Below are 57671 nucleotides of genomic sequence, written 5' to 3' on the forward strand. Positions count from 1 at the left end.
CCTATATTTTCTCCATCCTTCAATATTTCACCGATTCCGGCTTTGTTAAGTTGTACAATCTGGCCATCCTGAGATGCAATAATAAAATATAACCCTTGTCTGGCTTTATAGTTGGCAACCTGATTTTCGAGTTTAGCAATATCACCATCGCTTCCTTCGATCTGACCCATACTCTGGAAACGTTCTCCCTCTATTTTACTTAGTTTTTCTGTGTAATCCTGTACTACAGAGTTCTGCTCGATTCCTGTATTTAAAATTTCCTGACGGGTCTGAGCTACTTTGTTTTCAGAAGCTGTTTTTTTAGCAACAGCATTTTGATAAGAGATGCTGCGCTGTTGAAATTGGGTAAGTGAAACGAGCCCCTCATCATACATTTTTTTCTGTCTGGAAAATTGGTCTTCCGACAGTTTGAGTTCATTAATAGCAGCTTGAAGTTCAGCTTCCTCACCTGTAAGTTTATTATTGAGCTGGCTGATTTTTATTTTCAGTTGGTTCAGCTTTAAATCTCTTGCAGAATTTAATGCCTGGAGCTGATTTTTGGCAGTTCCCACTTTAGCTTCATAATAATCTCTTACTCCTTTTTTAGCGTTAACCTGCTCTTGTGTTCTCTGTACCAAAAGCGGATCTAAATAATCATCTTTTATCTCCGAAAGCTGTAGTAGGGTATCTCCTTTTTTTACGTAGTCTCCATTTTTCACATTCCATTTGATAATTCTTCCCGGAATAGGAGAGTTCAGCTGTTGAGGTCGCTGTTCCTGATACAATGAGGTTACGTTTCCTTTTACTTTGATATTCTGTGTCCATGGAAGAAATAAGGTGATAATACCTCCGATGAGAATCACAAAAAACCATCTTTTTACTCTTGATTTTTTGTGAATCTGATATATTTTGTCGAATGACTGTAGTTTCATTGTCTTAGATTTTATGGGATAATTCTTAAAGTACCGTTTTCCATATGAAGATGCTGATCAGCATACTGCAGCAGATCTGGATTTTGTGAAACAATAATAATGGTTGTTTTCTCCTTGAGTTTTTGCAGATATTCTATCATTTTGTCCTGATATTCTTCACGAATGCCGGCAAAAGGGTTTTCGAGAATAATAAGCCTTTTTTCTCCCAGAAGAGCACGAAGAAGAAGGATCTTTTTCTTTGAGCTAAATGTAATTTCAGAATCTGTTTCACTCACTTCGGTAAAGAATCCGCTGCTAAACAAACTTGAAATATTTTCTATACCCATATTTTCCGAAAGTTCAAGAATGTCTTCCGTATTGCTTTCGGTATTTCCCAGTAATATATTTTCCCTTACGGTTCCCTGTACTATTTTCATATTTTCAAGGTAAAGCCCAATAGTATTTCTCATCTGTTTTTTATCGATGTTCTTCAATGGGATTCTATCAAAAAATATGGTTCCGGAACTTGGCTCGAAAAAGCCTGCGATCATGTTAAGAAGAAGGGATTTTCCTGTGCCTAATTTTCCAGTTAGAATATTAATAGTGTTTTCCTGTATTTTAAAATTCAGATCAGAAAGGATGGGAAGGCTTTCATTAAATAAAAAATTCACATTTTTAAACTCGATCTCGGCACCTTTTTCTTTCTTGGAAAGAACGATATCACCATTATGCTCTTCTTTCAGATCGGTTATTTTAGAAAGCTTAGCAAATGCAGCGATGAGGTCATAATAACTTTCAAGACTTACAATAAGTTTTTCTACCGCTGCCATAATACTTAATACTACAATTTCTGTGGCGATAAATGCTCCGATATTCAGTTGCTGATTAATAAGCAAATAAGTTCCTATGGCAAGCATTGCGAGAGTGATAATTACTTTAAATGCAATAATGGTTTTATATTGAAACACGAGAACCTTGAAGTGTGATGTTCTGTGATCTAGGTATTGGATCACCCTCTCATCCGTTCCTTGCAAATGAGCATCGGTTTCAGAATGCATTTTGAAGGTTTTTACAGATCCTGCGATATCTTCAATCCAGGCTGCAGTGTCATATTTTTTATTACTTTCTTCAATGCTGGATTTGATTCCGCTTTCGAGGGTATACCTGAAAATAATAATCACACAAATGACAACCAATCCTCCAAATCCTAAAAATAAAGGATGATAAAAAGAAAGCAGAAGGATCCCGAAAAAGATTTGTATGAGGGCGGTAGGGATTTCCAGAAGGATTTTTGAGATTCCTTTCTGAAGATTCTGGATGTCAAAAAATCGGTTGACTAACTCAGGGAGATAATATTTTCTGGCATATAGTAAATCTACTTTGGGGAGTTTGTCTGCAATAGCCATAGAGAATTCTACAAATATTTTTTGCTGTATTTTTTCAATGATTTCTATGACTTTTAATTTGAAATATCCTACCAGCCATGTTCCCATGACCACGAAAAAGATGAGAATATAAATAGAAGTTGCCATGGTAGCTCCCATTACGAAACTTACAATAGACTGTATTCCCAAAGGGATGCTCAGGTATACAAGCCCACTAAGAATAGCATAAAAATAGATATTGGTAACATCTTTTTTTTCTTTCGTAATGTAGCGAATGAGCCTTTTACTCTCTTCATTAGCTGTTCTTTCCATTTTTTATTTAAATATATGATAATGTATAATATGCTCAAGTCTATCTTTTGATAAATTTCTGTGAATAATACCATTTAGATCGGACTTTAAGCTTTACCTGAAAATCCTATGATATTCAGACAATGTTTTGGAGGCCCAAAGATAAAATATGATACGGATTAATTTTCTTAATATAGATTAGAATAGTATTAAAATGTCATTAAAATATCACGTCCATGCTGGATTAGATGATTCGTCGTTGTTGTGTTATCCGTATATTCACTGCGTCTGAATTTGATCAGATCAATAGTAAACTTGTTGAATGCGTTAAAAGTTCTATAAATTTCTTTTTAACCTTGTTCATTTTTAGTAAATTTGTCAACCTTTAAAATTTAAAATAAAATAATAAAAATAATATGAATCTTCACGAGTATCAATCAAAAGAGATTTTATCAAAGTACGGAGTAGCAATACAACGTGGTTTCGTAGCTAATAATGTAGACGAAGCTGTAGCGGCTGCTGAAAAATTGACTGCTGAAACCGGAGCACAGGCTTGGGTTGTAAAAGCACAAATTCACGCAGGAGGTCGTGGTAAAGGTGGAGGTGTTAAGTTTTCTCCAAACATGGATAAGCTTAAAGAAAATGCACAAAACATCATCGGAATGCAGTTGGTAACTCCACAAACTTCTGCTGAAGGTAAAAAAGTAAACTCTGTTTTGGTTGCAGAAGACGTTTATTATCCTGGAGAATCTGAAACTAAAGAATTCTATGTTTCTATTCTTTTAGATAGAGCTGAAGGTAAAAATACAATCGTATATTCTACTGAAGGTGGAATGGATATCGAGCACGTTGCAGAAGTAACTCCTCATTTGATCCATAACGAACTTATTGATCCTGCTTTAGGTCTTCAAGGATTCCAGGCTAGAAAAATTGCTTTTAACTTAGGACTTGAAGGAAATGCTTTCAAAGAATTTACAAAGTTCATTACTTCTTTATATAACGCATATGTAGGAATTGATGCTTCTCTTTTTGAAATCAACCCTGTATTAAAAACTTCTGATAACAAAATTATCGCTGTAGATGCTAAAGTAACTTTAGATGGTAACTCATTATTCCGTCACAAAGATCTTGAAGCTCTAAGAGATACAAGAGAAGAAGATCCTATCGATGTTGAAGCTGGTGAAGCTGGTCTTAACTTCGTAAAATTAGATGGTAACGTTGCTTGTATGGTAAACGGAGCTGGTCTTGCAATGGCAACTATGGATATCATCAAATTATCTGGTGGTAACCCTGCTAACTTCCTTGACGTAGGTGGTACTGCTGATGCTCAGAGAGTGCAGACTGCTTTCGGTATTATCTTAAGAGACCCGAATGTAAAAGCAATCTTAATTAACATCTTCGGTGGTATCGTAAGATGTGACAGAGTTGCTCAGGGAGTTGTAGATGCTTACAAAGCAATGGGTAGCCTTCCGGTTCCATTGATCGTAAGATTACAAGGAACTAACGCTGTTGAAGCTAAGAAATTAATTGATGAGTCAGGTCTTCCTGTACATTCAGCAATTACTTTAGAAGAAGCTGCTAATAAAGTAAAAGAAGTTTTAGCATAAGAAACTAAAATTTAAGATATAAAAAGACCGCTTTTAAAGCGGTCTTTTTTGTTGATATATGTTTTGGTAAGTATTTAAAAAGAGCAACATGTCTTTTGTCGTAAACCTATAAGGTTTAAACTTGATACTTATCTCTGTGAATTTTTACTTCAACTGAACCTCGGGTTATTTATCCTGATTGGTTGTGGTTGATGAAGCGCTGCTATTGGTAGCATTTACGGTAATGCTGGTAACAGCAGCGAGTTGTATACCATCTCCGTCAAGACGCTGTTTGATTTTTTGATAGGCATCACTTTTTGCACGGGTTAGATTGGCACCAATAGTCATCCAGAATTTTGCCTGAAGATTAAAAATCCCCTGCTTTAAATCTGTAAATATAACTTCGGCAGTGTCAAGCTTGTCTACATAATCCAAACCTTTAATAACCTCTAAAATACTTTGTTGCGCTTTATTGATATCCTGATCTACGGGAATTTCAAAATTTAAGATAATTCTTCTTTGAGGGGAGGCTGTAATATTTGAGAAAGGAGAATTAAAAATGACCTGATTGGGGATGTATACTTTTTTCCCATCATCAGTAATAATTTTTGTCGTAAGAAATCCTATTTCCTGAACAGTCCCCGAGTTGCTTCCGATTGTCACATAATCTCCTACTTTAAAAGCTTTGTCGATTCCAATCAGCATGCCTGAAAAGATACTGGCTACCAAATCTTTTAAAGCAACTCCGGCAATAACCCCTGCAACTCCTAAGCTTCCGATGAACTTCCACAAGAATCCGCTAAAGCCCATAATTTCTAATGCAAGAAAAGTTCCCATCATCATAATAAGAAACCTGAAAATCCCTAACAGAGTGACTAAGGAACTTTCTTTCTTGCTTTTCGGGAATAGCCTATGGAATATATTAACAGATATCTTGCTTAAATATTTACTGCTAATAAGAAAAAAAGTAAAAACCAGAATTCCGACGATTAGTTTTGGAGTAAGTTCGGCAAATTTTAAATACCAACTCTCTAAAACATTATACACAACTTCAACATAACTTAAACTGGTTTTCTTCATGGAATTATTTTTTTCAATTAATATACAAATTTTCAACAAAAATTTTGCCAGTTTCAAAAAGTCTACTAAATTTGTAGACTAACAAAGCAGAATATTATGTCAATCAAACTAGGAGATACCGCACCCAACTTTCAGGCAGAGACCTCTGTAGGGGATATAGATTTTTATAATTATTTAGGAGATTCGTGGGGAATTTTATTTTCACATCCTGCTGACTATACTCCTGTTTGCACGACAGAGCTGGGTTTTACATCCAAGCTGAAGCCTGAATTTGAGAAAAGAAATACCCAAGTTATTGCATTAAGCGTAGATGGGGTAGAAGACCATCAGAACTGGATCAGAGATATTAATGAAACACAGAATACGGATGTTCAGTTTCCGATTATTGCAGATAAGGAGCGGAAAATTTCAGAATTGTATGATTTTATTCATCCTAATGCTTCTGCCACTGCTACGGTACGTTCTTTATTGATTATTGATCCTGACAAAAAAGTACGTTTGATCATTACTTATCCAGCATCTACAGGAAGAAACTTTGTTGAGATCATACGTGTACTTGATTCATTACAGTTGGTAGATTCTCATAAAGTAGCAACGCCTGTAAACTGGGAAAACGGAGAGGATGTGATTATCCCGCCGTCAATTTCTACAGAAGATGCCATAAAGATATTTCCAAAAGGCGTAACAGAAATCAAGCCGTATTTAAGATATACGCCTCAACCTAATACATGATTTATTTGATTTTTTATAGTTTAGTTTTAATTTGTACGAAAAGAGCCTCGAAAATTCGAGGCTCTTTTATATACTTGTATATGAATGTGATTCTTAAAGTATAATTATTTTACATCATTGATGATTTGCTTTCCTTTAGATGTTGGAAGGAAGATACTAAATCCAACATTGAAAGTTATGGTAGAAGTTAAACCGTTATTACCGAATCCAGCTACACCATTGTATTTAACAAGTCCTTCTAATCCGATATTAGGTGTAATAAAATATGAATATCCTGGTCCTGCACCAAAATCTAGTCCTGTCGTAGAATTACCACTTTCAACTGATGATCCTCCGATACCTATGTTACCTTCAAAGAACCATCTTCCATGATGTAATAGATTATTTACTCCTTGTTCTCCAGGTGATAAATAATAACGTCCTAAACCTCCAACAGCATAGTCAAACCTAGTTTTTGAAGCTTTGGTTGTTTTACTAATACCTAAAGTAGTATAACCCCCAATAGCTAGATTATCTTCAACGAAATATGCAGCTTTAGGTTGTAACGCGATATTATATCCACCTCCTGTATTAAGTCCAAAATTACTTGCTAGAATACTACTACCTACCATCCAGTTACCTTTTTGAATCTGAGCATTTGCTGTTGTTGTTAATCCAGCCGCTGCTACTATTCCTGCTAAAATTAGTTTTTTCATAATTTATAATTTTAATAATTAATGCTTATTATTCTATTTCTCTTAAAAATCAATAAATATGCCATAGTTCTTATTTTTAGCTAATTTTACTAAAATAATGTTAAATTAAGAAAAATGAAAAAGAAATTAATTATGCCCTTTCATTAATTATTTTGCAATTTTTAGATGAAGACTAGTATAATGGAAACTATAATCCCGGCAATGGTAAATAGCATTCCTCGTTTGAAAGCTTTTGATTTAGGGTTAAACATCCAAAAGCTTGAAATGACAAAGAAGAATAATGCGATCCCGAAGAAGGTATTTAAAGGTGACAAGGTGTCCTTAGACTGGGCTTTATGAAGTTTTACCATTTTATCCAAAATAAAAGGCAGCTCTTTTTTTGAATATTTAACTTCTCCGGTTGTTAAATTGTAAGCTCCCTGTTTGAAGTAGGCGATATTCCCGATTTTATTTTCTAATTCAAGATTTTTTATTTTTAACTCCTTCCCCAGTTCTTTTTCAGAGAGATTTTTGTCAACAATAGTATTGTATTTTTTTTCTTTTTTTAAGAAATCAGTATCCCGGTAAACCAAAAGAACCCCACTTACGGCATAAACGGCCATAATTCCGGCAAGGAAATAGCCAAGGTAACGGTGTGTAATCCTCATAAAACTTCTTGTGTCCTTTATCTTATCCATATCGTTATGTTTATTGAGTTGAAAATAGAAAGGTGCAAAAGTGCACATTATGTCTTAAATACAGAAATTATTCAGACTATAATATTTTACTATATATTATATAGGTACTATAGAGAATCATTTTTCTCAATATCTTTGTTGAAAAATTAGAGTATGCAATTGGTAAAAGTTGGTCTTTGTGCTTTTGGAATGAGTGGCAAAGTTTTTCACGCTCCTTTTTTGAAAGAGCATCCTGGATTTTTCATGTCGGCGGTAGTAGAAAGAAGTAAGGAAGAGTCTAAAAATAAATACCCTGAGGCAACGATCTACCGTTCGGTAGAAGATATGTTGAAAAGCTCTGATGTTGAAGTAGTGGTAGTGAATACTCCGGTGCAAACTCATTTTGAATATGCCAAAATGGCTCTTGAAGCGGGTAAGCATGTTATTGTAGAAAAGCCTTTCACTGTGGATGTATCTGAAGCGGAACAACTGGTGAAACTTGCGGATGAAAAAGGCTTGTTTATAAGTGTGTATCAAAACAGAAGATTTGATCGTGACTTTTTGCAGGTAAAGAAAATCCTTCAGGATAAAGTCCTGGGAGATATCAAAGAAGTGGAGATTCGGTTTGATCGGTTTCGTACAGAGCCTAGCGGAAAACAGCATAAAGAAAATCCAAATCAAACAGGATCAGGATCACTTCATGATCTTGGGGCTCATCTGGTGGACCAGGCTGTACAGCTTTTTGGTTTTCCGGAGAAACTTTTTGCAGATGTTTTCTCAATGAAAGGGAGTGAATTTGCAAATGATTACTTTGAGATTTTATTGTATTATAAAAATAATATGAGGCTTCGGTTAAAATCATCTGTCTTCAGTAAAGAAGCCCACTATGCTTATATGATTCATGGAAGCAAGGGAAGTTTTTTACAGGAAAGGACTGATAATCAGGAAGCAGAACTCGTTGCCGGATCTATACCAGTTTATGGGGAAACCTGGACTGTTCCTTTAAAAGATTCTGATGGTATTCTGAATTTTCTGAATGGAGATGGACAGACCGAAAGAATTTTAACATCCAGTGAACCGGGAAATTATATGAATTATTATCAGGAAATTTATGAACATATTGTTTTTGGGTATGATTTACCTTCACCGGGAAAAGAAGTAATTCAGAATATGAAGATTATTGATGCCTCTTTAGAAAGTTCTAAGCAAGGGGAAGTTATACATCTGGTCTAGTATAGCTAAATCAATATATTATGACATGCTAAAAAGGACTTGTCTTAATTATGTCGAATCTTCGGTTTCTGAACAGAATGGAGTGGTGTGAAGATTCTATGAGGTTTCTCGATCCCTCGAAATGACATTATATAAATTCAACTATATAAAGTAATCGGCTTCATGTATCTTACATGAAGCCAAATTTTTTGTGATCTTATGATTATGCCTCTCCTAAAATTTCCTGGATTTCAAGCCATTTCATTTCATGATTCTCTAACTTCTCAGAAAGAGCTTCCAATTCAGCTGAAAGCTTTGAAATTTTTTCATAGTCGGATTCATTATTGAGTTGCTCAAGAATTTTTTCACGTTGTTTCTCTAATTCAGGCATTTCTTTTTCAATAATTTCCAATTCTCGCTGTTCCTTAAACGATAATTTTCGTTTTTTTGAAACGGCAGGCTGAGGCGTAGGGGAAGCTGGTAAATTCTCTTTGGTTTCAGATTTTGAACCTGTATTTTTTTCCATCGCTTCTTCACGGCTTTTAGCTTCTCTGTATTCTGAAAAGGTTCCTGTGAAATCTTTTATTTTTCCATTCCCCTCGAAAGCCAGAATATGATCTACAATCCGATCCATAAAATATCGGTCATGGGACACGATAATCAATGATCCCTGAAATTGTTGCAGGAAGTTTTCAAGTACCGTTAGGGTAGGAAGATCAAGGTCATTGGTAGGCTCATCAAAAATCAGGAAGTTAGGATTCTGATAAAGAATGTACATAAGGTGTAGTCTTCTTTTCTCTCCTCCTGAAAGTTTTGAGATAGGCGAATACTGCGTTTGGTCGTCAAATAAGAAGAGTCTCAGGAACTGAGATGCAGAAAGACTTTTGCCATTGGCCAGGGGATAAAATTCAGCAATCTCTTTGATGAAATCAATCACTCTTTCGTCTTCTTTATAGGTAAGGCCTTTTTGCGAAAAATAGCCGAAAGAAATTGTTTCTCCCTTTTCTATTTCTCCTTGGTCAGCTTTTTCAAGCCCTTGGATAATATTGAGAAGTGTAGATTTGCCGGCTCCGTTTTTACCTACAATTCCTACTTTTTCTCCACGTTGGAACTGGTAGCTGAAATCCTTTAATAGAAGCTTGTCTCCAAAGCTTTTATCAATATTTTTAAGCTCCAGGATTTTATTACCCAGACGTTTCATTTCAAAATCTAATTCCAGACCTTGTTTAGAAGTATCAGTTTTTGCTACTTTTTCTGTTTCGTAAAAAGAATCAATTCTGCTTTTAGATTTGGTGGTTCTCGCTTTGGGTTGTCTTCGCATCCATTCGAGTTCTTTTCTGTAAAGGTTGTTTGCTTTATCAATAGTTGCATTAAGATTATCCTCACGGATCATTTTATTTTCGAGATAGGTAGCGTAAGATCCATTATGAAAATAAAGGTTTTTGTCTTCCATCTCCCATATAATATCACAAACACTATCTAGAAAATACCGGTCGTGAGTAACGAGTAGTAAAGTAATTTTTGCTTTGTTCAGATAGTTTTCAAGCCACTCTACCATTTCCACATCCAGGTGGTTGGTAGGCTCATCCATGATTAAAAGAGTATGACGGTGCTCGGCCCTGGTTTCTGTTAACAATTTAGCTAATGCTACTCTCTTGATTTGTCCTCCGGAAAGAGTTCCCATCTTGGCTTCCAGATCTGTAATCTTCAACTGGGAAAGAATTTGTTTCATCTCATTTTCCAGATCCCATGCCTTGTGAGCCTCCATATCTGCTAAAGCTTTTTCTATAAAGTCATTATCAGTAGAATGCAAAGAACGATGATAATTCTTAAGAGCCATAATAGGTTCCGAATCAAGAGTCATCATGAATTCGTCAATGGTAAGCTGAGGATCGTAATCGATTTCCTGATCGAATAGAACAACCTGAATGTCTTTATTGATTACAACTGTACCGCTGTCTGTAATTTCTTTTCCCATCAATATTTTTAGCAAAGTAGACTTTCCGCTTCCGTTTTTAGCAACAATAGCGATTTTGTCTCCTTCATTAATATGAAAGGAAATGTTTTCAAATAAAACTTTGATACCATAAGATTTGGTAAGATTTTCAGCAGCAACGTAATTCATTTTCTATAAAGATTTCGTAGCGCAAAAATACGAAATATTAGAGGTTTTAACAGATAAATGTTTTCGTGTATTGATTAAAAGAATAGGACTGTTGATTACTTTATGTATTTGTTGTTCATGGGGAGTTATTTAAAGGAATTTTTAACTAAATGCTTGATTATTTTAATAGATTGTTAAGATTTTTCAAGGATATAAATGAAGATATTTGTCTCAAACTTACACCATGAAAAAACTCAATATCCTATTGTTCCAACTTTTAGCTTTTTATCTTCATGCACAGGTCATTTCAGGAACGATCATTTCAAAAGAGGAAAACAAGCCTATTCCGTATGTGAAAATTGGGATAGAAAAAGAGAATACAGGTGTAATTTCGGATGAAAAAGGAAATTTTACGATTGATCTTTCTAAGTCCAATCCTTCCGGAAAGGTAATCATCGGAGTCGCCGGATATGAAGATTATGTAGAGACGGTCGGAGATTTTACAAAACATGTTTCACCAAAAATTTATTTGAAAGAAAAAGTTAAAAACATTCAGGAAGTCAAACTTGTACCTAAAAAGCTAGTAGATAAAAACTGGGGCGTTAATACCAAAACCAAACATGTTATGTATTCTGTAAATCCACAACTTCGGAAAGATGATTTTCTTGGAGAAACAGCATTGGAATTCAACGCCAGTAAAAGGTCAAAAATTAAAAATATCAATTTGAATATTGCAAGTTATGTTTCTGATAAGCCGGTTCTTATGCGCTATAGTATTTATAATGAAAAAAACGGGTTCCCAGATAGAAATATTGTAGAAGAAGAAATTACGGTAGAACTTACTGAAGATATGATTCATGATGGTGTTTTTACCTTGAATATGGATCAATATAATATTTGGGTTCAGGGTAAGTTTTTTATTGGTATTCAGTTTTTAAAGGAATTCACAGGTAAACTAAATATTAGTGCGGCGTTATTCAGGACAGGATTTATGAGGAAATTTTATGGGGACTGGAAAAAGGTAACGTTGGCAGCTCCTGCCATCAATATTGATGTTAAAGTTGATAAAAATGGAAAGAATATGAAAGATGAATCTGGTGCTTCTGATGAAAACCTTGCTGATCTTGTTCCTGATCTCAGCAGATATGGAGCAGAGTCTGAACAATCCATCTATGGTAAAAATACATCAGTCGGAAAGTTTTTAAAGCTAAAGGATGCTGAGATTTATTATGAGACCTATGGGGAAGGTGAGCCTTTGGTTTTGCTTCACGGGAATTCGGGAAGTATTAAAGATTTTTATAAAGAAATCCCTGTGCTTTCCAAGCGATATAAAGTCATTGTAATGGATACCAGAGGGCAAGGAAAAAGCAAAGATTTATCGAAAAGAGATTTTAAATACTCTCTGTTTGCAGATGATCTGAAGGCATTAATTGATGAATTGGGAGTGCATAAAATCAATATTGTTGGATGGAGCGATGGAGGAATTACCGGACTTGAGTTTGCTTTAAAATATCAGAATCAGTTGAATAAACTCATCACGATTGGGGCTAATGTCCAACCGGATGGTGTCGACGAAAGGCTTGTAGATCATATGAAAAATCAGCTTCTGGTATTGGAAGCAGACCGGAATCCGGAAAAATATAATGAAATAAAGCTTTTGAAAGTTATGTTGAAAGAACCTAATATCAATAAAACATCACTAAATACTATAAAAAGTCCGGTTTTAATTATAGCGGGTGAAAATGATGTCATCAAAAGAGAGCATACAGCTTTTATTGCTGAACAGATTCCTAATGCTAAGATGAAGATTTACAGAAAAGCAACGCACTTTATTCCATTTGAGAATGCGGAGGAATTAAATAATGATATTTTAGATTTTGTAGGAAAGAATGATTAATCCAGAGTCATTCTTTTCAGAGACCAGGTACTACCATTATATATATCCAAATCTACCTTGGTATTAATTCCATGAACGATTCCGTTTTCCGTGAATTGCCAAAAGTCCCACTCGTCATTTGGAGAAGGGCTTGGAACATCATTGTAGTTTGCCAGCCAGAGCGGATAGCCATCAAATTCACCTTTTAGAAAATCTTTATAATAATGATAATACGTGTAAATGATAGGTTTTTTACCATACGTCTCTTCTACTACTTTACACCATACTTTTAAATCCTCGATCAGCTTTTTATTGGTTTTGCGTTTAGGGATTTTCTCAATATCTAAAATAGGAGGGAGATCTCCACTTTCCAGTTTTACATTGGCCAGAAAATTATTGGCCTGGATGATGGGATCTTCATCAGCTCTGTAGAAATGATAAGCCCCGCGAATTAACTCATGTTTTTTGGCTTGGGTCCAAAATTCGTCAAAATGTTTGTCTGCACTTTTATTTCCCATGGTGGCACGCATCACGACAAATTGCAGAGGTATTGTTTTGTTTCCTATGCTTAAGCTGTCCCACTTAATGTCTTCCTTGTTCTGATAATGAGAGACATCAAACCCGTAGGTTTTATCAAGGTTGTCTCCAAGAATTCTTTGGATTCTTAATGCTTCCTTTTCGTTATTATGGAGTTTTTTATGAGTAAACTTATTAAAGTATAAAGCATAGTAATAGCTGATAGACTGCTTTAGATAAAGCCCTGTCCCGATAAGGGCAATAATAAGAATGACCAATACCACTTTACGACGAAAGAAATAGTTCTTTCGTCTTTGCTTATGAACGTTTTTGGCAGTTTTTTTGGTGTACTTTTTCTTCATCATAAAGTTTTGCAAAACTAACTTTTTAAGAAGTAAAATGCTAAATAAAATCAGTAAATTTGTCTACTATGGAAACACGCGAAAAAATCATCATTATCGGGGGAGGTTTTGCGGGACTACAACTTGCGAAAACTCTGAACAATAAAAATAAAAAAGTAATGGTTCTTGATCGGGTAAACCATCACATGTTTCAGCCGCTTTTTTATCAGGTAGCGTGTGGGAGGATAGAGCCTTCCAATATTTCCTTTCCTTTCAGGAAAATTTTTCAGCAATCCAGAAATACCCAATTTCGTTTAACAGAAGTGAAGTCGATCGATCCTGTTCAAAATAAAGTGATTGCCGATGGAGCAGAATTTAGTTATGATAAATTGATTATAGCAACAGGCTGCAAAACGAATTTTTTCGGGAATCAGGATCTTGAAGGAAAAGCTTTCGGAATGAAAAATACCCAGGAAGCAATCAGCATAAGAAATCATGTTTTAATGACTTTTGAGAAATTAATTCTTGAAAAGAGCAGAAGTGATGATGGAAACTGGAATATTGTCATCGTAGGAAGCGGACCTACAGGAGTAGAGTTGGCAGGTGCTTTTGCAGAAATGAAAAAGGAAATTCTGCCAAGAGATTATCCGTACATGAATTTTGACAATCTTAAAATTATTCTGGTAAGCTCTACCGAAAAACCTCTTGCTGTAATGAGTAAGGAAGCTCAGGATAAATCTGAGAAGTATCTTAAAGATCTTGGGGTGACTTTCCTGAGTGGAGAAATTGTTACTGACTACGATGGTGATCAGGTTATTATGAAAAGTGGAAAAAAGATTCCATCCAATAATGTGATCTGGGCTGCGGGGGTAACGGGAAATGTCGTTGACGGATTTCCGGAAGAAAATTTAATTAGAAACAGATATATAGTAGACCGATATAATAAAGTAAAAGGATACGATAATATTTATGCCATAGGAGATATTGCCTATATGGAAACTCCAAAATATCCGCAGGGGCACCCTCAGGTAGCTAATGTGGCTATTAACCAGGCTAAAAATTTGGGTAGAAACCTTTTAAAAAAGGACAACAGTGAGTGGAAAGAGTATGAATATGATGATCGGGGATCTTTGGCTACCATTGGAAAGCACAGAGCGGTTGTAGATTTACCATTTATAAAGTTTCAGGGTTTTATAGCATGGTATTTTTGGATGTTTTTACACTTGATGCTTATTCTTAGTGTTAGAAATAAGCTTGCTGTGTTCTTTAACTGGATGTGGAGCTATTTTAATAAAGACTCTTCTTTACGTTTAATTATTTCACCTACTAAGAAAAACGGAACATTACAATGAGAATTGATATTATAAGCGTACTTCCTGAGTTGATGGAAAGTCCGTTCAAAACTTCTATTTTAAGAAGGGCTATGGATAAGGGATTGGTAGAAGTACATTTTCACCATCTGAGAGAATGGGCAATCAATAAGCACAGGCAGATAGATGATGAGCCTTATGGAGGAGGAGCCGGAATGGTGATGATGGTTGAGCCTCTTGATAACTGTATTTCTGAGCTTAAGTCACAGAGAGATTATGATGATGTGATTTATCTTACTCCTGATGGAATTACATTAAATCAAAAAATAGCCAATTCACTTTCTATAAAAAATAACTTAATTTTTTTATGTGGCCATTATAAAGGTATTGACCAAAGAGTTCGGGATTTACATATTACGAAAGAAATATCGATCGGAGACTATGTTCTTACCGGTGGAGAATTGGCAGCCTGTGTATTGTCAGATTCTATTATAAGATTGATTCCTGGTGTTCTAAATGACGAGCAAAGTGCTTTAACAGATAGTTTTCAGGACAACCTTCTTTCACCTCCAATCTATACAAGACCTGAAAATTATAAAGGTCTTGAGGTTCCAAAGGTCCTGTTAAGCGGTAATTTTGGCAGAATTGAAGAGTGGCGTCATAATGAAGCGGTAAGAATTACCCAAGAAAAACGACCTGATTTACTGTAATTTATTGATGTAATTATTTAATTAAGAGCTTAATTTTTACTTTTTTCGCTATTTTTGTAAAAAATGGAATAATAATTGTAATAAGAAAGCAAATAAATAAAAAAATAACTTTATTCGTATTGTGTTTTTTTATATAAATTTAGCATGATTTGCGATTTTAATTTTAATTCTTGGGGTTTTAGCTCGAATTTGTTAAGAAGTTTAATCTATTTTGCTTTTTTGATTAACGGGTACTAAAAAAATCATTTTTAGTATTGGAAGAAAATCAATATTTTGTAAATTAAACCCTTGAAAATCCTTAATCATAAGATTAAAATTATTTGAAGAATAGAAAAACGTTTTAATGGAGTTGTTTACTTTTTATAATGTAGAAAATTTATTTTTGCCGGACATAAAACCTGTTCATAAATTTGATCCAACAAAATCGGGGTTGTGGAACTGGGATGAAAGGAAATATAAAAACAAGCTCTTTAAAATTGCACACGTTTTTCAGTTATTAAAAGAAAAAAATGGTATATTGCCTTTTATCATTGGTTTATCTGAGATTTCCGGAAGGAAAGTTTTAGAAAATCTGGTGGAATTGGAGCCTTTTAATTCGAAATATGGAATTATACATTATAATTCTATGGATGAAAGAAAGGTAGATGTTGCACTTTTATATGATAAAAGTAAAATAGAGGTAATTGATTCAGAAGCTATTACTTTCTTTTTTGAGATTACCACTAAAAATAGTGAATATTACGACACAACTAGAGATGTACTTTATTCAAAATTAAAATATAAAGGCGAGATTATTAATGTTTTTGTCACTCATCTTCCCTCTAAGAGAGATAAAGACGTTAATAAACCAAAAAGAGACTTTATATTGAATGAAATTCACAACAGGATTCTAAATATTGTGAATGAGAAGAAAGAACATGTGATATTGTGTGGTGATTTTAACGAGAACCCAGATGATGAAAATTTGATTAACATTCTTTATGATAATAATCATAATAAAGTATTAGAAAATCCATTTCACGAATTATTTTCTACAGGAAATTATTCTACTTTTCATTACAAATCTGGTTTATTATTTGATCAGATTATATTGTCAAAATCATTTTACAATGCTGATAGCAATATAAATCTGTCCTTTCAGACTGCTGAAATTTTCAATTCTGAAAAAATTAGCAGCCGTGATAAGAGATTTGCTGACAGACCCTTTCGAACATATGCCGGAACAAGGTATTTAGGAGGGTACAGCGATCACTTTCCGGTGTGTGTAAGGCTTTAGAAAAATTAAAAAAACATAAATAAAAAAACATAAATTCAAAAAATTACAAGATGAAAAATTCGAACAATGCTAGCTATCATTTAGATTCAATCGACAAAGAAATTATCTACATGCTAATGGATAATGCTAAAACTTCTTTGGCACACATTTCAAAACATGTGGGGATTTCTACAACAGCGGTTCACCAGAGAATTAAGAAATTAGAGCACGCAGGTGTTATCGAAAATTCTATTTCTTTCCTGAACCCTAAGAAGATTGGTTATAAGGTGATTTCTTACATCGGCGTGTTTTTAGACCAGCCAAGCCATTATCCGGACGTTGTTAAATCTTTAAAGGATGTTAATGAGGTTGTAGAAGCTCATTATACGACAGGAAATTATACTATTTTCCTGAAGGTTCTTTGTAAGGACAACGATCATTTAATGCAGATTCTTAGTAAACTTCAGAAATTAAAAGGAGTTACAAGAACAGAAACCTTTATATCTTTGGAACAAGGTATTAACAGACAATTGAAAGTATAATAAACTATGAATATTGCTCAATATTTGGATTCAACTTATCTGAAAACTCCGGCTCAGGCAGGAATTTCAGAAAATGAAACGTTACAGATAGATAAAGACCTTACGCAGGAAGCTATTGATAATGGTATTTTTGCAGTAATGATCCGACCGGATTATGTGTCTGAAATCAAGAAGTATATTCAGGGAAAAAATTCAAATGTTGTGGTGGGGACTGTTATTGGCTTTCATGAGGGGACTTATTCCATTGAAGAAAAAATTACAGAAGCCGCTCAGGCAATTAAGGATGGAGCTGACGAGCTAGATTTTGTTATTAATTACAATGCCTACCTTGAAGGGAATGTAGATTGGGTAAAAGAAGAATTTGTAAAATGTACACAGTTATGTATACAGCATCATAAAGTAGCAAAATGGATTATTGAAATTGCTGCTTTAACCGATGCACAAATTGCTGATTTGACTCAACATATTTCTGAATGGGCAGAAGAAAATTTCTCAGAAAAAGATTTACCTTCTATTTTTGTTAAATCTTCGACGGGATTTTATCAAACTATCGGTGGAAAGCCTAATGGAGCTACTTTTGAAGGAGTGAAAATTATGCTGGACAATGCCGGAAAACTTCCGGTAAAAGCCGCAGGTGGGGTAAGAACTCCTGAAGATGCAGAAAAAATGATTAAAATGGGGGTGAAACGAATAGGAACTTCTTCAGCATTGGCTTTGATAAAAAATCAATCAGCTTCACAGGGATATTAGAAAATTATTCAATTGAAAAAACAAAAAAACCATCAATTTTGATGGTTTTTTTATTTATACTTGTTCCTGATATTCTTCGTAAAACTGTTGGGTTTCTTTGAGCAGGACATCCATTTCTGCTAATGTGAATACTTCAAGAAATTTCTTACGGAATTCTTTGAAGTGGGGGATTCCTCTGAAGTAATTGCTGTAATGCTGTCTCATTTCTATCAATCCCAGCTTTTCACCTTTCCATTCAGCACTCCATTCGGCATGTTGGCGAACCGCTAATAAACGGTCTGCAATAGTAGGCTCGGGAAGATGTTCTCCGGTTTTAAAGAAATGCTTGATTTCATTAAATATCCATGGATATCCTATGGCAGCACGCCCAATCATTATTCCATCACAAGCATATTTTTGTTTATATGCCAATGCTTTTTCAGGGGAATCTATATCACCATTACCAAAAATAGGAATCTCAATATTAGGATTTTGCTTTATTCTTGAAATATGTTCCCAGTCTGCTTCTCCTTTATACATTTGCCCTCTGGTTCTTGCATGTATGGTTAAGGCTTTAATACCTGTTTCCTGTAAACGTTCTGCAACTTCATCGATATTAATAGATGTGCTGTCCCATCCTAAACGTGTTTTTACCGTAACAGGAAGATGAGTAGAACTCACTACTGCTTTAGTAAGGCGCACCATTAGGTCAATATCTTTTAGTACTCCTGCTCCTGCTCCTTTGCAAACCACTTTTTTTACCGGGCATCCGAAGTTAATATCTACAAGATCAGGATTTACTGTTTCTACAATCCTTGCAGACATAGCCATAGCTTCTTCATCTCCTCCGAAAATCTGAATTCCAACTGGTCTTTCATAATCGAAAATATCCAGTTTTTTACGGCTCTTCATAGCATCACGAATTAAGCCCTCAGAAGAGATAAATTCTGAGTACATCAAATCTGCACCATGCATTTTGCATAAGCGTCTGAATGGCGGATCACTTACATCTTCCATGGGTGCCAGTAAAAGCGGAAATTCCGGCAGTTCTATATTGCCTATTTTTATCATGGTGCAAATTTACGAAATTCTAAACTTTCATAGGAAATGATATTATCTATGAAAATTATGAATGATTTTGGAAGGGTATTATTTGATTAGAAGCTTGCTTTTACCTGCATACTTCCAATGTGTATTGTCCTTTCACCTGAATTTCTACCTTCGTAATTTAAATTGAGCTGGAGGAATGAGTTGATAGCCTGTTGAATGAAAACACTCCAAACCTGGTTTTTACCTGGCTTTAATCCATCCAGCATCTGATTTCCTACGATACTGAAGTTATTCCCAGTGAAATTATTATTGATAAAAGAGAAGTTCCCTCTGATAGAGGTTTTTTTGCGTTCCCACTGTACAGTTCCGGTTATGTCAAAAGCCTTTAAAAACTCTTCACCATCCATTCTTTGTTTCTGACGATACGCAGAAGAGAGTTCCGCCTGAATGGCGTCTGTAAATTTATAAGTAGCCTTAGGTTTAGTTTCAAAATTATTCAGCCGGTAATCTCTTGTGACAAATAATTGGGAAGAATTTTTAATATCATGGACTGAATTTTCCCAATCAACCCTGAATTCTTTATTAAACCAATATCCGAGATTCAAGAAATGAGAAGTTTGCTCGCGTTCTTCATTACTAAAGTTGGCATTGATAAGATTATCATTTGAGATAAACCTATAGTTTCCATTCCACCCTGATTTTTCTGTAGGATTGAATTGTACGGATGTCAGGATATTCTGATTTTTTAAAATTTGATCACTGCTTTTTTCAAATGGATTAATGACCAGAACCTTATCTTTTTTGTAGAAAGAGTTTTGTGAATTCAATGAGATATTAAAATTCCATCGCTTTAAAAATGAATTTTCGGAGTTGAATACAATGGCTGGATTAACGAATAATGCCAGCTGTATTTTGTTTTTATTAGAAGGAATATAACGTACGGAATTGGTGTAAACCCTGATATATTGGGCTAAATCTGAATATTCTGCAATCTCAAATTCATCGAGCTGCTGGACACCATCACCATTATAATCCGTCCATTTGTAGATTCCCTGACCATCTGTTACTTTGATGTATTGAAATTCCCGTTGAGCTTCCTGTCCGTTTCCAAGCTCATAAAAAGCCTGTAAACGCATCCCGTTTTTGAAAAGCTGCTGATTGTACAGAATATTTCCTACTACGAAATCATTATTTCTTGCGGCAGTCATATCAGTACCGGTAGCCTGATAGAAAAACTTACGATAGTGTATTAATGCATTTAAGGTTGTCTTTTCTGTTTTTATGATTTGACTTTCCGCCATGATTCCTAAAATATTATTCATATTCTGGAGTCTGTTGTCACGTACGGAGTCATTATCCCGCATATAGACTTTTGCTAATAATTTGGTTCGGGTACTGTCACCGATTTTCTTTTGAATGAAAAGTTCTTTCCAGCTGAAGCTGGTAACATCCATCAGTTGGGTGTCATTGTATTTCTTTCCATTATGTTCCATGCTACCACCAAATGCCCAGCTACCTTTTTTTCCGGTATATTCAGTGGAAGCTCCTCCGCGTATAAATTTGGTATCCTGTAGAGTGGCATTGGTATTTAAATAGGATAAATTTCCTTTCGTGAAAAATTTCCCCTTGATCCATCCAAAATCCAGGTCATTTTTGATCCCTTTATAAGTATCCCGCTCATCTAAATAATTGACGCGGTAGTTTAATGTTGATTTATTATTCCATTTATTCAGGAAGCTGAAAATAAATCTATTTTGGGTTCTCTGGTTGAATTCCTGGGTCAAGTTAAAATCCCGCGAGAATTCCACATCATTGATTCGGTCAAGAATGTGAAATTGTTTATCAATGTATTGGTATTCGAAACTTGGAGTTCCTTTCCAGTTGTTTTTTGTAAAAGTTTTATTACCATAAATACGGCCTGCATAACCGAAGTTTTGATCCGAATCTTTAGAAGAGAATAAATTGAGATCATAATTACTTAAGGCGATGTCAGCACCAATTTTACCATCTTTAAGAAGAAATTCAGAGTTTGCTGAGAATACCTGCGATTTTTGAGGAGATGGAAGCTTTCTTACGGCTCGGTAATCCCCGGAACTTGGCCCTGTATACTCAAAGACACGGCCATTGTTCGTGGTCTGGGATAGCTTATAATCTCCGAGGTTAGGACCAAAATAAGTGAATGAAACCTGGTAAAGGGTTTCACTGGCATTCGTTGAAAACTCATAATTGGTTCCTCCAGTTGAGTTTTGAACCAGTCGGTATAGGATCTTATTGACATCATACTCGGTGACCACACCGGAAGGAGCATACATGAGATTAGGATCATTGCCGGCATCTGCCAAAATCTGTTCGTCTTCTTTAGATAAGTTCAATGCCAGGGGCGCATTTTTATTATCATTTTCCATAAACCAACTCAATCCGACTTTCATTTTCTCTCTTCGATGTTCAACCTTTCCTGTAAAAAGATATCTGGAATAATTTCTGTTGGTATAATTATAGGAGATCGTAATAAAATTCTGTTGGAAAATAGGCCTGAAACTGGTGAAAGTCACCTCACCGGTATTGTAATTAATAATATAATCCTGGTTTTCTCCACGTTTCATCAGGATACCGTCAATAAATACCTGTTCGGATCCTGAAATAAGCGTGATGAATTGTTCACCGTTTTTACCAGTTAGACGGTAAGGTCCCTGGTTTCCTTCAACCCCCTGGAAGCGGACCCTGTGGAACTCACTTCGTGCAACTCCCATGGAAACATCAACAAAAGTTTTATTATCTTTTCCGAATTCTGTTTGGAACTGAAGTCCCATACTTCGGCGCTGGTATTTTGAAAAATAATTTTTAGCTTCCACCAGATCCAAATGCCCCGCTCTAAGAATAGATTTATCCTTAATATTAAGCTGCATATAGATTTTGTCAAATTCTTCTAAGGTCTGGGTATATCCATCAGCCTGGATTGGCAGGTTATGATCCGAAATACTGGCTAAAATCGTTACATCTTTAGAAAGTCTTCCGGAGATTTGAAGGTCCATGGAGCTTTGTACAGACTGTCCTTGGTTATTACCGAAAGTAATCCCACGGATGATGGATCCTTTTGAATTAAGCTCGCCCAGAAATCTTTTCTTATCATTTTTAGCAAGTACAGCTTCATCTACAATAACCCTGTTTCTTGTTCTGACAAAGTCCAGCGTATCTTTAGCAAAAATATCCTGTTCCAATCTTGCTGCCAAAACACTGTCCTTTTTGATGGTATCTTCGGGCAGGTTGGGATTCTTCCATGAGAAAATCTGAGCATGAATTGTCAAAGTGCCCATGAAAAGAAACAAAAGTAATAGAATAAAATTCCGCAATTTCTCTAAAATAATTGGTAAAAATACTTAAAAAAACGTTAAAGCCTGCCGGTTTAGCTTTATTAACAGAAAATAAAAATTTTTATTGTTTTTTGATGAAAAATACTTTTATTTTGAGAGTAACCTAATAAAAAAACAAATATGAGAAAGATTTATTCTCTAGTAGTTGCTTTGGCAACTGCAACGGTAGTGTATGCACAAACTACTATTACTCAATGGAATTTTGACGATTATACGAGCAGTGCTTCAACAGGTTCAGGAATGGCAACGGTAATAGTTGCAACCGGTGACCCAACTTTTCCTGCCGGAAATCCCGGAAGGTCATGGAGCGTAGCCGGATTTCCCGTACAGGGTACAGGATCTGGAACAGCAGGATTTCAATTTGAAGCAAGTACTGAAGGATACAGCGGAATTACGGTATCAGTAGATATGGCAGGTTCCAATACCGGGTCTAAGTACTATCAGATGCAGTATACTGCTAACGGTTCAACATGGATTGATATTGGTGCAGTGACAGCTATTGGATCGACCTCTCCTTTAAACTGGACTACTATTACGAACTCTATCCCATCTGATGCGGATCATAATCCTAATTTTGCATTTAGAGTTGTATCTGTATTTGATCCGGCCAATAATAGTACCTATGCTGCGATAGGGGCCTCTTCAAATTATAATGCTACATCAGGAACGGGAAGGGTGGATAATGTGACTATTTCAGGAACGGGAGAAGCTTTGTCTGTTTCGGATGTGAATAGCGTAAAACCAAATTTTATTAAAAATACTTTTGTGAAAGATGACGAAATTATTTTTGGAGCTCCGGTAAGAGATATGAAAGTATACAATATGTATGGGATGATTGTAAAACAAACTTCTGTAAAAGAAGGTGAAACTATAAATGTTTCCGAGTTACAAAAAGGAAGTTATATTGTTACCGGTATCGTAAACAATGAGCCGGTTTCTCAGAAAATTTTAAAAGATTAAAAGTAAGGTGTTTTAGTTTCAATATGAAACTGCCGGTTCATAAAAATGAGCGGCAGTTTTGTTTTTAATACCATCCTCTTCTGGCGGCATTGATAATGGATACTAAATTAAAGACTCTGATCGGCTGTTTTTCTTAATGGAATAGAAAAATTAATTCTTTTTTAGTAGTAAAAATAGCTTTTTGTTAAATATTGAGTGAATTTCACAATATAAAAATTGAAAAATAAGGTTTTATACTGTGTGAAGTTTTATATGTTGCAATAATATATTTCTTTAATTCTGTATAATTGTTAAAAAAAATTAATGTATTTCAAAAATATTTAATGTCCATAGAAATTAATTATTTAATTCGAATTTCATGTATTTTTTTTGATTTCTATTTTAATTATACTAATGTATTCACATAATAAAATTATTTTGATAATTAAATTAATATTTCTTTGTCTTTTTATTATTTAAATAGACAAAGAATGTGCCTGTTTGTTTGGTATTAAGTAATAGAATGTAATAGATTTATTTCAATTGTTAATTAAAATACAAATATAGATGAAGAAACTCTACATGAGTGCATTTTCGATATGTACTATTCTGACTGTGTCTGGTCAGGAAACACTCTGGCAAAAAAATATTAAATCCTCTACTCAGGATTTTCTGAGCCAGGTAACCACTACTATTGATCAGCAATATTTAATTACAGGAAGTGCTATTCAAACAGGTAGCAGCCAAAAGGTAGCAGGTGGCAGTAATCAGAATAACGGTTACGATTTTCATTTGGTGAAGCTCAATCAACAGGGAGAGCAGGTTTGGGAGAAATACTTCTCAGGAAATAACCATGACTATCTTTCTGCAACGGTAGCAACCCAGGAGGGAGGATTTTTAGTTTCGGGAACCTCATATTCAGGTAAGGGTCTTGATAAAAAAGAAGATTCCAAAGGAGGTAGCGATATCTGGTTGATAAGAATCAACGAGTTTGGAGATGAATTATGGCAGAAAACGTTAGGGACAATTGCTGATGAAGAAGCCAGAGCTGTTATTCAAACCACGGATTTAGGATTCTTTGTAGCCGGTAATGTACAAAATGCCTCTAAAGGTTATGGCTCCAAAGATGTGTGGATCATCAGGCTTGATAAAGACGGAAAAGAAATTTCACAACTGATTTTAGGTGCGAGAGGACTAGATGAAGTAGAGAAAATGATTCCTACAAAAGATGGAGGTGCGTTGGTAGGGATTTACTCACGCAGCGAAGCTGTGAATATGAGTAATCAGCAATCAGTAATGAGTAATGAAAAAGAGATGATCTCCAATTCAAAAGCTGATCGTTCTACTATTACTAATCACTCATTACCTATTACTTATCAATCCAAAACCACTGAGAATTTCGGAGAAGGTGATTACTGGATCGTAAAGTTGAGCAAAGATGGAAAAGTTGAATGGGAAAAGAATTTTGGAGGAAAAGGAGATGATCATGTAAGAACCCTTGCTTTAACGTCAAACGGATATATTATAGGTGGGGAGTCCAGATCTGAGAGATCAGGAAACAAGACCGTAGGGATTGAAGAAGGAACTGACCTTTGGCTGGTTTCACTAGACGAAAGAGGAAGCGAGCAATGGCAGAAATCTTACAATTTAGGAAACAGAGACGTTCTAATGAGTATGAGTACTATTAGTAGCCTCTCAACTAGCAACTCTCAACCAGCAACTAAGGGCATCTTACTCGGAGGTTACACCCAGGCGGAAGGAAGAATAGAATCTAATGATGAAACGTTCTGGATGCTGTATGTAAATCAGGATGGAAGTGAACAGTGGAGAAAACATGTTAAAGGAAAGGAGAAGAAAAAAGAGGAAAGATTGTCAGACCTGAAATTAAATAAAGATGGTTCGATCATCCTGGCAGGAACCAGCGCAGAGGAATTAGGAAAGGAGAACTGGAAGATTGTGAAGTTAGGAGACAAACAGCTTGATCAGTTAATTGAAAAGCAAGACATTAAAATCTATCCGAACCCGGTATCAGATTATGCGTATGTAGAAATTGGATTTGATTTCAAAGATGCAGAGATCAACCTCTATGATATGGGCGGAAGACAATTGCAGAGCCTTAAAACTAAGAATAGAGTGACTAAGCTGAACACTCAGAATTTAATTCAGGGAGCTTATCTGGTTACTGTAAAAACGGATACTAATAAAACCGCTAATACTAAAATTATTAAAAAATGAAAAGATATTTATTTCTTGTAGTGAATCTGTTTTTATTCAACTGTTTTTATTCTCAGGACACGGGAGGATTTATGCCAAAAGTAGTCTCGCCACCACCATCGGTGATGGAGATGGAAAAATATACGACATATGATGTCAATTTACTGAACGGTGTGGCTTCTTTTGACATCCCTCTCTATACGCTGAAAGCTGGTGATATTAATATCCCGATAACACTGAACTACAGGACTGCCGGGATAAGATACAACCAACAACCCGGAGAAGTGGGTTTAGGATGGCAGATATCCCCTACGTACTTGATATCAAGAATTGTGAATGGAAGAGCTGATGAAGCTCATGAAAGACCAAGTGAAGAAATCACCAACTCTTATCTTTCAAAGCCGGGATACCACCGGGATACTTTTTTGAGTTCATTTAGCTCTTTCTCACTAGGTGCACAACCTCTAGTAGAGCAATATGACAATGATTTTGATATTTTCAGCTTCAATTTGCTTGACAGCAACGGCGAATTTCTTATTGACAACCTGGCAACAAAGAAAATCGCTTCAACCCAAAAAGCGGTAAAATTTAATTACGAACTGGGAAATATAAACAATCAATCAAATTACAAGGCTATCCAAAGTTTTAATGCGGTAGATAAAAATGGTATTAAGTACTATTTTGGCAAAGACCTTGCAGATCCCAACGCAAAATACCATACCCTTTCAGCAGATCCCCCTGCACATACCCAGGTTTGGTATGTTTCCAAAATCGTTGATACCAAAAATAATTTTGTAAATTTTTCCTATAAAACAAATAGCGAATCCCGGTACAATTCTACCTATGTATTTACAGTAAGTGAATCCGTCGCAACTAAGACTTATTATGGAACTGTTTATGATGCATTGTCTTCTGACATTCAAAACGAAGTTTTAGGTCCTCAGGAATCCCTTGTAGTTGATCGAATGACAACGTCCAATGGGCAAAGGATTGAATATGATAGGGATGGGTCAAGTAATAGAATTAAAAGTATAAAAATATATGACAACAAGAATACATTGATAAGAAAAGTAGATTTTATCTATAAAATAGCCCAAAAAATTTTCTTGGAGAAAGTCCATATTTATGACGGAATAGACCCCAAAGCCAAAACCTACGTATTTTCATATTATGACGAAAATGTCGCCCATAATAAGCGTGATCTGTGGGGCTATTATAATGATGAGGGAATCCCCGATTTTATATTTCCACGATACGTTGGCATTGTTGATAATATAACACTTATGGACGCTGTACAAGACTATAATACTACCTACGATATAATAAGCTATAATATATCTCAAACTCCCTTACGTGATGTTCCTGGTTTTCCAGCAATGGAACCAATCACTTCCCTGGATAGACCGAATCATTATTACTCTTTAAAGAGTATAAAATTTCCTACAGGGGGAATCAGGGAATTTGAATACGAGGCCCATAAGTATAAGGGTTATGATGAAGCTTACCATATAGAAAATGCAGATAAATTTTTTGGAATGCGGATCAAAAGGATCATTTCCAGAGACAGAGAACAAAGTACTCCAAATCTTATTAAAGAATACCGGTATGGTTCCGATGGTAGTGGATATGGCAATCCTTTTGAAGATTTCTCTGTTTCTCACTCAACCATCAATGAAAGTTCCAAAATATCTATAAGTGAGGATGGTACTGTTAACACAGGGAGGGTACTGAGCTTCACTAACCAAAATCCATTCTTAGGCTTATTCAATCAACTAGGATACATATATTATCCAAAGGTAACAGAATACAGCTTCGACAAAATTTACAAAGATTTTAATGCTCAATTGGCAAAAGATAAAACGGAATACTATCATCGGGAAGGTATAGCCCCAAATTATTATGCCTTTTTGAAGTACTCAACACACTTTAATAATTATGGTAACTATTATGGTTTTACCAACCTGTCAGGTGGAATAGAGAAGGAAGATAAAAGGATCTATTACATGAAAGATACAAATAATAATTTTGTACCGATAAAAAAAGTTGAGAAACTGATGGGAAGAGCGGACCCAGTTGAGAAAAAAGGGATAAGGATCTCTCCTTTTTATACTTATGCAAGCTCCACACACTCTGGGCTTTATCAGAAATTCCCTAATTCGATGAACTCCTTTTACAATTTTGATCGTTATACCATTAGAGTTTTAAGGGATCTGGAAAAAGGGACAAAGACAACAGATTATTATGGTTCTCAGGAACTTGTTACAGAGGTTACAAAAGATTATGCCAATGCAGATCACCTACAACCCACCGGCCAGAAAACCCTCCATGCCGATGGATCTAAAACCGAAACCCTCTACCGATATGCTCATGAAAAAGGAAACCAGTTGATGATCAGTAAAAATATGGTTGGGATTCCCTTAGAAACAATGACCACTCAAACTATTGGAAATAGTACTAAAACTTTATCAAAGGTAGAAACCATTTATCCCAAAACTCAAACTGAAGCGAATACAAAAACATCAGGATTGGTATTACCGACCTCGGTACTTTCTTATGATATTTCCAATCTTTCATTACCAGGTATTACCGAACTTACCTATGATCGATATGATTCTAAAGGAAACATTCAGCAGTATACCTCAAAAGTTGGAGTTTCAACAACAATTATCTGGGGCTACAATGGAACTCACCCTATTGCTAAAATAGAAGGAGCTAAATTATCTGATATTACCCAATCTTTGATCACTACCATTGTCAATGCTTCCAATGCTGATGCAGCTAATCCCGCTCAGGAACCTGCGCTCATTACGGCATTAGATAACTTTAGAAAGAATTCAGGTTTATCCAATTACCAGATCACAACATATACTTACGACCCTTTAATTGGTGTAACCAGTATTACCCCTCCATCAGGAATCAGAGAAGTGTATATCTATGACACCGCTAACAGGCTGAAAGAAATAAGACAGGATTCCAAAACAGGAAATCTGGTAAAAGAATTCAAGTACAATTATAAAAACTAACCCCTGATGAACAAAATAATTATCCCTATAGGAGCCTTGCTAATCGCAGGATTAGCCCATGCTCAATTAAGCCCGACTGAAAATTATGTTTATTCTAAAACATACCTTGATTATAATGCCAGTAATCAACCTACCAAAACTGCAGAAACCGTAGAATATTTTGATGGTTTAGGGAGACCTAAACAAATTATTAATATCAAAGCCTCTCCTTTAAGAAGAGACGTGGTTACCCATATTGAGTATGATGGTTTCGGAAGACAGGTCAAAGACTTTCTTCCTGTTCCCCAGGCACAAGAGGCTGTCTCAAAAGAGATAGCCTTTTTTATGCAAAAAGGAAAGCTTTCGCTTTCCTAATAGTTGCAAATTGATTAATTTGCATTGTGTTAAGTACGTCAAAAGTAGTCTTTAAAGATTACACCCCCAAAGAAAATCTGCTTTTTCCTCCCAATTTATCGGAGTTGATTGATGAGCGACATCCTGTGAAAATTGTTTCAAACATTATTGATGGCTTGGATATCAAAAGCTTAATTAAAACCTACAAACCTGGCGGAACATCTTGCTACCACCCAAAAATGCTTTTGAAAGTTTTGATTTATGGCTATTTAAGCAATATCTATTCAAGCCGCAAAATGGAGCAGGCCTTGAAAGAAAACATCCATTTTATGTGGCTCTCTGCAATGAGCCGTCCCGATCATAACACCTTAAACAGGTTCCGTAGTGAACGATTGAAAGGTGAGATTAAAGCTATTTTCACACAAATTGTTCTTCTTTTGGAAAAGGAAGGTTTGGTAAGTCTGAAAACCACTTTTGTAGATGGCACCAAGATAGAAGCCAATGCCAATCGCTATACTTTTGTTTGGGGAAGAGCTGTCAAAAACACAAAGAAAGGATTGCAGAGCAATTAGAAGAGCTTTGGAACTATGCAGAAACAGTTGCCAAAGACGAGCTTGAAAATACAGAAAGTATTGATTTTAAAGAAGTAGATTCTGAAAAAGTAACTCAAACCATCGAAAAGATCAATGAAGTTTTGAAAGATAAAAAAGTAGCTTCAAAAGTTCGTCAGAAACTGAATTATGCTAAGAAAAACTGGGCAGATAATTTAGAGAAATATAAAAAACAGCAAGAATTATTAGAAGATAGAAATTCCTATTCCAAAACCGATACAGACGCTACTTTTATGCGAATGAAGGAGGATCATATGCGAAACGGACAACTAAAACCCGCTTACAATCTACAAATTTCTACCCATAGACAATTCATTTTACATTATTCAATTCATCCCAACCCAACAGACACCAAAACATTAGCGACTCATTTACTGGGTTTTGAAGAAAGCTATCATAAAGCTCCCAAAGAGCTTGTTGCTGATGCTGGTTATGGCTCAGAAGAAAATTACAACTTGTTAAAATCTAAGAAAATAAAAGCTTATGTTAAATATAATTACTTCAGAAAAGATCAGAAATCGGGACAAATAACCACTTCACAAAACAATCCTAAATTGGCAAAAATCAGAGAAAAGGTTTTCAAACTTCTTAATACCAGCAAGGGCATCAAACTCAGAAAACAAAGATGCCATGATGTTGAACCTGTTTTTGCAGAGCTCAAACACAACAAAAATTTTAAACGATTCATGCTTCGGGGAAAAAATAAAGTCGAGGTAGAAATCGGCATACTCGCAATTGCCCACAATCTAAAGAAAATGTCAAAAGCAGCCTAAAACAGACTGCTTTTTTGACTTATATCTTCTTTTTTCCAAGATATTTTTTTTATTCAAAATATCGAAATCTTTTTTCAATGAAATACTAAAAAGAGACTGTCCTTTTGAGACAGCCTCATTATTTCCAATCCTTTAGCTAATGCCACCCAGGCCAGCGTTTATGGGCAGGAAAAGATCTTTGCAGAAAAGGCGCTGGAAAATTCTCCTCTGGATAGAATACTGGAACAGAAACAGGTGGGTAATGCCTGGAACACAAAACCGGTAAAGTTTGACTATGGAACCAATACGGCTACAGAGGTCAGAAAATATGTGACCACAACCACTTTCATGGAAGGAAGAACGAATTCCATCTTAAAAGTGGCAGCCAATGATGGGAACTCTGCAAGTGGGTTTTATAAAGCCAATCAATTGTATAAAAATTCAGTAAAGGATGAAGATGGCAATGAAACCATAGAGTTTAAAAATGGCCAGGGCCAGACTCTTTTAGTCAGAAAAGTAGTAGGAGCCGGTCAGAATGCAGATACCTATTATATCTATAATGAATATAACCAATTGGCTTTTGTCCTTCCTCCCGAAGGATCTAATGCTGCTAAAAGCCTAGGAGTAGGTGTCCAGTTTTTAGATGGCTTTTTGGTTAATCATTGTTATCAGTATCATTATGATGGAAAAAACAGATTGGTACAAAAGAAACTTCCGGGTAAAGAATGGGAGCATATGGTGTATGATAAAGCAGACCGGCTGGTCTTTACACAGGATGCAGTCATGCGCCCTACTTCAAAATGGCTTTTTATCAAATATGATAAGCTGGGAAGGGTAATCATGACAGGAATTGTACCTGGAGGAAACAGAGTTGAAATGCAGAATATGATTGGAGGTAATGTGATAACAGAGAACAGAGTTACGACAGCGTTTACCAAAAGCGGAATGCCGATCTATTATACCAATGATCATTTTCCTTACTTTGAAACAGCACACTCAGTTAATTACTACGATACCTATCCTCCGGGATCTCCTGCAGTAACCAATGTTTTTAATTATCAGCTTCTGACCGACAATCCTTCACAGGATCGTAGCACCAAAGGATTACCTTTAGCCTCGTATATTAAAAATATAGAAGATGATGCCTGGACCCGAAACTTCACCTGGTATAATTCCAAAGGTCAGGTGATGGGAAGCAGAAGTATTAATCATTTGGGAGGATATACCATTCTTAACCATCAGCTTGATTTTTCTGGCACACCTCTTAGAATCAGTACTTACCATAAAAGGTTGGCTGGTGATGCCGAAAGACAGATACACGAATACTTCACCTATGACCATCAGAACAGACTTCTGATGCATCGGCATAAGGTAGGTTCCAATCCTCTTGAGATTTTAGCCCAGAATAAATACAATGAGCTCTCCCAATTGGAAAGTAAGAAAGTGGGTGGAGTAAGTGCTGCTGCACCGCTTCAGCAGGTAGATTATCAATACAATATCAGGGGATGGTTGACTCATATTAATGATCCTGCTAACCTGGGAACTGATTTGTTTGGGTATAAAATAAAATACAACCAGGTAGAAGGACTACAAACTCCGAATGTTAACTTTTCTAATCTGAAGGTACTCCCTAAGTTTAATGGAAATATTGCTGAAGTTGACTGGAAGACGGCATCTTCTCCTAATGATAATTTAAGAAGATATGGGTATGTATATGATGGTTTAAATAGATTACTGGCAGGATTTTATCAAAGAGATACCAATCCATCAGCAAGAGAATATTTTGAAAAGATGGATTACGATCTGAATGGAAATATTATCAATCTCAAAAGATCAGCCAATATCCAATCTGGAAATACTGCAGTATTAATTGATGATCTTAACTATCAATATATAGGGAATAGGTTGCAGTCAGTAACTGATATAGTTCAGAATTTAGATGGCTATCCAGGTGGAGGAAATACAATTAGCTATGACTTGAATGGAAACATGATTAAGCATTTGGATAAAGATATAATATCAATAAAATATAATCATCTTAACCTCCCCAATGACTTTACCGTTAATCTCGAAAATGTATCACAAACAACCAAATATATTTATCGATCAGATGGGACAAAAGTTAGAAAGCTATTTAGAAGTGGAGGTAGAGGTGGCACTAAAATAGTGGATTACTTAGATGGCTTTCAATATGAAGAAGGTATTTTTTTTCCATCACACACATTATACTTGTCACCAACTTCTGAAGGTTATTATGATTACCAAGAAAATCGTTATATTTATCAGTACAAAGATCATTTAGGGAACGTGAGAGTAAGCTATGTAAGGGATTCAAATACACAAACTTTAAAGATCTTAGATCAGAACGATTATTATCCATATGGAATGAACCATTTAAAGTATGAAAATTCGTTCTCCGCTGGAATTAATTATAAAAACTATCAATATAACGGAAAAGAGTTACAAGAGATGAAAATGTATGATTATGGCGCTAGATTTTATATGCAAGATATTGGAAGATGGGGTGTTGTGGATCCGCTGGCTGAGCAAATGCGTCGTCATAGTCCTTACAATTATGCGTTCAATAATCCAATAAGATTTATTGATCCGGATGGAAGGAAAGTAAAAGATTGGTACCAGAATAATCTAACTCAAAACATTGAATGGCATAATGGTAGTGCTGAATTAGATGGTTATACTAACTTAACAGCTATAAATAATACAAGAGTGCTTGGCGTTGAAAATGGACAAACGGTTCAGGAATTTAATTTAAATCCTGATGGTTCTTTTACAGCAGATGGGCAATTATTTAATAACGGTGATTCTGCTCCCACATTAATAGGTACTACAATTACAAGTAAACCGGGTTTTGATCTTGCAAAATGGTTATCGCATTTAGGGAATCAAGGTGGAAACTTTTATGCAAACCTTGGAGGGGCGGCTCCTCAGGAATATAACAATCCTTTCTTTAGAGGGGATATAGATAAAATAGTTGATGCTGGAGGTTACTTTGGAGGAATGGCTAACAGTTTAAGTAGAGGAAATGACTGGAAAGACCTCATGGCTTATAGGGTGGATATAATGGCATTAGGAGATTTGGCATTTTCAGCTGCGGGATCAACAAACAGTTCTTCAAATGCTGTAGCAGCAAACCCCGATACACTTAGTTTTTATGGTTCCCAAGCAGTTGGTCTTAATATTTATAGAGGATCTGGAGACAGAATAACTGGTGTTGGTGTTAAAACTCAGGATGTTTATAAAACTAATATGTCAAGAAGTCAAAAGGATTCAATGATAAATCGAGTTAATGCTGATGGTGCTAAATATGATAGAAAATCGGATTCTGTATTAAGAAGAATAATGAAGTCAAGATAATATGAAAACTAAAATAATTTGTATACTAATTTTATTCATTATTTTTTCTTGTAAAAATGATGAAACTAAAAGTTTTAAAGAAGAATTAACTCAATCTATTCAAAGAAAAATTAAACAAGAACTTAAACAAGACGGTTCTTCTTTAGAATCAATTCAGCTTGTAAAATTAGATACTTTAAAAGAATGGCAGGAGGCTGACCTCTTATTGCAATATTCTACTCAAAGATTGATAATATTAAATAAACAGCAGCAACAATTATCAAAAGAGCTTGACAATGTTAAAACAGTTAAGGATTTTGAACAAGTTGAGTTAAAATATGCAAAAGTGAAAGATAGTATAAACCACGAAATAAAAATTACAGAAAGTGTAAGTCATCTGGAACCGAAAAAAGATAAAACGGGTAATTATCAGGCTATTTTTCTTTTAAAAGTGTTTGAAAAAAAATCCAACACAGTTAAAAACGATTCATTATTTATGTATGTAAATGACAAAAAAGTAATATTTACACAACCACAATTTATTGAACAGTGTATTAAGAAGTTTAATAAAAATTAATATTCTATCTCACGAATTTGTAATCCGTGACAAAACAATAACAAAGAGGCTGTCTCAAAAGGTAAAATAATACTCTGAGAATCTCCTAAATGGCAAAAGTTGTCAGACAGGAGTCCGAGAGGTGGGATACTTTTGAGGCAGCCTCTTTTGTGTTTTCTTGAGCTTAAGTAGGGATAATTTCCGATAGAAAACACATGTGTATAACAATAATTTTTCAACTTTATAAAGGTTCCTCCATAGCTTTAAATCAAGTTTTCACGGAAAATAGTTTTTAGCTATTGCTCATAGAGAAAATATGGACTTTAAAAAGCATGAACATGCTTATGTAGAAAGGGACATTGTAAGGAATCTCCCAGCTGGAAAATAAGAAAGTAGGTGGAGTAAGTGCTGCTGCACCGCTTCAACAGATAGATTATGCATACAATATCAGGGGATGGTTGACGGATATCAATAAAGATCAGATGACCGTTCCCAACTTAGGTGGAAAATTATTTTCCTATAGAATTAAATATAACCAGAAGGATGGTGTTACCAACCCATCCCCTTCATTATTTGCTGGAAAAGATGTAAAGCCTAGATTCAATGGAAATATTGCTGAAGTAGACTGGCGGGCTGTTGAAAGTTTAGGCGCCAATCCTCCCATTACTCCGAAAAGATATGGCTATGCTTATGATGCATTAAACAGATTGACGGCAGGTTATTACCAAAACCCCAATAATCCTAACAGTAGAGAAAATACAGAATCCCTGTCTTATGACCTGAACGGGAATATCACCAACCTTTACAGGACTTCTGTCATTGAGAATAATAATACGCCTACCGTCATTGACAACCTTACTTATACCTACAGCGGAAATCAGGCAACAAAAATCAAAGATGACAGCGGAAACAAGACCGGTTATGAAGGTATAGAAGGCTGGCCTATTGAATATGATTTGAATGGGAACATGAAAAATATGAGGGATAAGCAGATTACAGGAATTGGATATAATTACCTGAGTCTTCCCAATATTATTAACATCGATTTGGGTCAAGTAACCACAAATATCAAAACAAAATACCGTGCTGATGGTGTAAAACTGAGAAAAGAAAACATTAGAACTTCTACAGGTTTTGCGGGAACAGATACGAATACACAGGAGACTGATTATCTGGATGGCTTTCAGTATTTAAAAAGTACTTCTACGAGCTCAGGAGGGGGTGGAGTTTCGGAAATGATACTAAGCAGAGCATACGAACCCGAGGCATTTTCCCCAATAAGAGAACCTGAAAATGAAGCCGGTCCTTATGAAACTCTGATTACTGCTGACCTAGCAGTTCCCACATTACAGTTCATTCCAACAGCAGAAGGTTTTTATGACTATATAAAAAATCAGTATATTTATCAGTATAAAGATCATTTAGGAAATGTAAGAATAAGTTTCGGAAGAAACAGCGCAGGCGCTCTTGAATTGACGGATGCCAACGACTATTACCCCTTTGGAATGAACCATTTGAAAACCGGTAATGCTTATTTCGGAGCAAGCTCATATAAAAACTATAAGTATAATGGCAAGGAGCTGCAGGAGACGGGAATGTATGATTATGGAGCGAGGATGTATATGCCGGATATTGGAAGATGGGGAGTTGTCGATCCGTTAGCAGAAGCTTCAAGAAGATTACCCCTGCTGGCGCGAATTTCACGCTCGTTCCCGAATAAAGTAATCAATAATTTATAAATCAATCTGATAAATTAATACTTTTTGGATTACCTAAATAAATTGAAGAGTTAAATATACAACTGCCGCTTCATAAAAATGAGCGGCAGTTTTGTTTTTAATACCATCCTCTTCTGGCAGCATTGATAATGGATCCTAAGTTAAGAACCAAAGTATATCGTATTCTTTTAGCATAATCTTTAAAACCTGGTTCAAAGCCCAATGAAGATTGAATAGGAAAGAAGATTTCGACGAAGTCCGGAATCAGCCTTAACTTTATTCCGCTATCCCAGATAAACTGAGTTGGATTATTTTTGTTTTTATAAACTCCGGCATCTGCGTAGACATGAAATATTTTCCATACACTGGTATCCACATTGAAGGAAGTAATCCACTGATTTACGGTTCCTGGGATGAAAGATTTAAAACCCCCGTCAGCCAGAATAAACTGTTGGGATAAAAAACCGCTATTGGCACTTTCACCTAAAAGGTTGTAAGAAAAAGAATAATTGGATACTCTTGAGATTCCGTAATCAAATGTATTGTTTCTGGTATCGTTTCTGACAAAATATCCGGCAAACAGTCGGAGACTGAGCTTTTGCTTTGGTGCGAATTCCCATCTGTAAAAGCCTTCTGCCGTGATTTTATTAAAATCTTCCATCCCCTGGGCGCTAACACTCAGACTTTTTTCGTGGATCATCTGGTTATCCGTATATCCATATCCTATACTCCACAGGTTATATTTATCATAGTCTCTATTGGCAATCCTTAAAGGGTTTAGGTCCCTTTCAAAATAATTATAAGAAATACTGACTCCTCTTCCTACTGTACTTCGTGGGTTTTTTCTAAAGCTGATATTCGAAAATATTGATGCTTTCCTGTAAGCAAGATTATAGTCGTAATGGAAGTAGGCTCCTGAAACTCCAAATGTTAAGCTTCTGATGATGCTTTCAGCTGGTAAAAAAGAATAGGAGACAGCTCCGGAACCGGTGAGTTTTCCTGTACCTGTACTATAAGTGGGGGTGACTGAATAAAGAAACTTCTGATCAAAAAATGATTGATTCTTAAAGTTGAACCCCAATAGGAACTTATCATAGGTATTATTGAAGCGGATCCTAGGACTTATATAGATTTCATTAAATTCCGGGTTAGGAATATCTTTAATAAGCTTTAATTTAATCCTTTTGGCATTTGAAAACAGTCCTTTGGAATATAAGAAGTTGTCCCGATATTGAGCTTCAGGGAAAATATAATCGTTATTCAGTGTAATTTTATAGATATCCAAAGCAGGAATAGTAACTGTTGTCGATTTTTCATTCCCATCTGTTTCTACCCAATATTCTTTTTTTTCCTTTTCTGTCGTTTGAGTTTCTAGTTTAACCGGAATAGGAGAGGTCGTATTTTTAGTGATTTTAATATGCAGTGAATCGTTTTCTTTTTTGAATTTCTGTAATTTGAAATTAACCCTGTTTTTTTGTTTTAAAAAGTCGGCCAGATAGCTGGTTCGGTTATCTTTTTCAGCAAGTTCTTTTAAGAAATCTCTTGCATCGATTGGCTTATCTGTATTTTTAGCAATAAAGGTTTTCACTAAGTCGTCAAAATTCTCATATCCCATTTTATCGGCTGAGTAATTGAATAAGCTTCCCGTTTCAAAGCTACTGATAGCCATGACATTGAAGTTACTTAACACACTGAACTTTTCATCAATTTTCTGATCCAGGTTTTGAGACATGATATATTGGTAGGCTAAACCGTATCGATCGATCAATTTCACATTGGATGCATGAAATAGTTTTAAAGGTTTTATCCCGAAAATTCTAGCCTCAGGTAATTTCCCTAAAAGTTTAGTCTCTCCATAGAATTTTTTCAGGTACTGAATTTCCAGATAAGATTTTATGCCATTATTAAACCAATGATCATCTTGTTTATCTGTAATAATACTTTCGTCAAGAACTTTCTTGGCAATAATTCCAAAATAATCTAAATCAGCTTTTTCAGCATCAGTAAACAGCTGGAATTTAAATCTCCAAAACCTGATATCATTGTTACCAAAAAAATCTTCATTAGCTCTGAATTTATCAGAGATGAACAAGTGGCTTGGAATGGTTCCTATTTTTTCTTTGATAAATTTTAAATGAAGCGGGAGGTAGAATTCAAGATTTTCTTTCTCTTGTGGTGATAAAGGATATCCAAATTGTATCTCGGTTTTGATGTCTTCCGTATTAATAATAATGGAAGGATATTCTCGCAGAGATAATAAAAATTCGGGATCTGAATCTAAATATCCTTTAAATGAGTTGGTCTCGGTTTCAGGCAGATTACTTTTAATAAAGTATTCGGATGGAGTGTCGAATTTTACAGCCCAATGAGTATTGAAACTGATAGATTCCTCGATATCGTGGTAGTTTCTCTTAGAAATATTGTCCGGATCGAAATGATCCGGAACAATAAAGAAATATTTTAAAGCTATATTTTTATCAGATGTTCCATAGCCTGTAAATTTTTTATCAGGAAGCTGCATCTGATAATGCAGTTGAATTCTAGTGCTTTCACCAGGATGAAGTGGTTTATTGAGAGGAATAAACAGGTTTTCTTCTGTTGTATTCTCTACCGGAGTAACCAAATTTCCAGAGCTTTTTACAGTAAGCTGTAAAAGCTGGCCTAATTGTTCAGGTTTTGCAAAGTGTAAATCATTGTTCCTGTCTTCCAGCTTTCTGTAAACTAAAGATGTTCCTCTTTTTTTATAAGCGGACACCCAGTTAAGGAACTTTATGGTGTTTAAATCTTTTGACGAATTATTATAGTATACCAATTCCTGGCTTATTTCCAGCAATTTTTTATCTGAAGATAATTTCGCTTCAATGTATATACTGTCTTTTTGTCCAGAAACCTGTACAATTCCCCAAAATAAAATAAGGCAAATACTAATCTTTCTCAATACTGTGATAAAGTATCAAATATAACTTATTTTATACAGATTTTATAAATTTACTATTAAGCTTTTTTTAAAGAATTGACATAGGCTTTCCAACCTTCATTTTTGTAAGTTATGGCTGCTTCCTGAGGGTTTTCTGATTTATAAATTCCTCTTCCTACAATAATAAAATCGGTATGAAGATTTTTGAAAACATGTTCCGGAGTATTATATTGCTGTCCTTTTCCATCACCTGAATCTGCTAAATTTACTCCAGGAGTAAATAATAAAATTTCTTCAGGAATTGGGTTTTGAGATACCCCACCGATAACATTGGGATGAGATAAAGATACTTTAAGCGCTTCTTCACGGTAGCTGTTGGTGGTTAATGTTCCTTTAGAAGACATGCCTATAATAGCTACAACCCCTACATTTTTAAAACAATCTAAAGATTCAAAACCTCCGATTACCTGTGATGTAACGAAATCTGCCCAATCTGTAATTTTAAAAACACCACTTGTAAACTGTAGTTCCTGAGTATTTCCAATATCAGCAAATTTTCGGTCTTCCATAAGTAAGAACTGGTGTTTAGCAGCTAATTCTTTTAAAGGAGTGATGGTTTTTTCATATTCGAAATCAGAAATGATATCGATGTGAGTTTTTAATGCAACAACGTGTGGACCTACTTTATCAGCGAGCTCCAACAATTCTTTAGTGGTGGTAACGTCTGCCGATGCAATAAGGTTGGATTGTTTGGTGATTGCTAATTCTAATAGTTTCTTAGAAACAGAATGTTGAGCTGATTTTAATTTTTGCTCATAAGAACCTCTTATTTTTTCTTCAAACTGAATATGGTTTCCTAAAAGGAAATCGTGAATTCTTTTCACCTCTTCATCAGAAAGTTCTCCATTTTCCTGAAGAATTGTACATACTTCCGAGATATTGAAAAGGGTATGGACTCTGTATCCTTTACTTTCTAAAAGCTGTTTCCCTCCCTGCTCTCTGTCTAGTACTACAACGATATCAGCAACTTTAAGGTCTTCCTGCTCAACTTCAGCAATGGTTTCTAATAAAGATTTTCCGGAAGTAATAACATCTTCTACCAAAAGACAGTTCTGCCCTTTCTGGTAAATTCCTTCAATCATTTTCTTGGTACCGTAATCTTTTGCTTCTTTTCTTTTGATAATAAGCGGAATATAGCTTTCCAGTGACATAGCTGTTGCCATAGGAAGAGCAGCATACGGAACTCCACAGATTAAATCAAAATTATCCAAAGGAAGCATTTCCAATAAATAATTAGCAAGATTCTTTAAAATTTTAGGATCTGAAGCTAAAGGTCTCAGGTCAACATAAAACGGACTTTCAATACCACTTTTTAAAGTGAATCTTCCAAATTTAATGATGCCTAGCTTATAACACTCCAAGAAGAATTCTTTTTTACTTTCCATTATTTTTTATTAGATGTTGCAAATTTAAGGATTTGTAATAAGGCTTAAAAATTTATCAATTAAATTATAAATAAAAAGCCATCCCAAAAGTATAGGGACGGCCTGAAAGAATATTTTTTTGTAAATTATTTTATAATCTGTGCATCGATTATTTTGGTGTTTCCGGTGTTTATTTTTTGTTCTACTTCCCAAAGAAGGAATTTATCCACTTCTTTTATCAATTTAGGAATCACCAGATATAAAACAGCTAAGTCATCGAGAACTCCCAGAACAGGGACTGCAACTTCTGGAATAAGGTCGATAGGTGAGATGATATACACAATACCTAACAAAGGCAAAATGATATCAATAGATCTCATAGGGTATATTCCCTTTTTCCAATACTTAACCATTCTAAAGATGTCTGGAATTTTTTTCACAAACCCTTTGTGGTTGATGGCCTCTTTAGCCAGGTTTAACTTAGAATATTTCATTTTGTGTTTGGTTTTAAAATAAATTTTCAACGTTATAAATTTCGCAAATTCTATACCAAATACTTATAAAAATTCGTTAAAAAATTATTTGACAATATTGTCGATACATTGATGCACAAATTCTGTATTCCAGTCAGTATAAGCATCTTCCTTAATTAGAATTCTTCCTGTTTTATCCAGTACAAATGTTGTTGGGAAGACTTTTGGCAATAGCTTTTCTGAAATAGGGCTTTGGGCAATATATACAGGAACCGTGTAATTATTTTCCTGAAGGAACTTTCTTACTGCTGATTCTTCATCTTTCATAGCGATCAGTACAAAATCGACATGATCTTTTCTTGTATCATACAGTTTCTGAATAGAAGGCCATTCTTTTCTGCAAGGGGGACACCATGTTCCCCAGAAATTTAAAAAAACAGGTTTATCTCTGAAGTTTTTAAGATTGGTGCTTGGAGCATTAATCCCTTTAAGCTCGATATTGTAATCATCTTTACCTACAGTAACTGCATTTTCAATAGTAGCAATAGGAAAAAACTGATCTTTCAAAAAGTTCCTTACACCGGGTATGAGAACAATAATACCGATAATGGCAATTAATACAATATAAACGATATTTTTTTTCATTTGTTATTTTTTTTATTGTTACTTCCTGTTTTCCAATTGAGATGGAATCTTATAATAATTCTAATATTTCCTGTACAGCATCTTTACCTCTGTTTTTGGCATAGTAAATTTGTAGATCATTATAAAATTCATCTTTTGGATATCCTTCAGGATCTGCTTTATATTTTAATAATAATTCTTTCCCATATTGAGGGCGAGGTCCCCATGAATTTTTAACTGTAAAATCATCATTAAGAATAATGACTTTCGGGATTGACTCGGTCCCATTGGTTAGGAACTGATTAATTAAAGTTTTATCACCATCTCTCAAAAAAATTCTGACTTCATTTTTGCCTTCAAAAAATTTAATAAGAGCAGGGACAGTTGCACTTGCATCACCACACCATGCTTCGGAAATAATTAAAATTTTCCCGTCAAAATTTTTAGATTTTAATATTTTGAGCTGTTCTTCATCAGGGGTGTACTTTTTTAAAGTTCTATCCATTCTTTGAAGACCCAGTTCATAATATTGCTTATAATCAATGTCTTTCTGATTGTCAGGACTTTCAAGTCTTTGTCTTCCAATGTGAACATATTCCTCAAAACCGATCCCTTTATCCCAATATTCTTTCATGATGCTCATGGTGTATGTATTTAGAAATTATTTAGATTTCTTGTTTTATTAATTAAAAATAGATCTGCCAATACGAAAGCGGCTAAACTTTCCACAACAGGAACAGCTCTAGGAACTACACAAGGATCATGTCTTCCTTTTCCTTCAACGATAACAGGGTTTCCATCTTTATCAATGCTATCTTGAGGTCTTAAGATAGTTGCCACCGGTTTGAAAGCTACCCGGAAGTAGATATCCATTCCATTAGATATCCCGCCTTGAATCCCTCCAGACAAATTGGATTTTGTTGTAAAGTCAGTGTTAAAAGCATCATTATGCTCTTTTCCAGTCATTTTTGCTCCACAAAATCCACTTCCATACTCAAAGCCTTTACAAGCGTTGATATTAAGCATTGCTTTTGCAAGTTCTGCCTGTAGCTTAGAGAAAATAGGCTCTCCGATTCCGACCGGAACATTTTTGATGACACAGGTAATCGTTCCACCAATAGTATTTCCTTCTTTTTTTATTTCTTTGATTCTTGAAATCATCTTTTCGGCTGTCTCAGCGTCAGGGCAACGAACATCATTGCTTTCCGTTTTTGAGAAATCCAGATCCTGATAAGGCTTTTCACAAAAAATTTCGCCCACGGAAGAAACGTAAGCATTGATTTCAATGTCAGATAAGAGTTGCTTAGCAAGCGCACCCGCAACGACCCAATTCATTGTTTCTCTGGCTGATGATTTTCCACCTCCGCGATAGTCTTTGATTCCAAATTTTTGGTCATAGGTAAAGTCTGCATGACTGGGACGGTACGCACTGGCAATGTGATCATAATCCTTAGACTTCTGATTTTCATTTTCAATGACAAAGCCAATAGGAGTACCTGTGGTTTTCCCTTCAAATATTCCTGAATGAAATTTTACTGTGTCACTTTCTTTGCGTTGTGTTACAATTGCCGATTGACCAGGTTTGCGACGATCCAATTCGTACTGAATTTTATCAAAGTCAATAGTTAAACCTGCCGGAAAATTATTGATTATTCCACCATAAGCCACACCGTGACTTTCTCCATATGTGGTAAGACTGAGAAGATTACCTAAAGTATTGAACATAGTACAAATTTACGGCTTTTTCTTAATATAATAATGCCTTTGTATATTGTTCTATTGATCAGTGTTAGAGATGCAATTAATAATGTGTTCTGCTTGCTTTCTTTCAGCAGGAATCATCGTCTTCCAGAAGAATCCTTTTTGAATAGTATTTTTATGGATCAACTGGGGTACAATGTCCGTTTTTATATCATCAATCAGGTAGCCTGGTGAAATAGCAGGTAGGGGTGTTTCGAAATTATAAGGATAATTTTTAGATACATTGAATTCCAGATTGCCTATTTTGAAAGTGCTGAAAGATGTTGGCTCGTACACAGAAGGTTTGTATAGCTGTTCTTTTTCAAACTTTCCCATAAACGAAGCCATTTTGTAACTGGGAAGATGTGTAGCAATAAAGGCAGGAAAGGATAAAAATAAGATTACAGCAATACTCATCGCTGAGAATATAAGGAGTGCTTTTTGCCGATTGAAATATTTGAAAAAGATGACGAAGAAGATCACAAAAAATACGTCGAGAAAAAAACGATATTGAGCAGAAAAAAGAAGAACTAAAATACTTTTAATAAGTAAAGAGCCTGCAATTAAATACGCCATTTTATCTTTTTTTCGCCAGGAAAAAATACTGAAACCTATGAGTCCTAAGATCAGGAGAATATTAATTTTAGATTTGATCCCATTTAAGAAAAGCCAGTTTTTAATATAATCTGATGAGGTGAATTGTTGTATTTCTTCGTAAGAATACTGCATATCATAGGTCTTTTGGATAGCATATTGAGAAGATATTTTTAAGACTTCAGGATTAGGTTTCCAGTAAACTCCGATATCACCGACAGGAACGGGAAAGATAGGGTAGCCGAATGTCCAGATGTTTTTAAGAAAGAAAAGTAAAATTAACAGGAACCCAGGAATAAGAGTTTTTAGGGTGGGTTTTATGATAAAAGCAGAGTAGGACAAAACCAGAATAGGGAGCCAGATCATAGTCGGTTTTATGGCAAAAACAAAAGCAGAGAATAGAAAGAGATGAGATGCCTTGGCATTTCCGGATATGATTTCGTTTAAAATAACTAATGAGAAGATAATGACTGGCAGATCCGGGCTTGGAGATTGAGAAAATAACAGCATAACCGGAATAAACAAGAGCTGGATCCATGATTGCTTTTCAATAATATAGATGCTATATACAAGGAGAATAATGGCATTTATTCTTAAAAAAGGATCCGAGAAATTAGAAAATCCAGCCTGGAAAATATGCCAAACTGACATTTGTCCGAGGCTGAGATCCAGATTGGAAATGCCTTTTATCAGTCCGTATTCTGAAAGCCATTTTATTGAGGGCACATAATATCCAAAATGATCTAATATGTAAGGATAGTATGAACTGCAAAAAAGGATAATTAATGTTACAGCAGAAAATAAAAAGATATCTTTTTTCAGGAACCTGTACCACTCAATATATAATCTTTCTTTAAAAAAGAAAAGAAGGCCTATCATAATTACAGGCATTTCTACATAAATATCCAGGGGAATAAAAAAGGACACCATAGTCCATAGGGTACTAACGGTTAGTATTCCGGCTAAGATTTTACCGGCGATCCCGTTCAAAGTCCCTGCAAAAGATTCCATAGCTTTTCCAAGGCCTGATAAGGCTGAAAGAATGAGAATAGAAGATAATAAAATCAGAATCATAAAAAAAGATTGCTTAAAAATAAGCAATCTTTTATTCTTGTATATAAAATTATTAATTCCGTGGTTTTACTCTTCCGTCTTTTCTATCACCGGCCCTTCCGATTGTATAACCGGTAGCACCACCTACAACACCTCCAATTACAGCACCCAGTCCTCTGTTGTTTTTACTAATGATAGCACCAGCTGCTGCTCCACCTACTGTACCAATGATGGTACCTTTGGCTGCCTTACTCATTCCTTTTTTCTGAGTAGTTCCTTGTGATGAGTTATTTCCATTATTAGCATAAGAACCGTTGTTATTTGATTGAGACTCTCTGTCTCTATATACGGTTCTTGTTTTTGTAATTACTTTAGGTTGTGAATTATGGGATGCTACTGCTCTTGTTTTTTTAGCCTCGACCATACTATCTGCTTTTTTCTGAGCTTCATAAACCATTTTTTCCTTTTCAATGGCCAGTTTTTGCTTTTCTATCTCAAGTTGCTTAGCCTGAAATTCAATTTTCTGCTGCTCTAATGACTTTTCAGCCGTCTGATCGTCTTTCTTACAAGCGGTCATTAAAAATAACGACACGATTCCTGTTAATACTATATTCTTCATAATTCAAATTTTATATAATGAGCTTAAGTGAAAAATAACTTGAGCTGTGTAGGTGTTTTCAATTTTGGAGCCAACTTTTAGTTAACTGATGTTAAAAATTCAGAAAAATTCAGAAAAAATATAGGCGTGCAGTATAAATACCCTTTATAAAAGGCTTTTTTCTCATTATGAATGGGAATCTGAGGTCAATAATTATAATTTAATCATAAGAATGTTAATTTATGAAGCCAGTTGTTAATTTTTGGATGAGAAGGCATAGAAATTGCGTTTTGTACCGAACTTTTCAAGAATCGATAGATTGAATGTTTTGTAAGCTGTAAGAGGATTATTATCAGGCATTACTGAGCTTTTTTAATAAAGTGACGATGATTTAACTGTTGATTTTTATTAAGTTCATATAAAATCTTTATTTTTGAATACCAAATTATATCAAAATATGAAAAATAATTTTAATGCCCAGATCTTCTTCTGGCGTTCGCGGATTTACCGCGATGATCAGTTGGTCTGAAAAAGAATAAATAATTTTAAAAATAAGATTTAACTCTTGCAGGTTAAAAGAATCTAACTAAATAAGTACTCTTCTATGTTTTAAGATTTTCTTCGGAATAAATAAAAAAATATTTTCAAGAAACAATAAATAAAACATTATTACGATATATTAATCATTGAAATGAAGTACTTTTAAGATGGGATTTTATTCCCGGATAAAATATTGAAAAAGATAGAATTTTTAATTTACGATATTCTATTTCGATACTAGAAATAGATTTTTTCATCATTTGTGTTTTTTGCGGCCTCTTCGGAGGTCGTTTTTTGTTGATATAAGTAAAGTATTTTTTTACAAATCAGTTACTTTAAATCTTAAACTGTTTGTAATAATTACTTTTAATCGGTTTTCTAGTGTGTGAAAAATATTTTCATAACTGAGGAATTGATTTCTAATATAAAATGAGTACATCATCATTTGAAAATTAAAGAATACATCATAAAAGAGCTCTTATATGCCCTTGTATGCTTGATATTTTGAATCAAGAATCCTTTATGATATTGTAAAATTATTATAAAAAATATTAATATGTATACTAAATATTAGTAAAAAACGATTTAGATTTGTAGGATTAATATAAATAATGATAACTTATGAAGAGATTTTCTATTTTTTTAATACTTCTTCTTTGTTTGATCGATGTGGGGTTATATGCTCAAGGCCCGACAGCTTTGCCATATGTTCAGGATTTTTCCACGGCAAATGATCTCACACTGGTTAATGGAAGTCAAATCAATAAATGGGAATACGGTTCCGCGACAGGTAATGCAGCGAGCTCCATTTATATTTCGAATAACGGAGGAACAACTAATGCTTATACAACAGGTAACACGAGTATAGTTCATGCTTATAAGGATGTTCTCATTCCGGCAGGTTCTACCGTGGCTACTTTAGCATTTGATTGGAAAGCAGGTGGGGAAAGTACATATGATTATTTAAGAGTTTGGCAGGTACCTGCTACTTTTACACCAACAGCAGGAACTCAAATTACTGCCGGAGGGGGTAATATTCAGGTTGGTCAATTTAACCAACAAACCACATGGCAGACTTACCTTAGTACAACGTTAAGCGTCAATAGTTTTGCCGGTAATACAATGCGTCTTGTATTTGAGTGGGTTAATGATGATAGTGCCGGGACACAACCACCTGTAGCAATTGATAATATCAATTTGTCAATTCCTACATGTCTTTCACCTTCTGCTCCGGTTGTATCGGCAGTAACGGCTACTACAGCGACATTGGGCTGGACTGCACCAACTCCTGCACCAGGCGTAGGATATGAGTACTATTTTAGTACAACCAATACACCTCCTACGGCAGCAACGACCGGAACAGCGGCTACCGGAATATCAGCAACCGCAACACCACTTTTACCAAATACAACGTATTATTGGTGGGTGCGTTCAGTTTGTAGTGCTACTGATAAAAGTATCTGGATTGCAGGATCTAATTTTACGACTACACAAGTAGCGGCCACTATTCCGTATATTCAGGATTTTTCTACCGGAAATGATTTTGGATTTAGTAACGGGACGCAACCTAATAAATGGGTATATGGTTCAGCTACAGGGAATCCTGCAGGTTCTATTTATATTTCTGACAATGGAACTGCAAATAATTATAATACCGGGCTCAGCAGTATTACTCAAGCCTATAAAGATATTCTTGTACCAGCTGGAACTACTACCGCTACTTTATCATTTAATTGGAAAGCAGACGGAGAAAGTTCTTATGATTATTTAAGAGTTTGGTTGGTACCGGCTACTTTTACTCCGACTGCAGGAACTCAGATTACTACAGGAGGGGGAAGAATCCAGCTGGGAAACAATTATAATCAACAAACGAGCTGGCAGACTTTTCTTGATCCGGCTTTAGATATCAGCAGTTTTGCAGGAGCAACAATGCGTTTGGTCTTCGAATGGAGAAATGACAGTAGTGGAGGTACACAACCGCCAGTAGGAATTGATAACATTAGCTTATCTATTCCTACATGCTTAATACCGACTGCTTTAACTTCATCTGCTATTACATCTAATTCTGCAACTTTAGCATGGACTGCACCTTCTCCAGCTCCGGCCAATGGATATGCATATTATATCAGTACTTCAAGTACACCACCGGTTGCAGGAACTGCTCCATCTGGAACAAGTACAGGAACTTCAGTGACATTGCCTTCTCTGGCTCCGAATACAACCTATTATTGGTGGGTGAAATCTGTTTGTAGCCCAACAGATAGTAGTATCTGGGTTTCAGGTACAAACTTTACCACAACACAAATACCGGCAACTATTCCATATAACCAGAATTTCTCCGGAGCGAATGATTTTGGCTTTACTAACGGAAGTCAGCCTAATAAGTGGGTGTATGGTTCGGCTGCTGGAAATCCTGCGAATTCTATTTATATTTCAGATAACGGAACTGCAAATAATTATAATACAGGGCTTACCAGTGTTACCCAAGCTTACAGAGATATCGCTGTTCCCGCAGGAACTACTGCCGCTACTTTATCATTTGACTGGAAAGCAGACGGGGAAAGTTCTTATGATTATCTAAGGGTTTGGCTGGTACCTGCATCTTATGTTCCTACTGCTGGAGTTCAGATTCCAACAGGAGGAGGAAGAATTCAATTAGGAAATAATTATAATCAACAAACGAGCTGGCAGACTTATTTTAATACCAATTTGGATTTAAGCACTTTTGCCGGGACGACAATGCGTCTGGTATTCGAATGGAGGAATGACAGCAGTGGTGGTACTCAACCTCCGGCAGCTATTGATAATATCAATTTGATTATCCCTACATGTAAAGTGCCTACAGCGATGTCTGTTGGAACAATAACATCCAATTCTGCAACAATAAGCTGGACAGCACCATCTCCGGCACCAGGGATGGGATATGCTTATTATCTTACAACGACCAATGTGCCACCAGTTGCAGGAACTGCACCAACAGGAACAAGTACGGGGACCTCAGTGACATTACCGTCTCTTGCTCCAAATACGACTTATTACTGGTGGGTAAAATCTGTTTGTAGCTCAACGGACAGCAGTCTTTGGGTTGCGGGTCCTACTTTTACTACCACACAAATACCGGCAACTATTCCATATAATCAGAATTTCTCCGGAGCAAATGATTTTGGATTTAGTAACGGAACTCAACCTAACAAATGGGTATATGGTTCAGCTACAGGAAACCCTGCAAATTCTATTTATATTTCAGATAATGGAACTGCAAATAATTACAATACAGGGCTAAGCAGCGTTACTCAAGCGTACAGGGATATTCTTGTTCCTGTAGGAGCTTCTATTGCTACTTTATCTTTTGATTGGAAAGGGAATGGAGAAAGCACATACGATTACCTAAGAGTATGGCTGGTACCTGCATCATTTATGCCTACTGCAGGTGTACAGATTACAGCGGGTACAGGAAGAATACAATTAGGAAATAATTATAACCAGCAGTCTACATGGCAGTCATATCTGAATGCTAATTTAAACATCAGCAGCTTTGCAGGTACTACCATGCGTCTGGTATTCGAATGGAGAAATGACAGCAGTGGTGGTACTCAACCTCCTGCTGCCGTAGATAATGTAAGGTTAATTATATGCAGTACTGCAACACCTACTGTAACGGTGAGTGGTATTACTCATAATGCTGCTAATATTACATGGCCTCAGGATATTGGAGGCGCATCTTATAATGTAAGATACAGACCTGTAGGTTCTGGTGGAGCATGGACTACAGTAAGTGTTCCTGCTGTTGTTGCTCCGGCAACAACGAATAGCTATAGCTTGACAAACTTACTGCCGGCAACTTTATATGAAGTAGAAGTAGCTGCAGTTTGTAACAGTATTCCTGGGAATTATTCTCACAATGAATTTTTAACAAGATGTGATCCTACACCTCCAAACGTTACGGTAAGTAATATTACTACAACTTCTGCCTTGATAACTTGGGCGCCACTTGCAACCAGCTCTTCTTATAAAATGAGATATAGAATAGTGGGCAGTGGTAATACAGGATGGAGTGCTGATATTATATTACCTTTAGCGCCAACCAATACTTATCTTTTACCAGGCCTTAATGTTTATACTACTTACGAAGTTCAGGTTGCGAATAAGTGTGATAACGAAACTACGTATAACGGATGGTCGTCTCCTGCGGTATTTACTACGGAGAGAACATGTGATTTACCGCCTCCGGGATTAACGATCACTAATTTAACACCAATCACTGCTACGGTAATCTGGGATTCTTTCCCTGGAGCTACTTATATCCTGAGATATAGAAAAGTAGGTATTCCGAGCTGGACTACAGTGGCGTTAACCAACAATAATTATATTATTACAGGATTAACCGAACTGACAAAGTATGAAATGGAGGTTGCTAATGTGTGTAATGGTACACCGGGAACTTATACACCTCCTTATTACTTTACAACACCTACCGTAGTTTATTGTCAGATGTCTTCCGGAAACTCTGCGAGTGAATTTATTTCAAAAGTTACGGTAAAGCCTACAGGTAAACCAACGATGGAAAATGCTTCTGACGCATCAAACTATTCAGACTTTACAGGAGATCCTACGAAATTTATAGAATTGATTCAAGGTTCTACAGGGAATGAGATTTCCATAGAAAAATCATGGACCGGAAATAACTATGATGAAGGAATAGCTGTGTGGATTGACTTTGATAGAAATGGATCATTTGACATTGATGAAAGAATTCTGGTATCTTCACCGAATACTACAACACCTGTTAAAGGGACTTTCAATGTACCAACTGATGCATTTATCAGTACTACGGATTATAAATATGTAGTGATGAGAGTGGCTATGCAAAGAGAAGGTATTCCTGTAAATTGTTTAAGTTTCGCAAATGGGGAAGTTGAAGACTATACCGTGAGGATTTCTAAAAATCCAGTGCCTAATGCAACTAATCAAACGGATATCTTGATTTATCCTAATCCGGTGAGCACAGTGTTGAATGTGAAGAATATCAGCAAAAGAGCAAATTATAAACTTTATAATGCAGCGGGCCAGCTGGTATCTAGTGGGATTATCTTAAACAATAAGATTGATGTAAGCAGATTGATTAATGGAGTATATGTAATCGACATCGAAGATGTTCAGGGTTCGGCTCAAAAGAAATTTATTAAAGAATAATTGATCAATCAATTTTAGATAGAATAAGCCCTCAGAAATGAGGGCTTATTTTTTTTAAACATATAAGAGTTTTGCTTTTCCTTGTTGTAATAAAAAGCTCTTCTGATATCAGAAGAGCCAATAGACAGAAATATGATGTATTAAAAAGTGTTTCAAATAAAACTTCCCGATTAAGGGAAGTTATGATTATCAGTTCCTTTAAGTCAGAAGATAAACACTAAGTGATGAACTAATAAAGGATTGTTATTCAAAACTATTAATAAAAAATTCACCAACTTATGATTTGAGTCATAAACTAAGGATTATTTAACCCTTAGTTTTAAGGTATCAATCCAAAGTCATAGTAAACCATCTTCATCAATGGTTTCATTACCCTCAGTTTACTGAGGGTTTTAAAATGATACTACTACCGTTAAATTTTAATTATACTCTCTGATCCCCAGTGCCATGCTGGGGATTTTTTTGATTAATAAACACAAAAAATCCCTAAACTGTTAAGAATAGGGATTTCTTTGAGGTACCTAGCGCTCTTGAATCCATATAACAATAAAGCCTAATATATATTCATTTCATTGATTTTAAGTGTTTTATATAGTTGTTAGAAAATAGTAAAACTATATAAATACCAATAGACGACCCCTGTTTTAGTCCCTGATTTTAAAAGTAGGGACTAAATATAAATAAGGGTATTCAAAAGAAACAATTTCTAAGTTAATAATTATGCGGTCTGTGTATAAAGATCCAACTAAGGCTCCGGAGGAGATTTACAAGCCAATTGGTTTGACTAGAGCAAAGTTTTATCGTTATGCTAAAATTCTTGATAATCATACGAATGAAGAAATAAAAAAATGTCGATAAAAAAGTAGTAATTTAGATTGTATCATAACTACGACAAACTATAAAATAGCTATGAGAGAAGGTATTTAAAAGCAAACGAGCTATATAAAAAATCATTATAAGTATATAAAAATTACGTAATTTGCCTAATCTATACAGTACAAAATGGAAACACTATCCGCAACATCAAATATTGCTAATAAAGTAAGAAATACGAGGTTACCTCGTACAAAACCTTTAATGCCATTGTTCGAAGTAATAAGTAACTCTATTCATTCGATTGAAGAAGCGGAAAAAGCTGCTCTTTTGAAGAAAGCAGAAGGAGAAATTGTTATAAAATGTATAAGGAAGGGCGGCGATGACGTACTAAGTAGCCTTCCGGAAATAGATAGATATCCAATTCATTCTTTTGAAATCATCGATAATGGTATAGGGTTAAATGCTGACAATTTGAAATCATTTGTTGAGGCTGACACAGACCATAAAATAGAAATAGGAGGCAAAGGCGTTGGAAGATTTGTATGCCTGAAAGCTTTTACTGAACTTAATATTTATAGCCAATTCAGAGATGAAAGTGATAGTTTAAAAGCTATTTCTTTTGATTTTAGAAATACTAAAAAAGGCTTTCATAATATTGAGGAACCTAAGCCTATATATGATTCTACAGGAACTAAAGTAGTGCTTAAAACGTATAAAGAAGATTATCAGAAAAATCTTGATTTTGATTTACATTCTGTTGCTAAAGAGATAGTAGCCCATTTTCAATTATACTTCATTAGGGAACAAGTTCCGAAGATAATAATAAGAAATCAAAATAATGTTGAATTTAATTTGCTTAACCTTTATAATGCAGAGTTCAAAAGTGATGTCCAAAAGAGAGAGTTTAATTTAGATGGCGAAGATTTCATTTTGTTCTTAACTAAATCTCTTGAATTCCAAAGCCATAAAATACACTTTTGCGCTCATAACAGAAGTGTTGTTAATGAAGGCTTATATACAAGAATAATAGATTTAGGCAGATCTTTTATAAAGGACGAGCACGGTGAAAAATTTTTTTATCAAGCTTACGTTGTAGGAGATCTTTTAGATGAGTATGTAGATACAGAGCGAATCGGCTTTAATTTTCCTGGCGTGGATGATGGAACAGAAGAAGAGTCATTATATATTAATTTATCAAGGCTGAGAAGAGCTTCTGTTAATTGCATTGAAGATATCCTATCAGATTTCTTGAAATCAATAAGAACCCAAAAAGTAGAAAATTATAGACCTACTATCACTGAAGAACTTCCGCAATATAGAAGCACATTAAACTACCGTAAATCTGAAGTAATGAAACTTGCTCCTGATCTGCCAAAAGAAAAACTTGATATCGAATTATATAAAATTGAGGCAAAGTGGAGATTAGAAGTGAAGGAAGAAAAAATAAAGCTTCTGGATGAAAAAAAAGATATCACAAATCATGAGGAATATGCTAAAAAATATGAAAAATTTTTAGCAGAATTTAATGAGATTGGTAAATCTGACTTAGCCAGATATGTAGTACATAGACGAACTATAATAGAATTACTTGAGAATCTGATTGGAGTCAACTCTGAAAGTAAATTTGAAAATGAAGATTTATTACATAATATTTTCTTTCCAATAAGAACAACATCTGATGAAATCACACCAGACAAGCAAAATCTTTGGTTGATTGATGAAAGATTAACGTATCATTCATTTCTGGCATCAGACAAAACTTTCAATAGCATTAACGAAGTTTCTCAAGATAGCAAAGACAGAACAGATCTCTTGATTTATAACGAAGTCTTTGCATTTTCTGATTCAAAGATGGCCCCCCATAATTCTTTCACAATTGTAGAGTTTAAAAAGCCGATGAGGGATAATTATCAGGACTATAATGAAGAAAAAAATCCAATTGAACAGACTGAAAAATACATTGATAGTTTATTGGACAAGAAAGTAAAAGGACGAAATAGAAGAACGATCGAAGTAACTGACAAAACTCCTTTCTATGTTTATATTATTTGTGATATTACTCCTTCATTAGAAAAAGTTTTAAAAAACAGAGAGTTCGGAAAAACTCCTGATGGTAAAGGCTATTTTAAAGTTAAAAGTAAATACTACTCTGCATATTTTGAGGTATTGCCATTTGAAAAAGTATTAGATGATGCTAGAAAGAGAAATAGAATACTCTTTGAAAAGCTCAACATTGACTAACTTTAATAGATCTATAATTAAACAAAACCAACATTTCACAGAATAATCAAATCTTAGATAAGGGAAACAAAATAGTCTTAAAAAACGATCAATTAACTATGAACAATTATAATGGTCAATTTGAACACAATTTTTTTGTTGTAATTGAAGCAGATAATCATGATACCTGTTTAAAATTTGCATCATATATTAAAAAAGCAATAGAACCTTGGTTTTTACAAACGGAGAATGTCACCGAGCATAAATCAGCTCGAAAAGGAGATGTATTGAGACGTGATATATCTGTGAAGCATACTGCATTTGCTAATGATATTATTATCTTCAATGAAATGCTCCGTACACTAATATGGAATTATAATTTATATTTTAATGTAAAAATACATATTGATGACAGGGGTACGTTACCCAAGGATAGTAGAAAAGAAATCAAAAAAAATTTAATTGACATTAAAATCTCACAAAAACGATAGAAACCTAATTGTATATTTATATTTAAAAAATAACTAAAATACCTATGTCAACAGATCAGATATTAACCGGAATTGGACTAGTTGGAATTGGTGGACTTATAAAAAGCTTTTTTGATTTTTTAGTGGCAAATAGAAAATTAAAAAATGATGCTAAACAGTCAACAAAAGAAATAAGATATAAAGCAATAATTTTAATGTGTTATGTGCTCGTAAATTATGATAAAGAAAAACAACTCTTATTATAAATCGCCCCGATATAGATTCTATAGACAGGCTTAAAAATGAAATCTCTATAGAGTTTATAAATATGTCACTTTTTGGATCTGATAATGTAATAATAGCAATGAAGAAGTTTATTTTTGAACCAGACGTGACAGCATTAAATAATTTAGCAATTGCTATGAGAAAAGATTTATATGGTATTCGGACTAAACTAAACCGTGATCATTTCAATATAGAACTATAATTATTTATTCAACAAATAGTCTCAAAAAGTGATGGAAACAAAAACTAGCTTTACAATAAATGATTTTATTTCATTTGGAATCACATTATTTATAGCTTTCATTATTTTGATTATAAATTCCGATATTATTCTTTTAATCTATAATTGGGCACTTTCATTAATCGAAGATGTAAAATACTTTTCTATAGAGACTCAGGCTTTATTTATTACTCTATTAATCTTGACTATTTCAATGTTTATATTTAATAAAATTATAGAAAAATTTCTTCAGGTTTTAAAAAAGAAAAATAATAATTAATATCACAAAGCGATTAGATGGAAGATAATTTGAATTTGTCTGAAAGACAGGGAAGTTTACCGAATGTCTATAAATACTATTGAAGAAAGAATTAGAAAATTAATTAATGAAACTCCCCTCAATTTTTACTTAAAATGAAAACTCATAAAAGAGCGTATTTGACAAAAATATATAGGAAATAAATATTATGAACACTGATGAATTAATAGTCAAAATTCAAGAGATTGACAATATCCTACCTAAAAATTCAAAAGAATGGACAAATTCTATTTGTTATTCATTTTTTATCACTACAATTCAATTTGTAAAAAACTATGTGGGCGAAAATACTGAATTTTATAAAGCTCTTTATGAGGCAAATAAAAATCAATATACAGATTCTGAAAATAAAAAAGCTTGGATTGCTAAAGAAGTTTTAAAATCTCTCAAAGATTACTTAAATTTAGATTTAGATCTATTTGCATCAGAAAAATATAATATAAAAATAGATATCATTAGCGATTTTATGAGACAAGCTATAGATTTAGCAAATGATAAAAAATTTCACCCAGCAGCTTCGGCAATTTTAATGGGAGCATCATTAGAAGAATATTTAAAAGAACTTGCAGAAAAGGAAAAAGTAAATTTAGATGGAATAAAAATGACAATTGATCCAATCTCTAAAAAAATATATGAGGAAGAAATCATTAATAAACAAGATCTAAAAGATATTACTTCTTGGGCTGGAATAAGAAACGAGGCGACTCATGGAAATTTTGACGAAGTTAATGACAGAAAAAGAATATTAAATGCAATTGAAGGTGTAAATCTATTTATGAGAAAATATAATTAAAAAATGAAAACAAAAGAAATTAATATAGGCGACAAAATTTTTCACAAGTCAAATTCAACAATAGTTTGGGTTGTGGAAAGAATTACAGATGATGAAGTATCCTGTTCAACAGTTATCAAAGAAACATTAGAACAAAAAAAAGAAACTTTTACAATTACTTCAATTGAAAAATGTTCAGAGCCAACTTTCTACGTTTCTAAAAGGACAAATAATAATAGATATTAATACTATAACTAATAAGGTATTGGTAAAATGCAGACTTAATTTTACTTTTTAGGAAATTTTACAGATTTGCAAGATGAAAAAAGTTTTTGCTCAGTCCAGTTGTTAACTGAATCTTCCTGCTTTGAAAGTCTACACTTCTCCAATCATCATACTTTGTCGATATACAAAACAAATCTCAAAAAAAGATATCTATGAAAACACCAATATATGATCTACTTTTGATTGCCAGAAATTTTAATTCAAACAGAGAGATGTTATTACCATTTCTAATGAGTAATGCATTGAAGCTCAAAGATGATGAAAAAGATTTCATTAAACAAGTATATAAAGATGCATTGAAAGAAAGTGGACTAACTGATGCTCAAAAAGAAGTAAAAGCAGAGTTATATTATAACGAGAATTTTAGTAATAATCGTCACTAATAATATCAAAAAATGATGGAAAATACTCATATTAAGAATGATATATTAAAGATTAATATAGATTATTTGATGCAAAGCTTTAATGTTCCTGAAAATGATGCAAGAGTAATTGTTGAGAATTATGAAATTGACTTCTTGACAAAAAATTTAGATAGCCATTTGAATACCCCTTTTCAAGTAATCTATGAATATAATGATGGTACTAAATTGTATAATCTTTTGAAAAAAGAAGATAATAAATAATCTCAAAACCCGATAAAATGAAAAAATATAAAATTTTACTATTTATTTCAATATTTGGAATTACTGTCGCAATCATCACTTTATTATCATTTCGAATAGAGTTATTACAAGATTTAACAGTAAAGATTCTTCTCTCATTATGTACAGTTTTGGGTCTTCTACTTGGAAAAATATTAGATAATTTTTATAATCAAAGAGAGAATGAAGAAAGAGGCTGAAGAAATAGGTGAAGAATAGTTATCTGAATCTCAAAATTTGATTAATTAGTCTACAAAATTCGATAAAATAATAGATTCAGGTATACTTAATAATTTTATTTTATGAAACTGCCACAAGAACTAGAGGACGAATATGTAAAAAAAGTTCTCTATAACCATTCCTTAGAAAACCTTCCGTATGAGCAATGGAAGCAGATTGAAGGTTTTGAGAATTATGAGATATCCAATTACGGAAGGGTGAAGAGCCTGAGTCGTCTTTCTCATATATCATTAGGAGGAGAACATTGGGTTTCCCAAAAAATCCGAAAGTTACTTTTTACCAAACAGTATAATAACTATCTTAAAACTGATGTTTATAATGTTCACTGCGGATTATCTTTGAACGGTCGTAAGTATACAAGATCTGTTGCTCGTTTGGTGTACTATCATTTTGTTGAAAAATTTGATATGGAG

Annotated in this window: 43 protein-coding genes and 1 pseudogene (2 of these 44 cut by a window edge); 27 read left to right on the forward strand and 17 right to left on the reverse strand. The window is 34.6% G+C overall.

Going from position 1 to position 57671, the window contains the following annotated elements; genetic code table 11:
• Both CJF12_RS17660 and CJF12_RS17665 read right to left on the reverse strand, forming a co-directional pair.
• A protein-coding gene (locus CJF12_RS17660; RefSeq protein ID WP_034683719.1) for an HlyD family secretion protein crosses the window boundary here: on the reverse strand, nt 1–911 show its 5' portion. The gene continues 403 nt to the left of window position 1, outside the view; 911 of the gene's 1314 nt are visible here — the first part of the coding sequence; the start codon lies at nt 909–911; its stop codon lies beyond the left edge, outside the window.
• Nucleotides 912–922: 11 nt separating this feature from the next.
• Complete coding sequence (locus CJF12_RS17665) at nt 923–2587, reverse strand: peptidase domain-containing ABC transporter (protein ID WP_034683722.1); 1665 nt, start codon at nt 2585–2587, stop codon at nt 923–925.
• A 395-nt stretch (nt 2588–2982) separates the two neighbouring features.
• Here CJF12_RS17665 and sucC point away from each other — a divergent pair, with 395 nt between their 5' ends.
• A complete protein-coding gene (gene sucC / locus CJF12_RS17670; RefSeq protein ID WP_034683725.1) occupies nt 2983–4173 on the forward strand; it encodes an ADP-forming succinate--CoA ligase subunit beta in 1191 nt (396 codons plus the stop codon).
• A gap of 165 nt (nt 4174–4338) precedes the next feature.
• Here sucC and CJF12_RS17675 read toward each other — a convergent pair whose 3' ends face one another.
• Nucleotides 4339–5232, reverse strand: a complete 894-nt coding sequence (locus tag CJF12_RS17675) for a mechanosensitive ion channel family protein (RefSeq protein WP_034683728.1) — start codon at nt 5230–5232, stop codon at nt 4339–4341.
• Between the two features lie 96 nt (nt 5233–5328).
• Between CJF12_RS17675 and CJF12_RS17680 the strand changes: the two genes are divergently transcribed.
• The gene (locus CJF12_RS17680; RefSeq protein ID WP_034683733.1) at nt 5329–5964 is read left to right on the forward strand and encodes a peroxiredoxin; all 636 of its coding nucleotides are present in this window, start codon (nt 5329–5331) and stop codon (nt 5962–5964) included.
• A 104-nt stretch (nt 5965–6068) separates the two neighbouring features.
• Here CJF12_RS17680 and CJF12_RS17685 read toward each other — a convergent pair whose 3' ends face one another.
• Nucleotides 6069–6659, reverse strand: coding sequence for a hypothetical protein (locus CJF12_RS17685; RefSeq protein ID WP_034683738.1), 591 nt, complete (start codon nt 6657–6659; stop codon nt 6069–6071).
• A gap of 161 nt (nt 6660–6820) precedes the next feature.
• A complete protein-coding gene (locus CJF12_RS17690) occupies nt 6821–7336 on the reverse strand; it encodes a membrane protein (protein ID WP_034683743.1) in 516 nt (171 codons plus the stop codon).
• 153 nt (nt 7337–7489) lie between these two features.
• Here CJF12_RS17690 and CJF12_RS17695 point away from each other — a divergent pair, with 153 nt between their 5' ends.
• Nucleotides 7490–8548 carry a Gfo/Idh/MocA family oxidoreductase gene (locus CJF12_RS17695; protein WP_034683746.1) on the forward strand — a complete coding sequence of 353 codons (1059 nt, stop codon included), beginning with the start codon at nt 7490–7492 and terminating at the stop codon, nt 8546–8548.
• 202 nt (nt 8549–8750) lie between these two features.
• Here the strand turns inward: CJF12_RS17695 and CJF12_RS17700 are convergent, their stop codons facing one another.
• Entirely contained in the window at nt 8751–10652 is a 1902-nt protein-coding gene (locus CJF12_RS17700) for an ABC-F family ATP-binding cassette domain-containing protein (RefSeq protein WP_034683752.1), read from the reverse strand.
• A 223-nt stretch (nt 10653–10875) separates the two neighbouring features.
• Here CJF12_RS17700 and CJF12_RS17705 point away from each other — a divergent pair, with 223 nt between their 5' ends.
• Complete coding sequence (locus CJF12_RS17705; RefSeq protein WP_051887252.1) at nt 10876–12528, forward strand: alpha/beta fold hydrolase; 1653 nt, start codon at nt 10876–10878, stop codon at nt 12526–12528.
• Here the strand turns inward: CJF12_RS17705 and CJF12_RS17710 are convergent.
• On the reverse strand, nt 12525–13388 hold the full coding sequence (locus tag CJF12_RS17710) for a glycoside hydrolase family 25 protein (protein ID WP_034683758.1): 864 nt from the start codon (nt 13386–13388) through the stop codon (nt 12525–12527). The two genes, CJF12_RS17705 and CJF12_RS17710, sit on opposite strands and share 4 nt — an antisense overlap.
• A 65-nt stretch (nt 13389–13453) precedes the next feature.
• Here CJF12_RS17710 and CJF12_RS17715 point away from each other — a divergent pair, with 65 nt between their 5' ends.
• The 5 genes from CJF12_RS17715 to deoC all read left to right on the forward strand — a co-directional run bounded on the left by CJF12_RS17715 (nt 13454) and on the right by deoC (nt 17931).
• Nucleotides 13454–14716 (forward strand): NAD(P)/FAD-dependent oxidoreductase, encoded by a 1263-nt coding sequence (locus CJF12_RS17715; protein ID WP_034683760.1) that lies wholly within the window; start codon nt 13454–13456, stop codon nt 14714–14716.
• On the forward strand, nt 14713–15384 hold the full coding sequence (gene trmD, locus CJF12_RS17720; protein WP_034683763.1) for a tRNA (guanosine(37)-N1)-methyltransferase TrmD: 672 nt from the start codon (nt 14713–14715) through the stop codon (nt 15382–15384). The genes CJF12_RS17715 and trmD overlap by 4 nt, the downstream gene beginning before the upstream one ends.
• A gap of 343 nt (nt 15385–15727) precedes the next feature.
• Nucleotides 15728–16660, forward strand: a complete 933-nt coding sequence (locus tag CJF12_RS17725) for an endonuclease/exonuclease/phosphatase family protein (protein WP_034683764.1) — start codon at nt 15728–15730, stop codon at nt 16658–16660.
• 50 nt (nt 16661–16710) lie between these two features.
• The gene (locus CJF12_RS17730; protein ID WP_034683765.1) at nt 16711–17181 is read left to right on the forward strand and encodes an Lrp/AsnC ligand binding domain-containing protein; all 471 of its coding nucleotides are present in this window, start codon (nt 16711–16713) and stop codon (nt 17179–17181) included.
• Nucleotides 17182–17187: 6 nt separating this feature from the next.
• A complete protein-coding gene (gene deoC / locus CJF12_RS17735) occupies nt 17188–17931 on the forward strand; it encodes a deoxyribose-phosphate aldolase (protein ID WP_034683769.1) in 744 nt (247 codons plus the stop codon).
• 54 nt (nt 17932–17985) lie between these two features.
• Here deoC and dusB read toward each other — a convergent pair whose 3' ends face one another.
• Together dusB and CJF12_RS17745 are read right to left on the reverse strand one after the other, a co-directional pair.
• Nucleotides 17986–18981, reverse strand: coding sequence for a tRNA dihydrouridine synthase DusB (gene dusB, locus CJF12_RS17740; RefSeq protein ID WP_034683773.1), 996 nt, complete (start codon nt 18979–18981; stop codon nt 17986–17988).
• Nucleotides 18982–19067: 86 nt separating this feature from the next.
• Nucleotides 19068–22274 carry a hypothetical protein gene (locus tag CJF12_RS17745; protein WP_034683775.1) on the reverse strand — a complete coding sequence of 1069 codons (3207 nt, stop codon included), beginning with the start codon at nt 22272–22274 and terminating at the stop codon, nt 19068–19070.
• A 177-nt stretch (nt 22275–22451) separates the two neighbouring features.
• On the opposite strand from CJF12_RS17745, the gene CJF12_RS17750 reads away from it, so the two are divergent.
• The 8 genes and pseudogenes from CJF12_RS17750 to CJF12_RS20420 all read left to right on the forward strand — a co-directional run bounded on the left by CJF12_RS17750 (nt 22452) and on the right by CJF12_RS20420 (nt 35852).
• Nucleotides 22452–23291, forward strand: coding sequence for a T9SS type A sorting domain-containing protein (locus CJF12_RS17750; RefSeq protein ID WP_051887253.1), 840 nt, complete (start codon nt 22452–22454; stop codon nt 23289–23291).
• 546 nt (nt 23292–23837) lie between these two features.
• Nucleotides 23838–25505, forward strand: a complete 1668-nt coding sequence (locus CJF12_RS17755; protein ID WP_095591194.1) for a T9SS type A sorting domain-containing protein — start codon at nt 23838–23840, stop codon at nt 25503–25505.
• Entirely contained in the window at nt 25502–28507 is a 3006-nt protein-coding gene (locus CJF12_RS17760) for an RHS repeat domain-containing protein (RefSeq protein WP_095591195.1), read from the forward strand. The genes CJF12_RS17755 and CJF12_RS17760 overlap by 4 nt, the downstream gene beginning before the upstream one ends.
• A gap of 6 nt (nt 28508–28513) precedes the next feature.
• Nucleotides 28514–28861, forward strand: coding sequence for a DUF6443 domain-containing protein (locus CJF12_RS17765; protein WP_095591196.1), 348 nt, complete (start codon nt 28514–28516; stop codon nt 28859–28861).
• 26 nt (nt 28862–28887) lie between these two features.
• A pseudogene (locus CJF12_RS17770) lies at nt 28888–30224 on the forward strand (IS1182 family transposase).
• Nucleotides 30225–30458: 234 nt separating this feature from the next.
• Complete coding sequence (locus CJF12_RS17775) at nt 30459–33578, forward strand: RHS repeat domain-containing protein (RefSeq protein ID WP_095591197.1); 3120 nt, start codon at nt 30459–30461, stop codon at nt 33576–33578.
• A 1-nt stretch (nt 33579) separates the two neighbouring features.
• A complete protein-coding gene (locus tag CJF12_RS17780) occupies nt 33580–34134 on the forward strand; it encodes a hypothetical protein (protein WP_034687242.1) in 555 nt (184 codons plus the stop codon).
• A gap of 437 nt (nt 34135–34571) precedes the next feature.
• Entirely contained in the window at nt 34572–35852 is a 1281-nt protein-coding gene (locus CJF12_RS20420) for an RHS repeat-associated core domain-containing protein (protein ID WP_051887384.1), read from the forward strand.
• 97 nt (nt 35853–35949) lie between these two features.
• Here CJF12_RS20420 and CJF12_RS17790 read toward each other — a convergent pair whose 3' ends face one another.
• The 8 genes from CJF12_RS17790 to CJF12_RS17825 all read right to left on the reverse strand — a co-directional run bounded on the left by CJF12_RS17790 (nt 35950) and on the right by CJF12_RS17825 (nt 45275).
• Complete coding sequence (locus tag CJF12_RS17790) at nt 35950–38769, reverse strand: gluzincin family metallopeptidase (protein WP_228379124.1); 2820 nt, start codon at nt 38767–38769, stop codon at nt 35950–35952.
• A gap of 56 nt (nt 38770–38825) precedes the next feature.
• The gene (gene pyrF, locus CJF12_RS17795; protein WP_034687244.1) at nt 38826–40193 is read right to left on the reverse strand and encodes an orotidine-5'-phosphate decarboxylase; all 1368 of its coding nucleotides are present in this window, start codon (nt 40191–40193) and stop codon (nt 38826–38828) included.
• Nucleotides 40194–40318: 125 nt separating this feature from the next.
• Nucleotides 40319–40666 (reverse strand): YkvA family protein, encoded by a 348-nt coding sequence (locus CJF12_RS17800; RefSeq protein ID WP_034687291.1) that lies wholly within the window; start codon nt 40664–40666, stop codon nt 40319–40321.
• 84 nt (nt 40667–40750) lie between these two features.
• The gene (locus CJF12_RS17805; protein WP_034687245.1) at nt 40751–41290 is read right to left on the reverse strand and encodes a TlpA family protein disulfide reductase; all 540 of its coding nucleotides are present in this window, start codon (nt 41288–41290) and stop codon (nt 40751–40753) included.
• A 49-nt stretch (nt 41291–41339) separates the two neighbouring features.
• Nucleotides 41340–41903, reverse strand: coding sequence for a thioredoxin family protein (locus CJF12_RS17810; RefSeq protein ID WP_034687246.1), 564 nt, complete (start codon nt 41901–41903; stop codon nt 41340–41342).
• A 20-nt stretch (nt 41904–41923) separates the two neighbouring features.
• Nucleotides 41924–42994 (reverse strand): chorismate synthase, encoded by a 1071-nt coding sequence (gene aroC, locus CJF12_RS17815; RefSeq protein ID WP_034687253.1) that lies wholly within the window; start codon nt 42992–42994, stop codon nt 41924–41926.
• Nucleotides 42995–43045: 51 nt separating this feature from the next.
• Complete coding sequence (locus CJF12_RS17820) at nt 43046–44677, reverse strand: LIC_10190 family membrane protein (RefSeq protein ID WP_034687256.1); 1632 nt, start codon at nt 44675–44677, stop codon at nt 43046–43048.
• Nucleotides 44678–44729: 52 nt separating this feature from the next.
• On the reverse strand, nt 44730–45275 hold the full coding sequence (locus CJF12_RS17825) for a YMGG-like glycine zipper-containing protein (protein WP_034687259.1): 546 nt from the start codon (nt 45273–45275) through the stop codon (nt 44730–44732).
• Between the two features lie 1140 nt (nt 45276–46415).
• Between CJF12_RS17825 and CJF12_RS17830 the strand changes: the two genes are divergently transcribed.
• The 10 genes from CJF12_RS17830 to CJF12_RS17875 form a co-directional block, all read left to right on the forward strand.
• Nucleotides 46416–50987, forward strand: coding sequence for a fibronectin type III domain-containing protein (locus CJF12_RS17830; protein WP_051887386.1), 4572 nt, complete (start codon nt 46416–46418; stop codon nt 50985–50987).
• A 1002-nt stretch (nt 50988–51989) separates the two neighbouring features.
• Entirely contained in the window at nt 51990–54044 is a 2055-nt protein-coding gene (locus CJF12_RS17835; RefSeq protein ID WP_034687260.1) for an ATP-binding protein, read from the forward strand.
• Between the two features lie 98 nt (nt 54045–54142).
• Nucleotides 54143–54514 carry a hypothetical protein gene (locus CJF12_RS17840; protein ID WP_034687262.1) on the forward strand — a complete coding sequence of 124 codons (372 nt, stop codon included), beginning with the start codon at nt 54143–54145 and terminating at the stop codon, nt 54512–54514.
• 44 nt (nt 54515–54558) lie between these two features.
• Entirely contained in the window at nt 54559–54759 is a 201-nt protein-coding gene (locus tag CJF12_RS17845; RefSeq protein ID WP_034687264.1) for a hypothetical protein, read from the forward strand.
• 252 nt (nt 54760–55011) lie between these two features.
• Entirely contained in the window at nt 55012–55278 is a 267-nt protein-coding gene (locus CJF12_RS17850; RefSeq protein WP_034687267.1) for a hypothetical protein, read from the forward strand.
• A gap of 187 nt (nt 55279–55465) precedes the next feature.
• Nucleotides 55466–56110: a hypothetical protein gene (locus CJF12_RS17855; RefSeq protein WP_034687269.1), complete on the forward strand. Its 645-nt coding sequence runs from the start codon at nt 55466–55468 to the stop codon at nt 56108–56110.
• A gap of 3 nt (nt 56111–56113) precedes the next feature.
• Entirely contained in the window at nt 56114–56335 is a 222-nt protein-coding gene (locus tag CJF12_RS17860) for a hypothetical protein (RefSeq protein WP_034687272.1), read from the forward strand.
• Between the two features lie 191 nt (nt 56336–56526).
• The gene (locus tag CJF12_RS17865; protein WP_034687275.1) at nt 56527–56757 is read left to right on the forward strand and encodes a hypothetical protein; all 231 of its coding nucleotides are present in this window, start codon (nt 56527–56529) and stop codon (nt 56755–56757) included.
• A gap of 12 nt (nt 56758–56769) precedes the next feature.
• On the forward strand, nt 56770–57000 hold the full coding sequence (locus CJF12_RS17870) for a hypothetical protein (RefSeq protein WP_034687277.1): 231 nt from the start codon (nt 56770–56772) through the stop codon (nt 56998–57000).
• Between the two features lie 320 nt (nt 57001–57320).
• Nucleotides 57321–57671 carry the 5' end (the start) of an NUMOD4 domain-containing protein gene (locus CJF12_RS17875; RefSeq protein WP_034687280.1) on the forward strand. 855 nt of this gene lie beyond the right edge of the window, so 351 of the gene's 1206 nt are visible here — the first part of the coding sequence; the start codon lies at nt 57321–57323; its stop codon lies off the right edge, out of view.

The organism is Chryseobacterium piperi (assembly GCF_002285635.2).
GTDB classification, from domain to species: domain Bacteria; phylum Bacteroidota; class Bacteroidia; order Flavobacteriales; family Weeksellaceae; genus Chryseobacterium; species Chryseobacterium piperi.

Bases quoted from the DNA above. Each gene is read 5' to 3' on its own strand.
- CJF12_RS17665 (WP_034683722.1), bottom strand. From the start codon at position 2,587: ATGGAAAGAACAGCTAATGAAGAGAGTAAAAGGCTCATTCGCTACATT.
- sucC (WP_034683725.1), top strand. From the start codon at position 2,983: ATGAATCTTCACGAGTATCAATCAAAAGAGATTTTATCAAAGTACGGA.
- CJF12_RS17675 (WP_034683728.1), bottom strand. From the start codon at position 5,232: ATGAAGAAAACCAGTTTAAGTTATGTTGAAGTTGTGTATAATGTTTTA.
- CJF12_RS17680 (WP_034683733.1), top strand. From the start codon at position 5,329: ATGTCAATCAAACTAGGAGATACCGCACCCAACTTTCAGGCAGAGACC.
- CJF12_RS17685 (WP_034683738.1), bottom strand. From the start codon at position 6,659: ATGAAAAAACTAATTTTAGCAGGAATAGTAGCAGCGGCTGGATTAACA.
- CJF12_RS17690 (WP_034683743.1), bottom strand. From the start codon at position 7,336: ATGGATAAGATAAAGGACACAAGAAGTTTTATGAGGATTACACACCGT.
- CJF12_RS17695 (WP_034683746.1), top strand. From the start codon at position 7,490: ATGCAATTGGTAAAAGTTGGTCTTTGTGCTTTTGGAATGAGTGGCAAA.
- CJF12_RS17700 (WP_034683752.1), bottom strand. From the start codon at position 10,652: ATGAATTACGTTGCTGCTGAAAATCTTACCAAATCTTATGGTATCAAA.
- CJF12_RS17705 (WP_051887252.1), top strand. From the start codon at position 10,876: ATGAAAAAACTCAATATCCTATTGTTCCAACTTTTAGCTTTTTATCTT.
- CJF12_RS17710 (WP_034683758.1), bottom strand. From the start codon at position 13,388: ATGATGAAGAAAAAGTACACCAAAAAAACTGCCAAAAACGTTCATAAG.
- CJF12_RS17715 (WP_034683760.1), top strand. From the start codon at position 13,454: ATGGAAACACGCGAAAAAATCATCATTATCGGGGGAGGTTTTGCGGGA.
- trmD (WP_034683763.1), top strand. From the start codon at position 14,713: ATGAGAATTGATATTATAAGCGTACTTCCTGAGTTGATGGAAAGTCCG.
- CJF12_RS17725 (WP_034683764.1), top strand. From the start codon at position 15,728: ATGGAGTTGTTTACTTTTTATAATGTAGAAAATTTATTTTTGCCGGAC.
- CJF12_RS17730 (WP_034683765.1), top strand. From the start codon at position 16,711: ATGAAAAATTCGAACAATGCTAGCTATCATTTAGATTCAATCGACAAA.
- deoC (WP_034683769.1), top strand. From the start codon at position 17,188: ATGAATATTGCTCAATATTTGGATTCAACTTATCTGAAAACTCCGGCT.
- dusB (WP_034683773.1), bottom strand. From the start codon at position 18,981: ATGATAAAAATAGGCAATATAGAACTGCCGGAATTTCCGCTTTTACTG.
- CJF12_RS17745 (WP_034683775.1), bottom strand. From the start codon at position 22,274: ATGGGCACTTTGACAATTCATGCTCAGATTTTCTCATGGAAGAATCCC.
- CJF12_RS17750 (WP_051887253.1), top strand. From the start codon at position 22,452: ATGAGAAAGATTTATTCTCTAGTAGTTGCTTTGGCAACTGCAACGGTA.
- CJF12_RS17755 (WP_095591194.1), top strand. From the start codon at position 23,838: ATGAAGAAACTCTACATGAGTGCATTTTCGATATGTACTATTCTGACT.
- CJF12_RS17760 (WP_095591195.1), top strand. From the start codon at position 25,502: ATGAAAAGATATTTATTTCTTGTAGTGAATCTGTTTTTATTCAACTGT.
- CJF12_RS17765 (WP_095591196.1), top strand. From the start codon at position 28,514: ATGAACAAAATAATTATCCCTATAGGAGCCTTGCTAATCGCAGGATTA.
- CJF12_RS17780 (WP_034687242.1), top strand. From the start codon at position 33,580: ATGAAAACTAAAATAATTTGTATACTAATTTTATTCATTATTTTTTCT.
- pyrF (WP_034687244.1), bottom strand. From the start codon at position 40,193: ATGGAAAGTAAAAAAGAATTCTTCTTGGAGTGTTATAAGCTAGGCATC.
- CJF12_RS17800 (WP_034687291.1), bottom strand. From the start codon at position 40,666: ATGAAATATTCTAAGTTAAACCTGGCTAAAGAGGCCATCAACCACAAA.
- CJF12_RS17805 (WP_034687245.1), bottom strand. From the start codon at position 41,290: ATGAAAAAAAATATCGTTTATATTGTATTAATTGCCATTATCGGTATT.
- CJF12_RS17810 (WP_034687246.1), bottom strand. From the start codon at position 41,903: ATGAAAGAATATTGGGATAAAGGGATCGGTTTTGAGGAATATGTTCAC.
- aroC (WP_034687253.1), bottom strand. From the start codon at position 42,994: ATGTTCAATACTTTAGGTAATCTTCTCAGTCTTACCACATATGGAGAA.
- CJF12_RS17820 (WP_034687256.1), bottom strand. From the start codon at position 44,677: ATGATTCTGATTTTATTATCTTCTATTCTCATTCTTTCAGCCTTATCA.
- CJF12_RS17825 (WP_034687259.1), bottom strand. From the start codon at position 45,275: ATGAAGAATATAGTATTAACAGGAATCGTGTCGTTATTTTTAATGACC.
- CJF12_RS17830 (WP_051887386.1), top strand. From the start codon at position 46,416: ATGAAGAGATTTTCTATTTTTTTAATACTTCTTCTTTGTTTGATCGAT.
- CJF12_RS17835 (WP_034687260.1), top strand. From the start codon at position 51,990: ATGGAAACACTATCCGCAACATCAAATATTGCTAATAAAGTAAGAAAT.
- CJF12_RS17840 (WP_034687262.1), top strand. From the start codon at position 54,143: ATGAACAATTATAATGGTCAATTTGAACACAATTTTTTTGTTGTAATT.
- CJF12_RS17845 (WP_034687264.1), top strand. From the start codon at position 54,559: ATGTCAACAGATCAGATATTAACCGGAATTGGACTAGTTGGAATTGGT.
- CJF12_RS17850 (WP_034687267.1), top strand. From the start codon at position 55,012: ATGGAAACAAAAACTAGCTTTACAATAAATGATTTTATTTCATTTGGA.
- CJF12_RS17855 (WP_034687269.1), top strand. From the start codon at position 55,466: ATGAACACTGATGAATTAATAGTCAAAATTCAAGAGATTGACAATATC.
- CJF12_RS17860 (WP_034687272.1), top strand. From the start codon at position 56,114: ATGAAAACAAAAGAAATTAATATAGGCGACAAAATTTTTCACAAGTCA.
- CJF12_RS17865 (WP_034687275.1), top strand. From the start codon at position 56,527: ATGAAAACACCAATATATGATCTACTTTTGATTGCCAGAAATTTTAAT.
- CJF12_RS17870 (WP_034687277.1), top strand. From the start codon at position 56,770: ATGATGGAAAATACTCATATTAAGAATGATATATTAAAGATTAATATA.